The 57,671-nt window shown below is 38.9% G+C and carries 58 protein-coding genes and 1 riboswitch (1 of these 59 running past the window's edge); of the genes, 55 read left to right on the top strand and 3 right to left on the bottom strand.

Going from position 1 to position 57,671, the window contains the following annotated elements:
• The 7 genes in view from H0Z36_RS09920 to H0Z36_RS09890 are tightly spaced (at most 34 nt apart) and all read left to right on the top strand, a layout consistent with a single transcriptional unit that may run on beyond the window.
• A protein-coding gene (locus tag H0Z36_RS09920) for a 4Fe-4S dicluster domain-containing protein (RefSeq protein ID WP_296865953.1) crosses the window boundary here: on the top strand, window positions 1-511 show its 3' portion. 59 nt of this gene lie to the left of the window's left edge; the window shows 511 of its 570 coding nt (coding positions 60-570); its start codon lies beyond the left edge, outside the window; it ends in the stop codon at window positions 509-511.
• Between the two features lie 3 nt (window positions 512-514).
• Complete coding sequence (locus tag H0Z36_RS09915) at window positions 515-1,708, top strand: CoB--CoM heterodisulfide reductase iron-sulfur subunit B family protein (protein ID WP_296865952.1); 1,194 nt, start codon at window positions 515-517, stop codon at window positions 1,706-1,708.
• Window positions 1,709-1,742: 34 nt separating this feature from the next.
• The gene (locus H0Z36_RS09910; protein ID WP_296865950.1) at window positions 1,743-3,728 is read left to right on the top strand and encodes a CoB--CoM heterodisulfide reductase iron-sulfur subunit A family protein; all 1,986 of its coding nucleotides are present in this window, start codon (window positions 1,743-1,745) and stop codon (window positions 3,726-3,728) included.
• On the top strand, window positions 3,719-4,150 hold the full coding sequence (locus tag H0Z36_RS09905) for a hydrogenase iron-sulfur subunit (protein WP_296865948.1): 432 nt from the start codon (window positions 3,719-3,721) through the stop codon (window positions 4,148-4,150). The genes H0Z36_RS09910 and H0Z36_RS09905 overlap by 10 nt, the downstream gene beginning before the upstream one ends.
• Window positions 4,147-5,055 (top strand): 4Fe-4S dicluster domain-containing protein, encoded by a 909-nt coding sequence (locus H0Z36_RS09900; RefSeq protein WP_296865946.1) that lies wholly within the window; start codon window positions 4,147-4,149, stop codon window positions 5,053-5,055. Before H0Z36_RS09905 ends, H0Z36_RS09900 begins: the two co-directional genes overlap by 4 nt.
• 12 nt (window positions 5,056-5,067) lie before the next feature.
• On the top strand, window positions 5,068-6,075 hold the full coding sequence (locus tag H0Z36_RS09895) for a 4Fe-4S dicluster domain-containing protein (RefSeq protein ID WP_296865944.1): 1,008 nt from the start codon (window positions 5,068-5,070) through the stop codon (window positions 6,073-6,075).
• A 3-nt stretch (window positions 6,076-6,078) separates the two neighbouring features.
• Complete coding sequence (locus H0Z36_RS09890; RefSeq protein WP_296865942.1) at window positions 6,079-6,915, top strand: FAD/NAD(P)-binding protein; 837 nt, start codon at window positions 6,079-6,081, stop codon at window positions 6,913-6,915.
• A 58-nt stretch (window positions 6,916-6,973) separates the two neighbouring features.
• Here H0Z36_RS09890 and H0Z36_RS09885 read toward each other — a convergent pair whose 3' ends face one another.
• Window positions 6,974-7,138, bottom strand: a complete 165-nt coding sequence (locus H0Z36_RS09885; protein WP_296865941.1) for a hypothetical protein — start codon at window positions 7,136-7,138, stop codon at window positions 6,974-6,976.
• Between the two features lie 168 nt (window positions 7,139-7,306).
• On the opposite strand from H0Z36_RS09885, the gene H0Z36_RS09880 reads away from it, so the two are divergent.
• From H0Z36_RS09880 to H0Z36_RS09870, 3 genes are all read left to right on the top strand, one after another.
• Window positions 7,307-9,988 carry an aminotransferase class III-fold pyridoxal phosphate-dependent enzyme gene (locus tag H0Z36_RS09880; RefSeq protein ID WP_296865939.1) on the top strand — a complete coding sequence of 894 codons (2,682 nt, stop codon included), beginning with the start codon at window positions 7,307-7,309 and terminating at the stop codon, window positions 9,986-9,988.
• A gap of 107 nt (window positions 9,989-10,095) precedes the next feature.
• Window positions 10,096-10,524 carry a DUF1285 domain-containing protein gene (locus tag H0Z36_RS09875; protein WP_296865937.1) on the top strand — a complete coding sequence of 143 codons (429 nt, stop codon included), beginning with the start codon at window positions 10,096-10,098 and terminating at the stop codon, window positions 10,522-10,524.
• A 5-nt stretch (window positions 10,525-10,529) separates the two neighbouring features.
• Window positions 10,530-11,372, top strand: coding sequence for a DegV family protein (locus H0Z36_RS09870; RefSeq protein WP_296865935.1), 843 nt, complete (start codon window positions 10,530-10,532; stop codon window positions 11,370-11,372).
• Between the two features lie 5 nt (window positions 11,373-11,377).
• On the opposite strand, the gene H0Z36_RS09865 is transcribed toward H0Z36_RS09870, so the two are convergent.
• Window positions 11,378-12,253, bottom strand: coding sequence for a radical SAM protein (locus H0Z36_RS09865; RefSeq protein ID WP_296865933.1), 876 nt, complete (start codon window positions 12,251-12,253; stop codon window positions 11,378-11,380).
• Between the two features lie 198 nt (window positions 12,254-12,451).
• On the opposite strand from H0Z36_RS09865, the gene H0Z36_RS09860 reads away from it, so the two are divergent.
• From H0Z36_RS09860 to trxA, 29 genes are all read left to right on the top strand, one after another.
• Window positions 12,452-13,237, top strand: a complete 786-nt coding sequence (locus H0Z36_RS09860) for a LytTR family DNA-binding domain-containing protein (RefSeq protein ID WP_296865931.1) — start codon at window positions 12,452-12,454, stop codon at window positions 13,235-13,237.
• Window positions 13,238-13,667: 430 nt separating this feature from the next.
• Window positions 13,668-14,888: a magnesium chelatase gene (locus H0Z36_RS09855; protein WP_296865929.1), complete on the top strand. Its 1,221-nt coding sequence runs from the start codon at window positions 13,668-13,670 to the stop codon at window positions 14,886-14,888.
• Between the two features lie 13 nt (window positions 14,889-14,901).
• Window positions 14,902-16,671 carry a VWA domain-containing protein gene (locus tag H0Z36_RS09850; protein ID WP_296865927.1) on the top strand — a complete coding sequence of 590 codons (1,770 nt, stop codon included), beginning with the start codon at window positions 14,902-14,904 and terminating at the stop codon, window positions 16,669-16,671.
• A gap of 241 nt (window positions 16,672-16,912) precedes the next feature.
• Window positions 16,913-17,545 (top strand): GerMN domain-containing protein, encoded by a 633-nt coding sequence (locus H0Z36_RS09845; RefSeq protein WP_296865925.1) that lies wholly within the window; start codon window positions 16,913-16,915, stop codon window positions 17,543-17,545.
• Between the two features lie 184 nt (window positions 17,546-17,729).
• On the top strand, window positions 17,730-18,533 hold the full coding sequence (gene murI / locus H0Z36_RS09840; protein WP_296865923.1) for a glutamate racemase: 804 nt from the start codon (window positions 17,730-17,732) through the stop codon (window positions 18,531-18,533).
• A gap of 10 nt (window positions 18,534-18,543) precedes the next feature.
• Window positions 18,544-19,524: a 2-hydroxyacyl-CoA dehydratase gene (locus H0Z36_RS09835; protein WP_296865922.1), complete on the top strand. Its 981-nt coding sequence runs from the start codon at window positions 18,544-18,546 to the stop codon at window positions 19,522-19,524.
• Window positions 19,525-19,528: 4 nt separating this feature from the next.
• Window positions 19,529-20,290: an acyl-CoA dehydratase activase gene (locus H0Z36_RS09830; RefSeq protein ID WP_296865920.1), complete on the top strand. Its 762-nt coding sequence runs from the start codon at window positions 19,529-19,531 to the stop codon at window positions 20,288-20,290.
• The gene (locus H0Z36_RS09825; RefSeq protein ID WP_296865919.1) at window positions 20,281-21,021 is read left to right on the top strand and encodes an MBL fold metallo-hydrolase; all 741 of its coding nucleotides are present in this window, start codon (window positions 20,281-20,283) and stop codon (window positions 21,019-21,021) included. The genes H0Z36_RS09830 and H0Z36_RS09825 overlap by 10 nt, the downstream gene beginning before the upstream one ends.
• A gap of 15 nt (window positions 21,022-21,036) precedes the next feature.
• The gene (locus H0Z36_RS09820) at window positions 21,037-21,879 is read left to right on the top strand and encodes a fumarate hydratase (protein ID WP_296865917.1); all 843 of its coding nucleotides are present in this window, start codon (window positions 21,037-21,039) and stop codon (window positions 21,877-21,879) included.
• 12 nt (window positions 21,880-21,891) lie between these two features.
• Window positions 21,892-22,419: a Fe-S-containing hydro-lyase gene (locus H0Z36_RS09815; RefSeq protein WP_296865915.1), complete on the top strand. Its 528-nt coding sequence runs from the start codon at window positions 21,892-21,894 to the stop codon at window positions 22,417-22,419.
• A 39-nt stretch (window positions 22,420-22,458) separates the two neighbouring features.
• Complete coding sequence (rph, locus tag H0Z36_RS09810) at window positions 22,459-23,229, top strand: ribonuclease PH (protein WP_296865914.1); 771 nt, start codon at window positions 22,459-22,461, stop codon at window positions 23,227-23,229.
• Complete coding sequence (locus tag H0Z36_RS09805) at window positions 23,183-23,791, top strand: XTP/dITP diphosphatase (protein ID WP_296865912.1); 609 nt, start codon at window positions 23,183-23,185, stop codon at window positions 23,789-23,791. Before rph ends, H0Z36_RS09805 begins: the two co-directional genes overlap by 47 nt.
• Window positions 23,784-24,293 (top strand): metallophosphoesterase, encoded by a 510-nt coding sequence (locus H0Z36_RS09800; protein WP_296865910.1) that lies wholly within the window; start codon window positions 23,784-23,786, stop codon window positions 24,291-24,293. Before H0Z36_RS09805 ends, H0Z36_RS09800 begins: the two co-directional genes overlap by 8 nt.
• A gap of 153 nt (window positions 24,294-24,446) precedes the next feature.
• Window positions 24,447-24,555, top strand: a riboswitch (glycine riboswitch).
• A gap of 152 nt (window positions 24,556-24,707) precedes the next feature.
• Window positions 24,708-25,598 carry a bifunctional 5,10-methylenetetrahydrofolate dehydrogenase/5,10-methenyltetrahydrofolate cyclohydrolase gene (locus H0Z36_RS09795; protein WP_296865908.1) on the top strand — a complete coding sequence of 297 codons (891 nt, stop codon included), beginning with the start codon at window positions 24,708-24,710 and terminating at the stop codon, window positions 25,596-25,598.
• A gap of 28 nt (window positions 25,599-25,626) precedes the next feature.
• Entirely contained in the window at window positions 25,627-26,733 is a 1,107-nt protein-coding gene (gene gcvT / locus H0Z36_RS09790) for a glycine cleavage system aminomethyltransferase GcvT (RefSeq protein ID WP_296865907.1), read from the top strand.
• 15 nt (window positions 26,734-26,748) lie between these two features.
• A complete protein-coding gene (gene gcvH, locus H0Z36_RS09785; protein ID WP_296865906.1) occupies window positions 26,749-27,132 on the top strand; it encodes a glycine cleavage system protein GcvH in 384 nt (127 codons plus the stop codon).
• A gap of 27 nt (window positions 27,133-27,159) precedes the next feature.
• On the top strand, window positions 27,160-28,473 hold the full coding sequence (gcvPA, locus tag H0Z36_RS09780) for an aminomethyl-transferring glycine dehydrogenase subunit GcvPA (protein WP_296865904.1): 1,314 nt from the start codon (window positions 27,160-27,162) through the stop codon (window positions 28,471-28,473).
• Window positions 28,473-29,915, top strand: a complete 1,443-nt coding sequence (gene gcvPB, locus H0Z36_RS09775) for an aminomethyl-transferring glycine dehydrogenase subunit GcvPB (protein WP_296865902.1) — start codon at window positions 28,473-28,475, stop codon at window positions 29,913-29,915. The genes gcvPA and gcvPB overlap by 1 nt, the downstream gene beginning before the upstream one ends.
• Window positions 29,915-31,300: a dihydrolipoyl dehydrogenase gene (gene lpdA / locus H0Z36_RS09770; RefSeq protein WP_296865900.1), complete on the top strand. Its 1,386-nt coding sequence runs from the start codon at window positions 29,915-29,917 to the stop codon at window positions 31,298-31,300. The genes gcvPB and lpdA overlap by 1 nt, the downstream gene beginning before the upstream one ends.
• A gap of 31 nt (window positions 31,301-31,331) precedes the next feature.
• Window positions 31,332-32,546 (top strand): serine hydroxymethyltransferase, encoded by a 1,215-nt coding sequence (glyA, locus tag H0Z36_RS09765; protein ID WP_296865898.1) that lies wholly within the window; start codon window positions 31,332-31,334, stop codon window positions 32,544-32,546.
• 81 nt (window positions 32,547-32,627) lie between these two features.
• The gene (locus tag H0Z36_RS09760) at window positions 32,628-33,614 is read left to right on the top strand and encodes a lipoate--protein ligase (protein ID WP_296865896.1); all 987 of its coding nucleotides are present in this window, start codon (window positions 32,628-32,630) and stop codon (window positions 33,612-33,614) included.
• A gap of 21 nt (window positions 33,615-33,635) precedes the next feature.
• Complete coding sequence (locus tag H0Z36_RS09755) at window positions 33,636-34,529, top strand: MBL fold metallo-hydrolase (RefSeq protein WP_296865894.1); 894 nt, start codon at window positions 33,636-33,638, stop codon at window positions 34,527-34,529.
• A gap of 126 nt (window positions 34,530-34,655) precedes the next feature.
• Window positions 34,656-35,831 carry a coenzyme F420-0:L-glutamate ligase gene (locus H0Z36_RS09750; RefSeq protein WP_296865892.1) on the top strand — a complete coding sequence of 392 codons (1,176 nt, stop codon included), beginning with the start codon at window positions 34,656-34,658 and terminating at the stop codon, window positions 35,829-35,831.
• 191 nt (window positions 35,832-36,022) lie between these two features.
• Window positions 36,023-37,096: a hypothetical protein gene (locus tag H0Z36_RS09745; protein ID WP_296865890.1), complete on the top strand. Its 1,074-nt coding sequence runs from the start codon at window positions 36,023-36,025 to the stop codon at window positions 37,094-37,096.
• 21 nt (window positions 37,097-37,117) lie between these two features.
• On the top strand, window positions 37,118-37,840 hold the full coding sequence (locus H0Z36_RS09740) for a PRC-barrel domain-containing protein (protein WP_296865888.1): 723 nt from the start codon (window positions 37,118-37,120) through the stop codon (window positions 37,838-37,840).
• A gap of 30 nt (window positions 37,841-37,870) precedes the next feature.
• Window positions 37,871-39,100: a G5 domain-containing protein gene (locus tag H0Z36_RS09735; RefSeq protein ID WP_296865886.1), complete on the top strand. Its 1,230-nt coding sequence runs from the start codon at window positions 37,871-37,873 to the stop codon at window positions 39,098-39,100.
• A gap of 20 nt (window positions 39,101-39,120) precedes the next feature.
• Window positions 39,121-40,413 carry a Sir2 family NAD-dependent protein deacetylase gene (locus tag H0Z36_RS09730; protein WP_296865884.1) on the top strand — a complete coding sequence of 431 codons (1,293 nt, stop codon included), beginning with the start codon at window positions 39,121-39,123 and terminating at the stop codon, window positions 40,411-40,413.
• A 315-nt stretch (window positions 40,414-40,728) separates the two neighbouring features.
• Window positions 40,729-40,992: a metal-sensitive transcriptional regulator gene (locus H0Z36_RS09725; RefSeq protein WP_296865883.1), complete on the top strand. Its 264-nt coding sequence runs from the start codon at window positions 40,729-40,731 to the stop codon at window positions 40,990-40,992.
• A gap of 12 nt (window positions 40,993-41,004) precedes the next feature.
• Complete coding sequence (gene trxA / locus H0Z36_RS09720; RefSeq protein WP_296865881.1) at window positions 41,005-41,331, top strand: thioredoxin; 327 nt, start codon at window positions 41,005-41,007, stop codon at window positions 41,329-41,331.
• Window positions 41,332-41,372: 41 nt separating this feature from the next.
• Here trxA and H0Z36_RS09715 read toward each other — a convergent pair whose 3' ends face one another.
• Window positions 41,373-42,677, bottom strand: a complete 1,305-nt coding sequence (locus tag H0Z36_RS09715; protein WP_296865879.1) for a replication-associated recombination protein A — start codon at window positions 42,675-42,677, stop codon at window positions 41,373-41,375.
• Between the two features lie 96 nt (window positions 42,678-42,773).
• On the opposite strand from H0Z36_RS09715, the gene mnmA reads away from it, so the two are divergent.
• The 16 genes from mnmA (at window position 42,774) to uraA (ending at window position 57,613) form a co-directional block, all read left to right on the top strand.
• On the top strand, window positions 42,774-43,805 hold the full coding sequence (gene mnmA, locus H0Z36_RS09710) for a tRNA 2-thiouridine(34) synthase MnmA (RefSeq protein WP_366508883.1): 1,032 nt from the start codon (window positions 42,774-42,776) through the stop codon (window positions 43,803-43,805).
• 75 nt (window positions 43,806-43,880) lie between these two features.
• A complete protein-coding gene (locus H0Z36_RS09705) occupies window positions 43,881-44,342 on the top strand; it encodes a PRC-barrel domain-containing protein (RefSeq protein ID WP_296865875.1) in 462 nt (153 codons plus the stop codon).
• Window positions 44,342-44,515 carry a hypothetical protein gene (locus H0Z36_RS09700; RefSeq protein ID WP_296865873.1) on the top strand — a complete coding sequence of 58 codons (174 nt, stop codon included), beginning with the start codon at window positions 44,342-44,344 and terminating at the stop codon, window positions 44,513-44,515. The genes H0Z36_RS09705 and H0Z36_RS09700 overlap by 1 nt, the downstream gene beginning before the upstream one ends.
• A 16-nt stretch (window positions 44,516-44,531) precedes the next feature.
• On the top strand, window positions 44,532-44,678 hold the full coding sequence (locus H0Z36_RS09695) for a hypothetical protein (protein ID WP_296865872.1): 147 nt from the start codon (window positions 44,532-44,534) through the stop codon (window positions 44,676-44,678).
• Window positions 44,679-44,692: 14 nt separating this feature from the next.
• On the top strand, window positions 44,693-45,712 hold the full coding sequence (locus tag H0Z36_RS09690) for an AI-2E family transporter (RefSeq protein ID WP_296865870.1): 1,020 nt from the start codon (window positions 44,693-44,695) through the stop codon (window positions 45,710-45,712).
• A gap of 93 nt (window positions 45,713-45,805) precedes the next feature.
• Window positions 45,806-48,445 (top strand): alanine--tRNA ligase, encoded by a 2,640-nt coding sequence (alaS, locus tag H0Z36_RS09685; RefSeq protein WP_296865869.1) that lies wholly within the window; start codon window positions 45,806-45,808, stop codon window positions 48,443-48,445.
• Window positions 48,446-48,501: 56 nt separating this feature from the next.
• Window positions 48,502-48,756 carry an IreB family regulatory phosphoprotein gene (locus H0Z36_RS09680; protein ID WP_296865867.1) on the top strand — a complete coding sequence of 85 codons (255 nt, stop codon included), beginning with the start codon at window positions 48,502-48,504 and terminating at the stop codon, window positions 48,754-48,756.
• 64 nt (window positions 48,757-48,820) lie between these two features.
• Window positions 48,821-49,234 carry a Holliday junction resolvase RuvX gene (gene ruvX / locus H0Z36_RS09675; RefSeq protein ID WP_296865975.1) on the top strand — a complete coding sequence of 138 codons (414 nt, stop codon included), beginning with the start codon at window positions 48,821-48,823 and terminating at the stop codon, window positions 49,232-49,234.
• 82 nt (window positions 49,235-49,316) lie between these two features.
• Window positions 49,317-49,607: a DUF1292 domain-containing protein gene (locus H0Z36_RS09670; RefSeq protein ID WP_296865864.1), complete on the top strand. Its 291-nt coding sequence runs from the start codon at window positions 49,317-49,319 to the stop codon at window positions 49,605-49,607.
• A 118-nt stretch (window positions 49,608-49,725) separates the two neighbouring features.
• Window positions 49,726-51,264: a VanW family protein gene (locus H0Z36_RS09665; RefSeq protein ID WP_296865862.1), complete on the top strand. Its 1,539-nt coding sequence runs from the start codon at window positions 49,726-49,728 to the stop codon at window positions 51,262-51,264.
• A gap of 43 nt (window positions 51,265-51,307) precedes the next feature.
• Complete coding sequence (mltG, locus tag H0Z36_RS09660) at window positions 51,308-52,327, top strand: endolytic transglycosylase MltG (protein WP_296865860.1); 1,020 nt, start codon at window positions 51,308-51,310, stop codon at window positions 52,325-52,327.
• Window positions 52,328-52,358: 31 nt separating this feature from the next.
• Complete coding sequence (locus H0Z36_RS09655; RefSeq protein WP_296865859.1) at window positions 52,359-53,588, top strand: U32 family peptidase; 1,230 nt, start codon at window positions 52,359-52,361, stop codon at window positions 53,586-53,588.
• Window positions 53,581-53,793: a DUF4911 domain-containing protein gene (locus H0Z36_RS09650; RefSeq protein ID WP_296865857.1), complete on the top strand. Its 213-nt coding sequence runs from the start codon at window positions 53,581-53,583 to the stop codon at window positions 53,791-53,793. The genes H0Z36_RS09655 and H0Z36_RS09650 overlap by 8 nt, the downstream gene beginning before the upstream one ends.
• Before the next feature lie 58 nt (window positions 53,794-53,851).
• Window positions 53,852-55,555 (top strand): penicillin-binding protein 2, encoded by a 1,704-nt coding sequence (locus tag H0Z36_RS09645; protein WP_296865855.1) that lies wholly within the window; start codon window positions 53,852-53,854, stop codon window positions 55,553-55,555.
• A 110-nt stretch (window positions 55,556-55,665) separates the two neighbouring features.
• Window positions 55,666-56,304 carry a uracil phosphoribosyltransferase gene (gene upp, locus H0Z36_RS09640; RefSeq protein WP_296865854.1) on the top strand — a complete coding sequence of 213 codons (639 nt, stop codon included), beginning with the start codon at window positions 55,666-55,668 and terminating at the stop codon, window positions 56,302-56,304.
• 34 nt (window positions 56,305-56,338) lie between these two features.
• Window positions 56,339-57,613 (top strand): uracil permease, encoded by a 1,275-nt coding sequence (uraA, locus tag H0Z36_RS09635; protein ID WP_296865852.1) that lies wholly within the window; start codon window positions 56,339-56,341, stop codon window positions 57,611-57,613.
• Window positions 57,614-57,671 lie beyond the last annotated feature (58 nt).

Raw genomic sequence — 57,671 nt, 5'->3', positions numbered from 1 at the left:
GCTGGAAAAGGAAGCAGGCACTGATATTAATCTTTGTTATCAGTGCGGCAAGTGTTCTGCAGGTTGTCCGGTCAGCTTTGCAATGGACTACACTCCCCGGCAGGTAATAAGGCTTTTACAGCTAGGACTGATTGATGAGGCTTTAGGTGCAGAGAGCATATGGATATGTGCTACTTGCGAGACCTGTTCGGAGCGGTGCCCGCGAGGAGTAGATATAGCATCTTTAATGGATACACTGCGCAGGGAAGCTTTAAGACGTGGAAAAGTTGCAGATAAGAAGGTAGCTTTATTTAATAAAGCCTTTTTAAATACAGTGAAGAAATATGGACGGTCTTATGAGGCTGGAATTTTACTTTATCATAACCTTTCTACCCGGCAATTTTTTAAAGATGCTGAACTCGGTTTACCCATGATGAAGCGTGGTAAAGCAAGTCCTTTTCCAGAAAAGATTAAAGGAAGGGATGAAATGGCCAAAATTTTTGCCAGGGCTTTAGAGGCAGGGAGGGAATAAAAGATGAAGCTCGCATATTATCCGGGATGTTCATTGGATGGTAGTGCAGTTGAATATGGACTTTCTACCGAAAGGGTTGCCCGAATATTAGGGGTTGAACTGAAGGAGATAGATGACTGGAACTGCTGTGGAGCTACTGCCGGACATAATACGGACAAGCTTTTGTCCTTGGCTTTGCCGGCAAGGAACTTGGCTTTGGCTGAAAAAGAAGGACTCGATGTTTTAGCTCCATGTGCTGCCTGTTATAACCGGTTTAAAGCAACTGAACATGCGGTGAGGGAAGATGCAGGATTAAAAGCCAGGATAGAATATATTATCGATATGTCTTACAGTGCAAGCAACAATACGATTTCGGTTTTGGAATGGATTAAAAGGCTGGGAATAGATAACCTCAAAGCTAAAGTTACCAATTCTTTAAAAGGAATGAAGGCTGCCTGTTATTATGGATGTTTGCTGGTGCGTCCGTCAAGCCATACCGGGTTTGATGATCCGGAAAATCCACAGAGTATGGATGAAATAATAAAAGCATTAGGAGCTGAAACGGTCGATTGGGCTTATAAAACGGAATGTTGTGGGGCTGCTTTGGCTACTTCCCGTCCGGAGATAGGCGGGAAAATGATATATGAAATTTTGCAGAATGTTAAAGAGGCGGGAGCAGAATGTATAGTTACTGCCTGTCCTTTGTGCATGATGAATCTGGATATGAGGCAGGGGCAGGTGGAAAAAAGGTTTAGCCAAGGGTTTAATATACCGGTTTATTATGTGACTGAGCTTGTTGCGGTTGCCTGTGGAGATGACCCCAAAACGGTAGGCATCCATAAACATTTTGTAGAAGCTGTTTCCTATCTTAAAGGATTACCAGCTAAAGCAAAGGCTATGGAAGAAGAAGAGGCCAAAGCTAAACCTGCTGCTAAAACTAAAAGAGCTGAAGGGGAAAAACCATCTGATAATTCAGAAGACATACAGAAAAAAATCGATGCTATCCTGAAAGGATTGGAGAAAAATCCGGAAAAAGTAGTATCTAAACTGATAGAAGATGGAGAGAAAGTTAATATTCTGGCAGATGTAATAAAAAATGATGAAAAGAAACGGGTTAAGCTGGCTGAGGTAATGGCTCAGGATAAAGAAAAAGCCATCAAGGTAGCAGAAGCTTTAATAGTCGGAGAGATGAAAAAGCGGGAGAAATCATCGAATTAGAAGCGATAGCTTGTCTTAAGGAGGGAAAAGGAGAATGAAAAAAAGGGTTGGGGTTTTTGTTTGCGACTGTGGGACTAACATTGCCTCAGTAGTTGATACTGAAGAGGTTGCCAAATATGCGGCAGATTTGCCAGGGGTAGTCTTTTCAACTACTTATAAGTATATGTGTTCTGACCCCGGGCAGGAAATGGTCAAGAAGGCTATAAAGGAACATGGCCTGGAGCAGGTAGTGGTTGCATCCTGTTCCCCGCGTATGCATGAAAAGACCTTTCGCAAAGCGGTAGAACAGGGCGGAATAAATGGATACCTTTTTGAAATGGTTAATATTCGGGAACAGGATTCCTGGGTTCATCACGATCGCAAAGAAGCCACCAAAAAAGCTAAAGACTTGGTAAGAATGGCGGTAAGCAAGGTTTTGCGCAATAAACCTCTTAATATTTCCCATATACCCATAACTAAAAAAGCCTTGGTAATAGGTGGAGGAATTGCCGGAATGCAGGCTGCTTTAGACATAGCCGAGGCAGGTTATCCGGTTGTTTTGGTGGAAAAGGAAGCTACTATCGGCGGTAAAATGACTCAGCTTGACAAGACTTTCCCGACTATGGACTGTGCAGCCTGAATAGCTACTCCGAAGATGGTTGCTGTGGCACAGCACCCTAATATTGAAATTATTACTTATGCGGAAGTAACCGATGTTGCAGGGTATATCGGCAATTTTAAGGTAACGATTAAAAAGAAGCCTAAGTATGTAGATTGGGATTTATGCACCGGATGTGGCACCTGTATAGAAAAATGCCCGACTAAAAAAGTTCCTGATCCCTTTGAATTGGGTTTAGGTTTAACTACTGCCATTCGCAAGGTTTATCCTCAGGCAGTGCCGGGCAAGGTTTTTATTGATGCAGAGCACTGTCGGAAACTTAAGGAAGATAAATGCGGAGTATGTGAAAAGATTTGTCCTACTAAAGCTATCCGATTTGATGATAAAGAAGAATATATTACTGTTGATGTTGGAGCTATTGTAATGGCTACCGGATATGATCTTTTCAAATGGGAAGAAGTTTACGGAGAATATGGCTATGGCAAGTATCCAGATGTAATAACAAGCCTGCAGTTTGAACGTTTGTCCAGCGCAGGAGGACCGACCGGAGGTAAGATAAAACGTCCTTCGGATGGTAAGGAACCAAAGCGGGTAGCTTTCATCAAGTGTGTAGGCTCCAGGGATGATACAAAAGGTAAAGGATATTGTTCGCGTGCCTGCTGTATGTATACTGCTAAACATGCTTATCAGGTAAAGGACAAGATTCCGGACAGTGAAGCTTATGTTTTCTATATGGATGTGCGGACGGCTGGTAAAAATTATGAAGAATTTTATCAGCGTTCGCTAAATGCAGGAGCTAAATATATACGCGGAAGGGTAAGCAAGATTTATCAGCGTGGTGAAAGCTTGGTCTTAAAGGCAGAAGACTCGCTTTTAGGACGTCCTATTGAAGTTGAAGTTGATTTGGTAGTTTTGGCTACTGCTATGGTTCCTTCTGAAGGAGCTCAGGAATTGGCCAAGATAATAGGTTTTTCAGTAGATAAAGACGGTTTTTATCAGGAAGCTCATCCTAAATTGCAACCTGTAGAAACTTTTGCTGCCGGGGTATATTTGGCAGGTGCCTGTCAGGGTCCTAAAGATATACCGGATACAGTAGCCCAGGCCAGCGGTGCGGCAGCAAAGGTATGCGGACTCTTTGCCCATGATATGCTGGCTACTGAACCTATGGTTTCAGAAGTCGATATAAGCAAGTGTTCGGGCTGCGGATTCTGTGTTCCGATTTGTCCGTATAAGGCTATTTCTCTGGTAGAGATAACTGAAAGAGGACATCACGGACCAGTAAAAAGACAGGTAGCCCAGGTGAACGGAAGCCTGTGTCAGGGATGTGGAGCCTGTGTACCTGCATGTCGAACGGCTGCACTTAATTTGAAAGGGTTTACTGATGAGCAATTAGTAGCGGAGGTGGATGCGCTGTGTCTATAGATAATAATAGCTGGGAACCGAAAATAATAGTTTTTGCCTGCAACTGGTGCACCTATGCGGCGGCCGACCTGGCTGGGCTTAATCACCTGGAATATCCGGCGCAGATCCGGATTATAAGAACACCATGTTCAGGACGCATGGATCCTATGCTGGTTTTAAGAGCTTTTAACCGGGGAGCAGATGGAGTGCTTCTCTCCGGATGACACCCGGGCGAATGCCACTATGGTAGTGGCAATTATTATAATCGTCGCCGGCATACGGTGATGAAAAGCCTCATGGAGTATTTCGGGATAGAACCGGAAAGATATCAGACAGCGTGGATTTCGGGAGCAGAAGGGATTAAATTTAGGGATACCATGGAAAAGCTGGTTAATGATGTTTTAAAATTAGGACCTAACAGAAAGCTGAGGGATGTAAGATGAAGGAAATAACTGCCAAGATTCAAGAAACTGCAGCCCGGCTCCTTGAAAGCGGTCAGGTAGATATCTTTATTGGATGGCAGAAGGGTGAATTTGAATATAATACTAAACCGTTTTTTGCCCATAATGTTGAAGAGGCAAAAAATCTGGTTTTTGATGAGTATTCTATTCATAATTTAAGCAACTATCTCTTAAAATTTCGGGATGGTCATGAAAAAATAGGCATCGTAGTGAAGGGCTGTGATTCTAGAGGTATTGTTCGCCTTTTGCAGGATAACCAGTTTAAAAGGGATCGTTTGTATATAGTGGGTGTCCCCTGCCCTGGCATGAAGGATCCTCTTAAGCGGATGTATGAGGATTCTGGTTTTGCGGTAAAGAAGCCGGCTGATTCTGAAATGGCTGAAAAATGCCGCCACTGCATTCAGCCTAATCCGGTTATATATGATGAACTTATTGGCGAAGAAAAACCCCCTTTGCTTAAAGGGGAAAGATTTAAAGAAATAAAGGAATTAGAGGCTAAATCTTATGATGAAAGATATGCTTTTTTTGAAAAGGTTTTATCTACCTGTATTCGCTGTTATGCATGCAGACAGGTTTGTGTTGCCTGTAACTGCCGCACCTGTATCTTTGATGAAACCAAGCCGCAGTGGGTAGGCAGGGAAACTAACGTAAGTGATAATATGATGTATCACGTTGTGCGAGCTTCCCATATGGCGGGAAGGTGCATAGAATGCGGAGAATGTGAGAGGGTATGTCCGGTTGATATTCCGCTTATGCTTATTAACCGCAAGCTTATAAAAGATGTAGCTGAATTTTTCGGGCCTTATGAAGCAGGAATTGTATATGAAGAGGGTGCTAAACCGCCGCTCAGCATGTACAAAGAAGATGATCCGGATGATTTTATATAAGGAGTGATCGGGATGAAGGTTTTTAAAAAAGGCAGGTTGGAAAAAATTTTGGATAAGTTATCTGAGTCGGCTGAAGTTTATGTACCTATGATGCGCGGTGCCCAATCGGGATTTTTTGATTACAAAACTTATAACCCGGACTTTGATGAACTGGTTTTGGAGGCTTTAAATGTTCTTAGACCTCCTAAAGAAGTAGTTTTTCCGCAAACAGAAAAGATGTACAGCTTTAAGCAGGAGGGACAGGATGTAATAATTGATAAAGTCTATGAGGATGAAAATCCGCGTATTATTTTTGGTATAAGGGCGTGTGATTTAAAGGCTATTGAATATTTAGATGAGGTTTTCTTGACCTGTGGTTATGAAGATGCTTTTTACAAAAAAAGACGGGAAAATACGGTTTTTATCGCTAATGCCTGTTATACTCCGGGAAAAAACTGTTTTTGTGAATCGATGGGTGTAAATCCTGTTGAGCCAGAATTAGCTGATATAGTTTTACGCGAATATAGTGATGAAGGTTATGTATGGGAAGTAAAGACTGAAAAAGGCGAAAATATTACCAGGCTGATAAGTGATTTGCTGGAAGATAAAGAAGTTCAGCTTCCTGAATTGAAGAAGTTTGTGATTAAGGTAGACTATGATGGAGTAGCTGAGAAACTTAAAGGTTTATTTGAGCATCCCATGTGGGATAGACTTTCTGAGCCGTGTCAGACATGTGGTATATGCACTTATATTTGTCCGACCTGCCATTGCTTTGATATTCAAGTTAAGGCCTGGGGTGATGAAGGTTATCGTTTCCGCTGCTGGGATTCCTGCATGTATAGGGAATATACCCAGATGGCAGGAGGGCATAATCCGCGTGAAACAGCTAAAGAAAGGTTTAGAAACCGTTTTCTGCATAAACTTGAGTTTTTTTATGAGCGCTACGGTAAGCCGCTTTGCACCGGATGCGGCAGATGTGTCTTTGTTTGTCCATCGGGGGTAAGTATTGTAAAAATTATTGAGGAGATTAAGGGGGCATAGAATGTGCATAAGTGTAATTGTGAAAATCCTTTAGTTCCGGAAATTGTTGAAGTAATTGATATAATTGATGAAACTCCCGATGTGAAGACTTTCAAGGTAAGTAAAATAGGTGGCGGGGTGCCTTTTGATGTTATGCCGGGACAATTGGCGATGGTTTCGCTGGTGCCGGTAGGTGAAGGTATGTTTTCAGTTTCCTGGCAGGAAGACAATGATCATCTTCAGTTTGCCATAAAAAGAGTAGGTTTGATGACTGATGAGCTGCACCGTATTGAAGTAGGACAGAAGCTGGGAGTCAGAGGGCCTTATGGCAATGGTTTTCCGGTAGAAGCATGTAAAGGCAAAAACATGCTTTTTATAGGGGGAGGAATAGGGCTTGCACCTCTGCGCTCATTTATTAAGTATTGCTTTAAACATCGTGAGGACTATGGGAAAATAACTATAATCTACGGCAGCCGCAGTTATGCTGATTTATGTTTTAAGGATGAGCTTTTTGACAAATGGCCGAAAGAGAAAGAGACTGAAGTTTATGTAACCATTGATAAGCCTGAAGAAGGCTGGGATGGACATGTAGGTTTTGTTCCTTCGTATCTGGAAGAATTAAATATAAGTCCTGAGAATACTATTGCTGTAACCTGCGGTCCGCCAGTAATGATAAAATTTGTTTTGGAAGTTCTTGAAAAAATGGGCTATACCGATGACCAGGTTATAACTACCTTAGAGATGCGAATGAAATGCGGTATTGGTAAATGCGGACGGTGTAATATAGGAAGTGAATATATCTGTCTTGATGGGCCGGTATTTACTTTAGCCCAGCTAAAACAGCTTCCTCCCGAGTGGTAAAAAATAAAAAAAAAGGGGACATTTGTCCTCTTTTTTTATTTTAGAAATGCTTCTAATTTTAAAAAATGGAACCGCCAAAAACCCAACCCAAATAAAAAATTCCGATTATAGCTATGATATGCCATATCCACCAGCCGGCACGCAGGAAGTTGAAAGTTCCCAGATCATATCCGGTTTCAGTTTTGTCAAACTTTATGTTGTCATTATTGTTTTCACCGTTCACAGGAAACCCTCCTTTTTTTACATATCAGTATTTACTTACCTGTTATTACTATTTCCAGAAAGTCTGGTTTTATGTATAAATTAAAAAAGTTTGACAATTATATTTAAATCCTTACAATATAGGTAGTTGTTTAATATGCACAATAATGTGCACACACAAAGGAGGAGCATGATGACGGTTAAACATGATGAACTGCTTAATCCAACTTTAGCTAAAATACTTAAGGCTTTTAAGTTGGATAAAGATTATGTTCATGGAGAAGGCAATTATCTTGCTGATAGAGAAGGCAGAAAATATTTAGATTTTATTGCCCAGTATGGAGCTGTGCCTTTTGGATATAATCCTGATTTTGTATGGGAAGCGTTGGAAAGGGTGAGAAAAAATAAAATACCAAGCCTTACCCAGCCTTCTTTGCCTGGAGAAGCATTAATGCTGGCTAAAAAGCTTATGGAATTGTCCCCTGGAGATTTGACCTACTCGACCTTTTGCCAGAGTGGAGCAGAAGCGGTAGAAGCAGCTATAAAGCTGGCACGTTCGGCTACCGGCAAAAAGATAATAGTTTCTACTATAAAGAGCTTTCACGGTAAGACTTTAGGAGCCCTTTCAGCTACCGGACGGGAAGTTTATCAGACACCTTTCGGAGCGCCGATCCCAGGCTTTATGCATGTGCCATATAACGATATTGAAGCTTTAGAAGAGATGTTTATCAAGCATGAAGGTGATATAGCCGGTTTTATTGTAGAGCCTGTTCAGGGAGAAGGAGGAATGGTTCCTGCCCGGCCGGGGTATTTGAAAAAGGCACAGGAGCTTTGCCGCAAATATGGTATAGTTTTTATTGTAGATGAGATTCAAACCGGATTGGGACGCACCGGTAGCCTTTTTGCTTGTGAAGAGGAAGGTATTGAACCTGATGTTATGCTTTTGGCTAAAGCTTTGGGAGGAGGTTTAGTTCCTTTAGGAGTATGCTTGAGCTCGCCTAGGGTATATAATGACGATTTTGGCTCTCTGCACAGTTCTACTTTTGCCAATAACAACCTTACCTGTGCGGTGGGAAGTGCGGTATTAGATGAGCTTATAAAAGATGACCGAAAATTTATTCGCGAAGTAAAGGAAAAAGGCGATTATCTCCTGAAAAGAGCTCATGATTTGGGAAACCGCTATTCTGATATTATAAAAGAAGTGCGCGGAAAAGGGCTTATGGTAGGTATAGAGTTTTATGAGTTAAACGATTGCGGTTCTTTTGATATGGCATATCTTACTGATGTTAAGGGGTTTACCGCACTTTTGGCCGGTTTTCTTCTTAATGTATATAATATAAGATTGGCGCCGTTTTTGAATAATCCTATGACTTTGAGGCTAGAACCGCCTTTAACTATAACTTATGAGGAAATAGATTATGTTATGGAAGCTTTGGAGATTGTCTGCGAAATATTGAGCAAAAAAGATTATGCTAAGCTTTATCGTTACTTGTTGGGAGACTATTCAAAGCCTGGAGTAATAGATGATTATCGTTCGGTAAGCCGAAAGATAAGGGGTTCGGCACTTAAGGAAGGAGAAAAGCCGACAGAGAAATTTGCTTTTGTAATCCATTATCCCGGGCCGGAAGATGTGGTAATCAATAATCCTTCATTTAAGACATTCAGCCGGGATGAAATTATGAAGTTTATGGATTGGCAGACTTTTGATGATGAACCTGGGATAGTTTGTTATATGCCCGCTATAAGATCAAAAACCGGAAAAATTGCAGAAGGGTGGCTTATTGGAATACCTTATGGCGGAAGACAGATTATGAGCTTGCCGCGTGAGGTTACGGTTAAGGCGGTGCAAAAGGCGGTTGATTTAGGAAGGGATTTAGGTGCTAAAATTGTAGGATTAGGAGCTTTATCTTCGGTAGTAACCCGGGGAGGAAGGTCAGTTCAGGGCCGGGGAGTGGCAATTACCAGTGGGAATAGCTTTACTACCATAATGGCTTTAGAAGCGTTATTTTCAGGGGCTAAAAAGATGCATATTGATGTTTCTAGAGCACATGGAGCAGTGGTAGGAGCAACCGGTTCGATAGGCAGGGCTTGTGCCCTTATTATGTCAGAAGAAATGAGATATATAACTTTGCTGGGCAATCCACAGCATCCTACCAGCAGCAAAAACCGGCTTAACTCTCTTATAGAAGATATGTTCAGTTATGCCTGGGAAAGAAGAAACAGAGGAGAGATAAAAGGACTCAGCGCATGGCTTGATGAAATAATGGAGATTTTAGAAAGAAAAGGCGATGAAAGGGCAAAATGGTTAAAAACGAGAATAGAGAATGAAGAAGTAAATATAGAAGTGTTGAATGAATTGTGTGTTTATCTGGGAGTCAGTTTGCCTGTGACAACCAGTTTGGATGCAGAATCAACTTTGCCGAAATGCGATCTGATTGTAGCGGCCAGCAATTCTCCGGAATATCTTGTTTATTCACACCACTTAAAGCCGGGGGCGGTGGTATGTGATGTGGCAAGGCCGGCTGATGTTGCTCCCGAAGTTTTAGAAGAAAGAAATGATGTTTTGATTTTAGAGGGCGGACTTGTGGAATATCCTGAACCGGTAGTATTCGGTCCTAATTTTGGATACCGGGACGGAGTAAGTTTGGCTTGCCTCTCTGAAACGGTTTTACTTGCTTTAGAAGGTGACTATAATGATTACAGCATCGGAACTAAACTTTCTTTGGATACTGTAGCTTATCTACGCCATTTAGGCGAAAAGCACGGTTTTAAACTGGCCGGGCTGGTTATGGGGGGAAAAGAAATAACAGATGAAGATATAGAAGAAATTTATCGAAATTCGCTGCGCATGAAAAAGGCCTATAGTATTTAACCGTGAAAACTGAGAAAAAGGTAAAGTCTTAAACAGGCTTTACCTTTTTTTGATGGTGATGTAAGCTATAAAAAAAATGGGAAAAGATTATAACAGGGGGTAGAAGGATGGAATTACAGACTATAACTATTCGTAAGGATGGCAAGTGGTATTTTGGGCAAGCAGAGATGTTCAGACGCAATATATTAAATATTTTAGCCAGCCATATAAAGAGAGATGAAGAGGGAAATTACTATATAGAAATGGGACAGGAAAGAAATCCGCTAATAGTGGAAGATGTTCCTTTTTATGCGGTAGGAATAACCGAAGATGAGAATGGTAGGTTTAAACTGATTTTTCATGATCTGCAGGAGATGATTTTGGATAAAGAAATGAAAATCAGCTTTAAAGGAGATGTCCCTTATATAAGTTTCAAGTGGGAAGGGGATACCCGCTTGAGCCGAGGTGTATACTGGAAATTAAGCGACTATTTTGATTTCAGGGGAGATGAAGTTTATATAGTTCCCCCAGGGATAAAAAAACAGAAAGAGGGGTAAAAAAAGTGGCTTTGAGGATAATTACAGATACTTCATGCGATTTGCCTGATGAGGAATTGAAGAAATACGGCATAAAAATGGTTCCTTTAAAAGTAACTTTTGCCAATGGGGAAAACTATCTCGACCGTTTTGAACTTTCTCCTGATGTTTTTGTAGAAAAAATGCGAAAATTTAAAACCCTTCCTAAAACATCTGCACCTGACCCTAAGACTTTGATGGAATATTTTGAAAAAGGACTTAAGGAGGCAGGAGAAGTAATTTTTGTAAGTATATCTTCAGGCCTTAGCAGCACTTATCATACTGCTTGTCTTGCTAAAAAAATGATTGACAGCAATAAAATAAAAATTTTTGACAGTTTAACTGCTTCTTTAGGGACTGGAATAATGGCAGTTAAGGCAGCTCAGATGGCGGCTAAAGGCATAGGCTTGGAAGGGATAATAAAAAGGTTAAATGAAATAAGGAAGGAAAGAGAAGTAATTTTTACGCTTGATACCCTGGAAAATGTGGTGAAAGGCGGCAGGCTTAGCAAACTAGAAGGATTAGCGGCTGATTTTTTGCATATAAAGCCTATTTTAAGGGGAAATGAGAAAGGAGTTCCCGAGATAGTGGAAAAGGTAAGGGGAAGAAAAAGGGCTATCAAGAGAATAGTTGATATGACTGAAGAAATAGCAGGAAATAAAATGAGTGAAAAAATAGTGGGGATAAGCCATGTCAATTGTTTAGAAGAGGCTAAACTGCTGGCTTCAGAAATAAAAAACCGCTTTAATCCCGCACAGATTATAATATCAGATATGAGCGCTACAGTGGGAACTTATGCGGGAGAAGGCGGTTTGATGATAAATTTTTAACTCTTCTACAACCTACCTATATGAGGTGGACGAAATTTACTTTCATCGATAGTCAGAGCATATTCGATTTCTTTTAACATTTTATCTTTTTTATCGGGAATTTTGCCGTGAACATTCCAGTAATTGGAGACATGGTCGCTTAAAACCATGCTTCCCTTACATTCTAAGTTTTCAATGAATTGATAGACCTCCCTCAAAGCTTCATGAGGGCTTAAGAGTTTAAATTTGCCTTTTGTGTAATCATCATAAAGAGGGGTAAAAGGCACCGGAATATAGGTGCGGAGCCTTATAAATTCGGGACTGAAAGCATTTAAGGTTTTAGCACTGTTTACTGCATGTTCATGGCTTAAATCTTTTCCCCCTATGCCGACTAAATAATATTCGCTTACTTCTATACCGGCTGATTTAAGTTTTAATCCTGCCCTTATAATCTGCTCGGATGTAGTTCCTTTGCGTATTTTTTCTAAAACAGTATTGTCTCCGCTTTCCATACCGGTGTGAACTCGGGTTAAACCGGCCTGGTGTAAAGCCTTAAGCTCCTGTTCGCTTTTTTTATCTACAAAACGGGCAGAACCATAGACGGTTATGCGTTTGAGACGGGAAAATAATTCATGGGCATAGCTGAATATTTCAATTAATTGTTCGGTTTTCATTACTATTGTATTGCCGTCAGGAAAAAAGATGGATTCTACAATATCACCATAATATTGACGGGCGGAGAGCAGATCTTCTTTAATTTCTTCTACCGGTCGAACCCGAAATTTAGTGTTTTTATACATTGCACAGAAAGTACATTTGTTGTGAGGACAGCCTATGGTAGCCTGAATTAGAAGGCTGCCCGCTTCGCTGGGAGGTCTATAAACAGTGCCTTCATAACGCATTTTAAATTCCTCCTTTTTAAGTTAGGATAGCAGATGAGCTTTTAGGTTTAAAGGGATTTTACGGTGAAATAATCAGAAAAATAGTTGTAAAAAAGTTGTTTTGCTTGGAAATAAATTATATCATATTAAAAAATAAAAAAAGAACAATATGACGAAATATAATAAAAATTGCGAATTTTATGCAGGGGTTATTTTTTTATGATAAAAGTCTTGATTGTAGATGATGACCAGCGTGAACGCATAGTTCTAAGGTATGTTTTGGAACAGCTTAATGATGTGGAAATAGTTGGAGAAGCTGTACATGGCCTGGAGGCTTTGCTTCTTTGTCAAGAAAAAAAAGTAGATTTGGTTTTTTTGGATATAACTATGCCTGAAATGGGAGGTATGGAAACGGCCGTTAAGCTTAAATCTTTAAAAGATCCGCCTTTGTTTGCTTTTGTTACGGCAAAGAGGGAAATGGCAGTAGAGGCTTATGAGCTTGGAGCCCTGGATTATATAGTAAAGCCTATTGAACAAAACCGAATTCGCAAGACTATTGATCGCGCAAAATACCAGATAGCCCATAAGGATGTTATCAACGAGCTGGTTAGAAATAGATTGAAAGAACGAATAGATTTTATGCTGGAGAGGTATAAAGATCATGAGGTTTATGCCAACAAGCTCCCTATAAGGGAAAAGGGTAAAATAACCCTTATACCGCAAGGAGATATAATTTACTGTGAGAGCCAGGGTAGAAAGGCGTATATATTTACAAAAAAACAAGCTTATTTGAGTAATTATACTTTAGGAGAACTCGAGGAGAAACTCGACGGTGCCTATTTTTTTAGGGCTCATCAGGCTTTTATTGTTAATCTGAATTATGTTAAGGAAATTGTTAGTTTTGGCGAGGGATCTTATGTATTAAAGCTGGAGGACAGTGATAAAAATATTATACTGAGTCGGGCCAGGGCCAAAATTTTAAGGCAGAGGATGGGAATACAATGATTTGTATACATGGTCATAAATATACTGCTAAACCTGCAAATTATACTGTATTTTCTGCTAAACAGGCAGAAAATATAAAAAAAGTAAAAGATGCTCTTTTGTTATTGTTTTTGTTATGAATAGAAGGGAGCAGCGGTTTTTATGCCCCCTTTTTTGTTTTACAGCAGCTTATGGCATAATTTTGTTACTAAAATAACAAGGTAGGGCAAAATATCCTTTATTGCCGACCGATTATTACCAAAATAGAGAAAAAAATCACAAAATGCTATATAGTAAAAAAAGAAAAATAGGGGCGGAAGATGTTGGTTAAAGGAGGATAGGGAAAATATAATATTGACTTGGATTAGTTTTAAATTATAGGGTTTTGCTAAAATAGAACAAAACTTACAACCCTATAAGAACTGGAAGCTCTTCGAGGGGGGAATGCCTGATGATACCATTTTACCGGTTGGAAAGATATGAAGGGAATGAAGCTTTGTTCGACATGGTTTTAATGTCGATAGTTTCAACTTATGCCGGGGTGCCCTTGCATATTCATGCTGAGGGACTCAGGGGAACGGGGAAAACCACTATAATGCGTGCAGCCAGGGATATACTGCCCAACATCACTCGTATTAAAGGATGTATTTATAATTGTGATCCCCAAGATCCACATTGTCCCCAGCATAAAAATATGTCAGAAGAAGAAATCGCTGCGATCGGGACGGAAGAAATACCTATGCCTTTTCTGGAAATTTCTCATTCCGCCAAGGTTGGTACGGTTGCCGGAAGCATTGATTTAAGCCAGCTTACTGATCCTGCTCATCCAGAAGCCCGGCTTTTACCGGGACTTATTCCCCAGGCTCATCGCGGGATAATTTTTGTTGATGAGATAAACCGCCTTGCCGATACTTCGCCGGAGATAACGGATATACTTCTGGATGTTATGGGAAATAAGCCGGGCCATATTCAGATAGAAGAAGCCGGGCTTCCGATTGTGGAGATTCCGGTAAGCGTTTCCGTATGGGCAGCTTCTAATCCTGATGAAGAACCGGGACCGTTGGAAGAGATAAGAAGGCAGCTTTCTGACCGCTTTGATATGGTTTGCTATATGGGGCGTCCGAATTCGGCTGATATACTGGCTAATATTTTAAGGGAAAATTCACATTGCGGAAGATTTAAAAAGAATAATAAAGAACAAAAAGTTGCTGACTCTGATGCGGTGCAGAATGACAAATATAGGCAAAATATAATAAAGTGGGCGGAAATATACATGAAAACCGACTTACCGGATTTTTTGCGCAATTTTATTGCCCGGCTTTACATTAAACATAATCTGGAAAGCATACGCGCAATTGAAGCTATGCAGCAGGGGGCTGTTCTGCACAGTATTATAAAAGGCCGCAATAATCCGGTTATAAATGATGTTACTTATATGATACCTTTGGTTCTCAAGCATCGGATTGATGGAGATGCCCTGGTAAGGCTTATGAATGAGGTTGATGCCCGGGGGGTCCGAGATGGGATTCTGAATTTTAAAGGGCGTAAAAACCGGAAAAAGGCGGAAGAAATTGATAATGATTACTTTCAGCATACAGCCAGGCCTTTGAAGGATATGGAGCGAAGTGAGCTTATAAATACGGAAAAGACCTTAACCCCGAGCGATTTTTAAAGGGGGGCTTTGAATGCCGGAGAATGTCCATATAGATAATGCTACTTCTGTCGGCAATTATTTAAGCCTTTATCTGGGACAAAATCAGGGAGTAAGGCTGGGAGAAAGCGTAGTTGTAAGCCGCAAGGCTCATGCCCGTATGCCGGAAAAAAAGATTAAAGGACAGATAAAAATTTTGACTAACCGGGATGCTGGAAAAACTTATTTGGATTTTGTAGATGAAGACCAGGTAGTTCATATTGATGTATACCATAAGCCGGGGGAAATTTATCCTGATGATGTTGCACGGGCAATTTACCACGGCATATGTAATTACTTTTTGACCCGGGATCCCCAGCTTAAATATGCGGAAGATGAGCTTTACAGGATGGTATCGGCTTATAACCATAAGATATATATCGTAACTAATCAGGGAAAAGGGCTTTTGTATGATCTCCTGCAGGAAAATATAAGTCCTTTTATGGTCGGAGAGGAAGGTTATGACCATGTCCATATTCTGGCTAGATTTAACCGGGATGAGTATTATTTGGTATATGTCATAGCCGAAGCAGTAGAAGAGGTAATAATTGCCTCTGAGGTTAAGCTGGCCAAGGTAAGAAACATAGTTCATGGAACCCAAAAGCAGAAAGAAGACAGTTTTTCCGGATATATAAAACTGCCCTGGAAAAAATTGAAGGGGCAGAATGCTTCTGCTTTACCGGAAAAAGAAAATGTGAATCAGCTTATAGTAAAGCTGGCGGAGAAGTTTGGCGGAGTAGAGGAAATTGAAGAATTTATGGAATCATATTCTACTAATATTTTTAAACGCAAAGGAATGGACCAGCAAAAGAAAAAATGGGGCGATGTAGAGCATTATGTGGAACAGCTGGAGGAGTTGGGGATTTTAAAAGATACTCCGGCGGGGAAGATTTTAACCCGTAAAGGGAAGGAGCTTAAAGAATATGTTATTAACCACAAATGTGAACTGGAAACGGAAATTAGGAGGAGCATCCGCAAAATGCCTTCTGGAGGCAGCGGAAGATTTATCAGGCTGGGCAGTGCTGACTTTAAAAGTCATCGTATTGAATATATTAACCGAAACAAAACGATAAATAATATCAGAAACTGGTCAGGGGATTTGGCAGTACCGGAAAGTATCGTGCAGGCTAAAAAGAACGGGTTTTTAAGGGGCGACGAACATTTTACCATAAAAAAAGAGGATTTGCATTATTATCAGAAAAGAAATTATATTCCCGTAAATGTCTGTTTGCTTTTAGACAGTTCAGGGAGTATGGCGGGAGAAAAAAGGCAGGCTGCCTGTTATTTGGCTCAGCATTTGCTTTTGACCGGAAAAGATAAGGTTGCGGTGGTTGCTTTCCAGGAAAAAAGCAGTCGGGTAGTGGTGCCGTTTACCCGCAAGGAAAGTGAACTTAAGAAAGGATTATTTACGATTAATCCGGCTGGTTTAACCCCTATGGCGCATGGGATAATAAAGGCTTTGAAACTTATAGAAGAAAGCCGGATTAAAAACCCGCTTTTAGTATTAATCACTGATGGTTTGCCTAATGTGCCTTTGTGGACTATGGATGCCAAGGCAGATACTTTAAGGGCTGCTGCTATGATAGCAGATAAGAATATAAGATTTGTATGCATAGGGGTAGAGTCTAACCGGTATTTTTTAGAGAAAGTGGCTGAAAAAGCAGAAGGGATATTGTATTTTGTAAATGATCTCAACCGGGATAATTTGATAAATATAGTCAGACATGAAAAAAAGGCTATTTTAGCAGGAAAAAATATGGCCTGATAAATTAAATGTGTATCATAAATGTCTGTTGTAAGTTTTTTCTATTGACATAGTTCAATAAAAGGGTATACAATATACGATAATAAAATAACGTTGTGTGTTTAGACAACCTGTAGTTTGCTTTAATAACTCCTCCTTCATGAAGGGCACCGTACGGTGCCTCTTTTTTATTTTGGCAGGAATATTTTGAGAATCCTTTTAGTATTTTTATATAAGGAATATAAAAGGAGGATTTTAGTATATGAGGAAATTTATATTTATAATAGGATTGGCTGTTTTAGCTATATGTCTTATAAGCGGGGGATGTTCATATAAAGGAGAAGAAAGTGTAAAAACTTTGCAGGAGCTTATAAAAACCTCATCAAAAGATTATAAAGGTGATATTTTAGAAAAGCTTAAACAGAAAACAGAAGATAATGAACTTAAGTATGAGGGTGAAAAAAAGAGTCAGGAGGTTGAAGATAAAGATAAAGAATACATACAGGTTGAGCTTTATTTTGGCAAAGAAGATGGCAGCGGTTTGGTAGCAGAGATGCGTGATATAGAAAGAAGAGAAGGCATTGCACGTTTAACCGTAGGGGAGCTTATAAAAGGACCGGATAATCCGAAGTACGTCAAAGTTTTTCCGGAAGGAAGCCAGCTTTTAGATATAAATGTAAAGCCAAACGGTATTTGTATAGTAGATTTAAACTCAGAAGTTGCCAGAGTTAAAAGTGCTAAAGAAGAAAAACTTATGGTGTATGCATTGGTTAATACCTTAGCTCAATTTCCCACTATTGACAAAGTTAAAATAAGGATAGAAGGAAAGGAAACTGATACTATTGCCGGCTATGTTAAATGGCCGGAGTTTATAAAACCGGATTATGATTTTTAAGGATGCTCCCTTTATGGGAGTATTTTTGTATATAAAAGAATAAGTTTATATAGAATATATTTAGCAAAAATGATAAATTATTTATTGAATTGCTTATTTTTTGGTTTATTTTTACTTTTCTGCAGATAATTTTGCCGTAGTTTTTTATTTTTTGTGTTATAAAAATAAAAGAGGTGTTTTTTGGGTGGATAAATTAAAGCCCATAGGGATTTTTGATTCAGGAATTGGAGGACTTACCGTAGTAAAAACCCTCATAGAGAAATTGCCGCAAGAGAGTTTTATTTATTTTGGGGACACAGCTCACTTGCCTTATGGGGATAAAACTAGAGATCAGCTGTTCGGTTATGCTTACAGTATCATAGATTTTATGAGAAAAAAACATGTTAAAGCTATAATAGTAGCCTGTGGCACTCATTCGGCAGTAACATTACCAAGCATAACAGAGGAATATGATTTTCCTATTTTAGGAGTGGTTAAAGCGGGGGCAAAGTCGGCTGCCAGATTAACCCGCAATGGGAAAATAGGGGTTATTGCTACGCAGGCGACGGTTAACAGCTTAGCTTATACTAAGAATATAAAAGAAATTAACTGTCATCTGGATATATATGAAGTTGCTTGTCCCCGTTTTGTGCCTTTAATCGAAGCAGGTAGATTGGAAGGAGAGGAGACAAGAAAAGCAGTAGAAGAATATATAAGCCCTCTTCTTCGAAGAAATATTGATACTTTAGTTTTGGGCTGTACCCATTACCCGTTTTTGACTCCTGTTATACGGGAGTTTATAGGTGATAAAATAATCTTAGTTGATCCCGCCTGGGAAACAGTTGAAGAGATGAAAGATATTTTAAAAGGCCAGGATCTTTTGAGTGATTCTGGGATTTTACCTGAACATAAGTTTTATGTGAGCGGTGATGACAGTTCTTTTTATGAGGTGGGGAAAAGGCTTATCGGAGATGTAATTGACAGAGTAGAGAGAATAAATTTAGATTGAGGTAGATATTATGGGGAAAATAGGTTTTACTACAACTATACCGGTGGAAGTTATTATAGCTGCCGGCAAACAGCCGGTAGATTTGAATAATATATTTATCACTTCGAAAGAAGCTGGAAAAATGGTAGAATTGGCTGAAGAAGCCGGATACCCGCGTAATACTTGCGGTTGGATAAAAGGGCTTTATGCCGTATCTCAAGAAAATGATCTGGAAGCAGTTGTAGCTGTGATGCAGGGCGACTGCAGCAATACGCAGGCACTTATGGAGACTTTGCAGCTTAAAGGGATTAAGATAATCCCTTTTGCCTTTCCTTTTGAAAGGGATAAGGAAATGCTCAAATTTAATATAGAAAGATTGATGGATTATTTTGAGGTAAACTATTCCGAGGTTATGCGGGTAAAAAAAGAATTAGATGAGATACGGAAATTATGCCATAAGATTGATGAAATGACCTGGAAGGATAATTTGGTAAGCAGTTTTGAAAACCACTATTATCTGGTCTCTTCCAGCGATTTTAACGGAAGTCCGGCCAACTACCAGGAAGATTTGGAGAGGTTTATTAAAGAGGCAAAAAAAAGAAAACCTTACGATGATAAAATGCTTCGTTTGGCTTATATTGGAGTTCCTCCCATATTTACTGATTTTTATCAGGCATTAGAGGAGATGGGGGCCAGGGTAGTATACAATGAAGTCCAACGTCAGTTTTCTATGCCTTTTTCTTCAGAAGATATATTTGAACAGTATCTTAAATACACTTATCCTTATGGGGCTTTTGCCAGGCTTGATGATATATTGGAACAAATATCCTTAAGGAGGGTAGACGGGGTTATTCATTACACTCAGACTTTTTGTTTCAGGCAGATTGAAGATTTGATTTACCGCGAAAAGATTAAGATCCCATTTCTGACTTTGGAAGGGGACAAGCCTGGAAAACTTGATGCCCGCAGCCGTATGCGTTTAGAGGCTTTTATAAATATGCTTAAAAGGTGAGGTTATGATTGGTATAGATTTAGGGTCGAGAACGGTAAAAATTGTGCAGATGAAGGATAATGAAATAATTAAAAGTGAAGTTTATGATACTATTCAGTTTTATCGGCGTTATGCCGGTAAAGGTGAAAGAAACCTTAAGGTTGATGTTCAGGAATTGGGATTTGTTGAAGATAAGATTATAGCAACCGGCTATGGCAAAGTGACGATTCAGATTGATGGTGCAGAACATATTCCTGAAATTCAGGCTCATGTCAAAGGAGCTATATGGCAAACAGGATTTTCTGATTTTACCCTTATTGACATAGGAGGGCAGGATACCAAGGTTATAAAAATACGGGATAAAAAGGCGGTAGATTTTATGACTAATGACCGCTGTGCCGCCAGTTCGGGCAGATATATGGAAAACATGGCATGGGTTTTAGATATAAGCCTTGAGGAATTATCATCTTACAGTGAAAATCCAGTTGAGTTGAGCTCAACCTGTGCTATTTTTGGAGAAACGGAGATTATAGGCAAAATTGTAGAAGGTTATTCTACCGCTCAATTGGCCGCAGGGGTTAACTATGCACTTTATCGGCGATTTGCTTCTTATTTGAAAAAGTTAGGCAGCGATATCCTGGTCTTTTCAGGAGGAGGGGCTTACAATTCCGCTTTGCTTGACATAGTGAGACGGGAAACTAAGGTTCATGTGGAAAGGCTTTTTTATCCTCAAATTAATGGAGCTATCGGCTGCTGTGTATATGGAGATGAAAAATCATGTGGTTAACAGTTATAGGACACTGGGCACCTTATCCTAAAACAGGTGAGGCCACCTCGGGCTATTTGTTGGAAACTGAAGAAACCCGCATTTTACTGGATTGTGGACATGGGGTTTTTTCATGTCTGGGAAATTATGTAGATTATAATATCTTAGATGCAGTTTTTATAAGCCATTTTCATCCTGACCATTATGTTGATCTGTATGCTTTAAGACATGCTTTAAGAGGGGCTTTTATGCTGAAAAAGCGGGAAGAAAAGCTTAAACTTTTTATTCCAGAAAAACCGGAGAGAGAATATGAATACTTTAAAGGAGCTCCTGAGTTTGAAGTTATAGAAATAAAAAACAGAATGAAAGTAGAAGTAAAAGATATAAATCTTGAGTTTGTTGAAATGAAACATGCTTTGCCATCTTATGGCTTAAAGGTTTCATTTAAGGAAAAAGCACTTTTTTATACGGGAGATACTGCGTTTTTTACGGATTTTTATAGAGAAGGTGAAAAGGTTCAGCTTTTATTGGCGGAGTGTTGCCTTTATAAGAATGAAGGTATGTATGCCAAACGGGCAGGACATATGACAACTCATGATGCAGGACGGATGGCTGAGGTTTTAAGAGCAGATAAACTGGTAGCTACTCATTTCTGGCCGGGATATGATATAGATAGGCTCAGAGCTGAGATACTGGAGGTCCATAAGGGAGAACTGATTATGGCAAAGGCCGGATTAAAAATAAAGGTTTAATGTTAAGGAGGGGCTATGCGGGAGATTAAGGCGGAAGAAATCAGGGATATTATAGCTGAAGCGGTTATTAATGCAAATATAAGGCTGCCTGAAGATATAAAAGAGGCTTTAAAGAAGGCTAGAATGAATGAAACTGAAAAGAGGGCACAGAAGATTTTAGATATAATACTTAAAAATGCTGATATGGCTTTAAGTGAAAGGATGCCTTTGTGCCAAGATACCGGTATGGTAGTAGTTGAGTTGAAAATTGGCCAAAATGTGCATATAACAGGCAAAAGCCTGGAAGAGGCCGTAAACGAAGGAATAAGGGAAGGATACCGGAAAGGATACTTCCGCAATTCGGTAGTATATGATCCCCTGATCAGAAGAAATACAGGGGATAATACTCCGGGAATAGTTCATATTGAAGTGGTTCCGGGGGAAAATGTTGAAATAAATGTATTTCCCAAAGGTGCCGGAAGTGAAAATATGGGAAGACTTGCTATGCTTAAGCCGTCTGATGGGATAGAAGGAGTAAAAAAATTCGTATTAAATACGGTCAAAGAGGCTGGGGCTAATCCCTGCCCTCCGGTTATAGTAGGAGTGGGAATAGGCGGAAATATGGAAAAGGCAGCATATCTTGCCAAAAAAGCCTTGATGCGTCCATTAGATGAAAGAAATCGCCGGGAAGATATTGCAAAATTAGAAGAAGAACTCCTGGAAATGATTAACGCCTTGGGGATTGGTCCTCAGGGGCTGGGTGGGAAAACTACTGCATTGGCTGTGAACATAGAGGTTTATCCTACCCATATTGCTAGCCTGCCGGTAGCAGTTAATTTAGGCTGTCATGCTACCAGAAGGGTGAAAATTATACTTTAGGAGTGAAAAAAGTTGAAAGTATTGAGAGCACCGGTGACAGATGAGGATATAAAAAATCTTAAGGCAGGAGAAGAGGTACTGGTGGAAGGGACTGTTTATGCAGCCCGGGATGCTGCCCATAAGAGAATGAAAGAAACGCTGGAAAAAGGAGAGAAATTGCCATTTGATCCTGAAGGGCAGATTATTTATTATGTAGGGCCGTGTCCAGCTCCGCCCGGCAAAATAATAGGTTCTGCCGGGCCTACTACCAGCGGCAGGATGGATTCTTATACTCCTCTTCTCTTAAGCAAAGGCCTGAAGGTAATGATAGGCAAGGGAAAACGCTCTTTAGAAGTAGTAGAAGCTATGAAAAAATACGGGGCAGTTTATCTGGCGGCAGTTGGAGGAGCCGGAGTTTATCTGGCTCATAAGATAAAGGGGGTAGAAACTGTTGCCTATGATGATTTAGGGCCGGAGGCTTTGCGCAAGTTTGAAGTAGAACATTTTCCCTGTATTGTAGCTATAGATGCTGAAGGTAATAATATTTATGAAAGGAAATAGCAAATATTAATTTGCTAAATAAAAGGTGGAGGTTTTTTTATGCAGAGGCCTAGCAATCGTGCAGCAGATAAAATGCGTCCAGTAAAAATTATTCCGGGTTATGTGAAGCATCCTGACGGGTCGGTTTTGATTGAAGTAGGGGATACCCGGGTTTTGTGTTCAGCTTTTCATGAAGAAAAGGTTCCGCCTTTTTTAAAAGGTACCGGCACCGGATGGGTTACCGCCGAATATTCTCTTTTGCCTGCTTCAACCATTACCAGAACTCCGCGTGAGGTAAGCAAAGGCAAAATAAGCGGAAGAACTTCGGAGATTCAAAGGCTCATTGGCCGGGCTTTAAGGGGGATTGTTGATCTTAATCTTTTGGGAGAAAGGACTATATGGATTGACTGTGATGTTATTCAGGCTGATGGAGGGACCCGGACTGCTTCAATAACCGGGGGGTTTGTAGCTTTATTTTTAGCCTTGCAGAAGCTTAAGGAAAATGGAGTTATTGAAAAAATGCCTTTAAAGGATTATGTTGCTGCTGTAAGCGTAGGGCTCTATGAAGGTGTGCCGATTTTAGATTTAGAATATGTAGAAGACTCTAATGCAGAAGTGGACATGAATGTGGTAATGACTGGATCAGGCCAATTCGTAGAAGTTCAGGGAACCGGCGAAGGACGTCCGTTTAGCCGGAATGAGCTTGATTCTCTTTTAGATTTGGCGGCTAAAGGCATTTATCAGCTTATAGATTTACAAAAAGAAATCGTAGGAGAGATTAAATATGAAAACCCTGTTGATAGCGACGAGAAATCAGAAGAAGAAGCGTGAGCTTCAAAATATATTAACTGATTTAGATATTAAGGTTATTACTTTAGAAGAAATAGATATTGACGTGCCGGAAATTGAAGAAGACGGGGAGACTTTTGAGGAAAATGCGATAAAAAAAGCTAGAGTAACCGCAGATTTTACCGGATATGTGTGTTTGGCTGATGACTCAGGGCTGATGGTAGATGCCTTGGAAGGAAAGCCGGGGGTTTATTCAGCGCGTTTTGCTGGGGAGAAGGCGACTGATGAGGAAAACAATCAAAAGCTGTTAACTTTTATGCAGGGGATTGAAGAAGAAAAAAGAACTGCCAAGTTTGTATGTGTTATAGCAATCTGCACTCCGAGAGGAGAAGTGCGGACGGTTAAGGGTGAGTGTAAAGGGAAAATAGCCTTGGAACCTAGGGGCGATAAGGGTTTTGGTTACGATCCATTGTTTATACCAGATGGATTTGATTTAACTTTTGCTGAGCTTCCCGAAGAAGTGAAAAACAAAATAAGCCATCGCGGGCGAGCACTGCGCGAAATAGTTCCGGTTATAAGAGGATTGATGAGTAGGTATGAGTAGGTTTAAGAAGATTGATTTTACTAAAATTGCTGTTTTAGGTGATACACATAGTGATATAGAAAAAGCAGAAAAGGTTTTCATTGAAGAAGGGGTAGAATATTTTCTGTTTACTGGCGATTATTACAGTGATGCAGTGAAGCTGTCAAAAAAGCTTAATATAGGATTTACTGGGGTTATAGGGAACTGCGACCTGGCTTTTCAAAGTGCTATAGGGTTTCCTGAAGAGGAGTTTTTGCTTATAGGAGATAAAAAGGTTTATATGGTTCACGGTCATCAATACCGGGTTAAAGAAAACCTTAATGTCCTGTATTACCGCGCATTAGAAGTAGAGGCAGATGTGGTAATTTTTGGACATACCCATATACCGGTCTGTGAAGAGATAAACCAAATCTGGTTTCTGAATCCCGGCAGTCCGACTAAACCTAGAAATAAAAATTGTGGCACATGGGGGTTAATTTATAAAGAGAGTGATAATTTAAAAATAAAATTATTATATTTATAATATAAAAAATAGAAATAATGTTGTGAAAATTTTAACTTATCAAAGGCTTGTCAAGTATTATAATAATTTTGTATAATCTCTCCAAAAGATGTAAAGGGAAAGTCAAGCTTAATGTTTATTATTTATATTTTCCCTGAAAAGAAAATATTTCGGATGAAGGATATGAGAGAGGATTTTGCGCAAGCAAAATCGCCGAAGAGGCAAGCCTTTGATAGGCATAATCGAAGGTGTAACTTTCAGGCAAAAGGATCATATCCTGACGAAACCCTGAAGAAGTGTTTCGACAGGGAAGAAAATGCCTCATTTTCTTCCCTGTTTTTATTTTAGGTATATTTCAGACGGAAGGCTATGCTGTATATCAGTTTTTTAAAGGGGAAAGCTAAAATAAAGTGTTTAAGGGGGCAGGCAGTAAAAATGAATGCATTATATAATGTTCAAAAGGCTAACATCCTTTATGGAAAGGCTATAAGGGATCAGATTTTAAAGGAAGTCTCTGAAGAAATAAGTGAGCTTAAAGAGCAGAATGTTTCCCCTTTCCTTATGACTGTTGAAGTAGGAAATGATCCGGCAACTGCAGTTTACAAGGAATCACAGCGAAAGCTGGCCTCTCAAATAGGTATTAATTACGAAACAATCGAACTTTCAAAAAATACTTCCCAGGAAAGACTTTTGAAAACTATAGACAGGATAAACCGCGATCCGGTAATAAATGGTCTTATGGTTCATATGCCTCTGCCTGAACATATTGATGCCCGCAAGGTGCAGTGGAGTATAAACAGCATGAAAGATGTAGAGGGAGTTACCCCTTATAACATGGGCAAGCTTTTTTTAGGTGCAGAAGCACTTTACCCATGTACAGCTGAAGCTATAATGGCCCTCATAAGATCAACAGGGGTTGAGATTAAAGGAAAGGAAGTAACTGTAGTAGGCAGCAGTTCGATTGTAGGGAAGCCGGTAGCGACCATGCTTTTGAAGGAAGAAGCTACTGTTTCTATATGCCACTATGCGACTTCCCAGCGGGGAATGCTGGAACATCATGTGCGTAATGCGGAGATTCTGGTAGTAGCAGCTGGAGTTCCCAACCTTATTCCGGGAGATTGGATAAGAGAAGGTGCAGTAGTAATTGATGCTGGTATAAACCGGGTAGGGAAAGATATAGTAGGTGATGTTGATTTTGAAGGAGCAGTAAAGAAAGCCAGCTATATTACTCCTGTTCCGGGAGGGGTAGGAGCTGTTACCGTAGCTTATCTTATGAAAAACACGGTTACTGCACTTAAAAGGCAGCTAGAGGCTAGGCATGGTTAAAATAAAATGATTAAGGAGGTATACATTTATGGCACTTAAACGAACTCCGCTTTTTCCCATGCACGAAAAGTATGGGGGAAAATTGGTTGATTTTGGCGGGTGGGAGCTTTCTGTTCAGTTTAGCGGAATTATAAAAGAACATCACATGGTAAGACAAAAAGCAGGGCTTTTTGATGTTTCCCACATGGGTGAGATTGAAGTAAAAGGGGAAAAAGCTGAAGATTTTGTGCAGTATCTGGTAACAAATGATGCTAAAAAGCTTAATAACGGACAGGTTATGTATTCCCTTATGTGTTACGAGGATGGGGGAATAGTTGATGATCTCCTGGTTTATAAGTATAATCCTCAGCACTTTTTCCTGGTAGTTAATGCTGCCAATACGGAGAAAGATTTTACCTGGATTAAGGAACATGCTTTCCCAGGAGTAGAAGTAAAAAATGTTTCAGATGATTATGCTCAATTGGCTCTACAGGGACCTAAAGCACAGGAGATTTTGCAGAAGCTTACTGATACTGACCTTGACACCATCGAGTTTTTCTGGTTTAAACCTGATGTAAAAGTTGCAGGAGTAAGTTGTTTAGTTTCCCGTACTGGTTATACCGGAGAAGATGGTTTTGAAATTTATATATCACCAAATGGGGCAGTGCATGTGTGGGAAGAAATAATTAAGGCAGGAGGTGAGGATGTAGTACCGGTTGGTTTAGGGGCAAGGGATACTTTAAGATTTGAAGCTAAGCTACCGCTTTATGGACAGGAAATAGACAAAGATATTACTCCTTTAGAAGCAGGTTTAGGTTATTTTGTGAAGCTTAAATCAGAGGATGATTTTATTGGTAAAAAGGCTTTATTAAAGCAGAAAGAAGAGGGATTAAAACGCATTTTGGTAGAGTTTAAAATGGTAGACAAAGGCATACCGCGCCACGGCTATGAGGTTTATAAAAATGGTGAGAAGATAGGTCATGTTACTACCGGAGCCCATTCGCCTACTTTAGATAAGGCGATTGGTTTAGCTTTGATTAAAAAAGAGTACAGTGAAGAAGGAACGGAAATCGAAGTAATGATTCGCAATAAGCCTGTTACAGCTAGAGTAATGAAAAATTCTTTTTATAAAAAACAGACTAAAAATAAAAAATAAATGGAGGGATAAATAATGCGGGTAGAAAGCGGATTGCTCTATACTCAAAATCATGAATGGTTAAAGGTAGAAGGAGATAAGGCTTATATTGGAATAACCGATTATGCTCAAGAACATTTAGGAGATATTGTTTTTGTTGAGCTTCCAGAAGTAGATGCTGAATTTGATGCAGAAGATTCTATTGCTGTAGTTGAATCTGTAAAAGCAGTTTCTTCAGTATATACACCGGTAGGCTGCACTATCGTGGAAGTAAATGAAGAACTAGAAAGTTCTCCGGAACTTTTAAACGAAGATTGCTATACCAACTGGATTGCTGTTGTTGAGATAACCGATAAAAGCGGCCTTGACGAACTTATGAATGCAGAAGAATATGAAGCATTTTGCGCTGAACAGGAATAAACAGTATTGAGTAAAGGAGGAGAGATAATGCGGTATACTCCTAATCCTCCTGCTGTAGCAGAGGAGATGCTTAAGAGCATCGGATTAAACAGCTTTGAAGATTTATTTGCGGATATTCCCCAAGAAGTAAGATTAAATCGTGAACTTGATCTGCCTGAAGGTTTAAGCGAAATAGAAGTAAAACGACATCTTTTAGAAAAAGCACGCCGCAATATAACGGTAGATGAATATCCCTGCTTTTTGGGAGCAGGTGCTTATGACCATTTTGTTCCGGCTGCAGTTGATCAAATTCTTTTGAGATCTGAGTTTTATACGGCTTATACCCCTTACCAGCCGGAAATCAGCCAGGGAATATTACAGTCTATCTTTGAATACCAGACGATGATATGTAAACTTACCGGGCTCGACGTTTCAAATGCTTCTATGTATGATGGGGGGACAGCTTTAGCAGAAGCATGTCAGGTAGCAGTTTCCAGCAAAGCCAAAAAGATTATTGTTCCTGATAATATTCATCCCGAAAATTTAAGGATATTAAAAACATATGCTTTGTCAGGGCGTTTTGCAATAGAAGTAATACCGGGCAAAGATGGCATTATAGATATTGAAGCTATGAAAAAAGCTATCGGAAAGGGGACAGCTGCAGTTGTTATCCAACAGCCGAATTTCTATGGGATAATAGAACAGGGGATTGAAGAATTGGCTGAGGCTGTCCACCAAAATAAAGGCCTTCTCATAATGAGTGTTGATCCTATTTCCCTTGCCATTCTTAAATCTCCAGCCGAATATGGAGCTGATATTGCAGTTGGGGACGGGCAGGTATTAGGAAATAATCTCAGCTTTGGTGGTCCTTACTTAGGATTTTTTGCAGCCAGTGAAAAGCTTTTGCGCAAGATTCCCGGACGCATTGTAGGGCAATCGGTAGATAGTGAAGGGAAAAAGGCATTTGTCCTTACCCTGCAGGCCAGAGAACAGCATATCAGAAGAGAAAAGGCAAGTTCTAATATATGTTCCAACCAGGCTTTATGTGCCTTAGCGGCAGCTATTTACTTGAGTCTTATTGGACCAGAAGGATTAAGACAGATTGCCCTTCGGTCACATCAGATGGCAGTCTATGCCAAAAATGAGCTCGAGAAAAAGGGGCTTACTCTTAAATATAAACAGCCATTTTTCCGGGAATTTGCAGTAAAAATGGATAATCCCTCCACAATGAATAAAAAACTTCTAGAAAATGGGATTATAGGCGGTTTTGAACTCGATGATGCCATGATGTTAGCCTTTACTGAGAAGCGAACCAGAGCAGAAATTGATAAGCTGGTAAATGTGTTAGGAGGGGAAAAATAATGAGTAAACTTATATTCGAAAAACATGTTCCTTTTAGCAACTCTTTCAGCCTTCCCCCCTGTGAAGTACCTGAAGTAGTGGAAATACCTGAAGCGCTGCAGCGTAAGGAAAAATTAAGTTTGCCAGAAGTAAGCGAAGTAGAAACAATCCGCCATTTCACGGAATTATCCCGCAAGGCATATGGGGTTGACAGCGGTTTTTATCCTTTAGGTTCATGTACTATGAAATATAATCCTAAAATAGACGAGTGGGCTGCCCGTCTCCCCGGCTTTGCCAATATTCATCCTTATCAGCCGGAGGAGACGGTTCAGGGTGCGTTGGAGCTCATGTATGAAATGGAAAAAATGTGCTGTGAGATTGCCGGAATGGACAGATTTACCCTGCAGCCGGCTGCCGGTGCTCATGGTGAAATGACCGGTGTGATGATAATTAAGGCTTACCACAAAAAACGCGGTGATGAAAAACGCACTAAAATTTTAGTGCCCGACTCTGCTCACGGAACTAACCCGGCGACCGCCAATGTGGTTGGATATGATGTAGTAGAAGTAAAATCAAATGACCGCGGTTTGGTTGATATTGAGGATTTAAAGGCTAAAATGAGCGATGAAGTAGCTGGGTTGATGCTTACTAATCCTAATACTTTGGGCTTATTTGAAGAAGAGATTGTTAAAATAGCTTCTATTGTTCATGAAGGCGGAGGATTGCTTTACTATGACGGAGCTAACCTCAATGCGATAATGGGAGTATGTCGTCCGGGAGATATGGGATTTGATATTGTTCACTTAAATTTGCATAAGACTTTTGGAACTCCTCACGGAGGAGGAGGGCCGGGTTCCGGTCCGGTAGGGGTAAAGGCTTTCTTAGCTGAATTTTTACCGGTACCTGTTGTAGAGAAAAAAGGGGATAAATATGTATTAGATTATGACCGCCCGGAATCAATTGGAAAAGTAAAAAATTTCTATGGTAATTTTGGAGTGGTGGTCAAGGCTTATACCTATATTAAATCGCTGGGCAGAGATGGTTTGAAAGATGTAGCTTATAATGCGGTACTTAACGCCAACTATTTGCGCCACCATTTGAGCCAGTATTATAATGTCCCCTATAATCGCCTATGTAAGCATGAGTTTATAGCTAATTCTAAGTTCCAGCATGATAAAAACGGCATAACTACTATGGATATAGCAAAGCGGCTTTTAGATTATGGTTATCATCCTCCTACAGTTTATTTCCCGCTCATAGTGCATGAGGCTATAATGATTGAACCTACAGAAACTGAAACTAAAGAAAGGCTTGATGATTTTATTAAAGCTATGGCTGATATTGCCCGGGAAGCAGAAGAAGAACCGGAAAAAGTTAAAAATGCTCCTCACACTACAGTAGTAAAAAGAATTGATGAAGTAGGGGCTGCGCGTAACCCGATAGTTAAATGGGAGGAAGAGTGATGAGAGACTTGGTAGTTATAGGTGGGGGTCCGGGTGGCTATGTAGCTGCCATCCGGGCTGCCCAGCTAGGCATGAATGTAGCTTTAGTGGAAAAAGATGAAGTAGGTGGCACCTGTTTAAATCGAGGCTGTATACCTACCAAGGCATATTTTCAGAATGCCAAGGCAGTTTGGACAATAAAAAAGGCAGAAGATTTTAATATTGAAGTCGGCAGTTTTTCTTTTAATATGCAAAAGGCTAAAGAGAGAAAAGATAGTATAGTAAGGAATTTGGTGTCAGGGGTTAAACAGCTTTTAGAGGCTAATAAGGTTGAACTTATAAAAGGAGAAGCAAGCCTTTCTTCATCTGATACGGTTATAGTAAATGATGAAGAAATTAAGGCTAAAAATATACTAATAGCAACTGGTTCTGTTCCTGCCCGGCTTAATATTGAAGGGGCTGACCTTGAGGGGGTTATCACCAGTGATGAAGCGTTAGAACTTACTGAAATTCCCTCAAGGTTTACCATTATTGGCGGGGGAGTTATAGGGCTTGAGTTTGCCTGCATATTCAGTGCTTTTGGGAGCAAAGTTACAGTAATTGAATATATGCCGAATATTTTACCCACATTAGATAAGGAAATCAGCAAACGGACAGGGGTATTTCTTAAAAAGCAAAATATCGACGTTTATACAAATGCAGCAGTAACTAAAATAGAAAAAGAAGATAAAAACCTTTTAGTTTATGTACAGGGTAAAAAAGGTGATATAATAATAGAGTCAGATATGGTTTTAATGTCTACGGGAAGAAAACCTTGCACAGAAGGGCTTAATCTTGATAAAGTAGGAATAGAGACTGAACGCGATTTTATAAAAGTTGATGAGAATTATCAAACCAGCGTTAAGGGCATATATGCCATAGGAGATGTAATTGGCGGTCAGATGCTAGCTCATAAGGCATCTGAAGAAGGAATTGTTGCCGTAGAGAAAATGGTAGGAATAAACGCTTCAGTTCATTATCATGCTGTGCCTGGCTGCATATTTACTTTCCCTGAAATTGCTACTGTTGGTATTAGTGAAGAGGAAGCAGCTGCTCAGGGTATATCATATAAAGTAGGAAAATTCCAATTTGCCGCCAATGGCAAGGCTATGACTATGGGCGAAGCAGAAGGGTTAGTAAAGGTTATTGCTGATGAAAATGATGTTATTATTGGTCTGCATATCATAGGGCCTCATGCCAGTGATTTGATTTTAGAAGGGACTATGATGGTCAAGAACAGAATGAAGGTAAAAGAGGTTATAGGAACTATTCATCCTCATCCTACTTTAGGCGAAGCCATAATGGAAGCAGTTCTGGATATTAACGGCGAAGCTATACATTTAGCTCCGCGTAAAAGTAAAAAATAATCAATAAAATATTAAGGGAGGAGTTATCCATATGATGGACAAGGTTATTGCTGCGTATATCGAAGAAGAACTAGAAAGACAGAGAAATGGTCTGGAAATGATTGCTTCTGAGAATTTTGCCAGCATGGAAGTAATCAAGACTATGGGTTCTATTCTTACCAACAAATATGCAGAAGGATATCCAGGAAAGAGGTATTATGGAGGCTGTTTTGTCGTTGATAAAATAGAGCAGCTGGCAATTGACCGTGCCAAAGAGCTTTTTAAGGCAGAACATGCCAACGTTCAGCCTCATAGCGGAGCTAATGCCAACCTGGCTGTATTTTTAGCTATTATGAATCCTGGAGATACTTTTTTAGGTATGGATTTGACCAATGGTGGACATTTAACCCATGGTTCTCCGGTTAATATTTCTGGTAAGTATTTCAATGTTGTATCATATGGAGTAAATGAAGAAGGCTTTATTGATTATGATGATGTAGAAGAAAAGGCCTTAAAATATAAACCTAAGATGATTCTGGCAGGTTCTTCTGCTTATCCCAGAACTATAGATTTCAAAAGATTTAGAGAGATTGCAGATAAAGTAGGAGCTTATCTCATGGTAGATATGGCTCATATTGCTGGACTTGTTGCAGCAGGAGTGCATCCTTCTCCAGTTGAATATGCCGACTTTGTAACTTCAACTACCCACAAGACTTTAAGAGGACCTAGAGGCGGACTTATTCTCTGTAAAGAAAAATATGCCAAAGATATAAACAAGGCTGTTTTTCCGGGAACCCAGGGCGGTCCGTTGGAACATATTATTGCAGCTAAAGCAGTATGTTTCTATGAAGCAATGCAGCCTTCATTCGTAGAATATCAAAAACAGGTGGTTAAAAATGCTTCTGTTTTAGCTAATGCCCTGATGGAAAAGGGATTTAAGATTGTTTCCGGAGGAACAGATAATCACTTATTCCTTATTGACCTGACCAATATCGAAGATATGACTGGTAAGAAAGCTGAAAAGCTGTTAGAAGAAGTAGGCATAACTGTAAACAAGAATACTATACCTGGAGAAACCCGCAGTCCTTTTGTTACCAGCGGTATAAGGGTAGGTACTCCGGCTCTTACTACAAGGGGTATGAAAGAAGAAGAAATGCTTATTATTGCTGACCTCTTCTATAAAACACTGTTTGAAGAAGGAAAACATGTAGATTATATCAAAGAACAGGTAAACGTTTTGTGCAAGAAGTTCCCCTTATATGCTTAGTTTAATTTTATTATAAGGTTTATAACCAAAAGACCGGTATTTATATACTGGTCTTTTTTACTAAATTTAAGGAGGAGTAAGATGATAAAAATAAATAACACTTCAACTGATCCTTACTTCAATATGGCTTTAGATGAGTATGTAACTAAGAACATTACTTCGGAGACCATTTTTTATTTTTATCAAAACCGTCCTACCGTTGTAGTGGGAAGAAATCAAAACACCTTTGAAGAAGTCAATCTTGACTTTGTTAAAGAAAGAGGAATTGAAGTGGTGAGACGTATATCAGGGGGAGGGGCAGTCTATCATGATTTTGGCAATTTAAATTTTACCTTTGTGGCTGATGCTGCTGATGACGTAGGTTTTGATTTTACAAGGTTTACCCGTCCTGTGATAAAGGCTCTGGATAAAATAGGTATAAAGGCTGAGCATACCGGTCGAAATGATATAACTATCGAAGGTAAAAAGTTTTCCGGCAATGCCCAGTTCCGCTACAAAAACCGGGTTATGCATCATGGAACGATTTTATTTGATGTAAATATTGAAGATATGGTAGCGGCGCTTAATGTAAGCCCTGACAAGATTATTTCTAAAGGAGTCCAATCGGTGAGAAGCCGGGTAACGAATATCAGTGAACATTTAAAATCACCTATTTCTTTAGAAGAATTTAAAGAGATTTTAACTCAGACTATCTTGGAAGAAGAGGATTTTAACCAGGAATATAATTTGACGGAAAAGGATTTAAAGGCTATAAATGAGCTTAGAGATAATAAGTTTAAAACCTGGGAATGGGTTTATGGCTTTTCACCTGCCTTTAATGTTCAGAAAAAAATGCGTTTCGACTGGGGCAGCATAGACATAAGGCTTAATGTAGATAAAGGGACTATTAAGAGCTGCAAAATATTTGGCGATTTTTTTGCCAGCCGGGATATTGAAGATTTAGAGAAAAGCCTTACCGGAATTTTGTATCGGGAGGAAGATATTAAGGAGTATCTTGATAGGATTAATATTACCGACTATATACCGAGATGTTCTGAAGAAGATTTTATGAAGCTGCTTTTTAAATAACATTAAAGGGAGATGACCACATTGCAGCTTGAACATGTAAAGGGCAACACTTATTATATAAATTTTCCCAGCATAATTGGGGTATATATTTTCCCGGATGAAACTTGCCTTTTGATTGACAGCGGGGCAAGCTCTGCCTTTGCCAGTAAGGCTCACAAACTTTTAAGAAGCAAAAATCTGAAAGTAGTAGCTATATTTAATACCCATGCCCATGCTGACCACAGCGGGGGAAACAGTTATTTCCAAAAGGAGTCCAATTGTGATATTTATGCTACCTCTTTTGAAGCTGCTTTTATGGAAAATTCGCTTTTAGGACCGTATTGTTTATGGACGGCAAGCCCGGTAAATATGTTGCGCAATAAATTTCTTATGCCTGAAGCGAGCGTTATTAATCATAAAATTAAGCCGGGGAGAATCTTTATAAATGATGAGATTTTTGAAGTAGTAGATTTGCCAGGTCATTCTATGGAACATGTGGGTATAGTAACCCCTGATGAAGTTTTTTTCAGCGGTGATAGTTTAATATCTTTACACAACCTAGAAAAATTTCCGTTTTTATATATGGCAGATGTTGAGAAACATATAAGGACTTTAGAAAAATTAAAGGATTTTGATTATCCTTATACCGTTTTTTCCCACGGTGGGCTTATGTCTGATGTAAAGAATGTAGTAGTTGAAAACAGAAAGGTGTTAAAGCATATTTTGACTTTAATAGAAGATTACATAAAGACAGAAAAAAGCCGGGAAGAGATAGTAAGCCATGTTATAAAGGAGATGAATCTGCCTGATAACCGCAACCAGTACATACTTATCGCCGGGACGATATCTGCTTATCTTTCTTATCTTTGCAATACTAAAAAAGCCCGAATATTTACAGATGATAATAATTTAAAGGTGATTTTGTCAGATAAGTAGTTTTATAGTTTTGTATACTTTTTGTATAAATTAACAGATATATTGCGAAAAAGATTTTTTTAAAGTATATTTTAGCAGGGAGCCTGTTAATCCCCAATAAATATTAAGGAAAAAGAGGGATGATAAGTGGGAAGAATACCGGATTATGTAGGAGTTTCAGCTTTTGGTATTAAAATGGGGGTTGTTGTACCGGGAAGTGATATTGCAGGCATGGTTTGTGAAGCATTAGCTAAATGTGATGCTGATGGCTTATTGGACGATGGAGATACTGCCTGCATAACTGAATCCGTTGTGGCTAGAGCACAGAATAATTATGTAACAGTTGAAGATATTGCCATTCAGGTGAGAGAAAAACTTAATATTACCCCGGAAAGCAAGGTGGGAGTAATATTTCCAATATTAAGCCGTAATCGTTTTTCTCTTATTTTAAAGGGTATTGCAGCAGCAGTTCCTAAGGGAGAGGTAATTGTTCAGCTTTCTTATCCGGCTGATGAGGTGGGAAATCAGATATTACCTTATGATTTTGCTGAGAAGTTGGGAAAGCATGAAGGAGATATTATAACTTTAGAGGAAATAGGAAATGATAGATTTTTACATCCTATTACCCAGGTGGATTACATCGAACTTTATGAAAAGGTTATAACAGGAGAAGGGGCTAAAGCTACTATATTTTTATGCAATGATCCATTGGCGGTTATGAAGTATAATCCAGATGGTGTTGTAGTGGCTAATATTCATGTTCGCCACCGCACAGCGCAAAAATTTAAAGATAAGGGATATAATTGCATAACTTTACAGAATATATGCAATGAGGGTGAAGCTTGGTCAGAATGGGGCCTTTTGGGCAGCAACCTTTCTTCCGGAGATAAATTGAAACTTGCTCCCAGGGAAGCAGATAAAGTCGCAGATGAGGTTAAGGCATGGGTAAGGCAGAACCTGGGGAAAGATATAGAAGTGATAATTTATGGTGATGGGGCTTATCGTGATCCATCTACGGGAATCTATGAACTTGCTGATCCTCAGCCTGCTTTTGGTATGACCAAAGGGTTGCGCGGTAAGTATCGCGAGGGACTCAAGTATAAGTATCTGGTAGATAAAATGATCGAAGAAGGAGTAGATAGAGAAAAGATAGAGGAAGAACTTAATGCTATGAAAAAAGATACTTATGAAAGGAACTCTTTTGAGACTGAAGGAACTACACCTAGAAAAGTAGAGGATTTGATGGCAAGTTTGGCTGATTTGGTAAGCGGTTCAGCAGATGCCGGGACTCCTTTGATATTAATTAAAGGATTTTTAGGATAAACTAATGTAAAAACCAGGGATAAAAAAGATTTCCCTGGTTTTTTTATATTTGTTGTTGATGTAATATTTTCTCGAATTAAAATAAAATAAGAAATATACGCATTTATTTTTCTTTTAAATCCCTTGTTTATGCAGGAAATAGCAAATAACTGTCGAAAGTTATTATGGTAATTTAAAGAAAGGGATTGGCTATGCTGGAATATTTTTTGGGAGTATTTTTAGTCTTTATACCTATTTCGACAGTTATGTTTTATATTTTGAAAAAAAATGGTTTACCACTGAAAGCCAGTATCGGGGTTATAACAATAGCATTTCTGGTTATAGTGACTTTTCCTATAAGTGCTGTGCGAATTGGGACAATTGCGGCAGCGATAATTTATTGCTTGATTTTGATGGGATTAAGTTTTTATATCTTGCACTCACAATTAGATTATTCTCTGAATGCAGACAAATTTAGCTCTAATTCGACTGGTTTAGAAACAGTGTGGAATGAAAAGTTGAAACAGGAAACAGAGGCGGCTGTTGTTTCGGAAGAATCCTGGTTACAGAATTTCAGGTTGGAGAAAGATGAACTTGATGAAATAATTTTAGAAAGTAATCCAGATATTAATGATAACATAGCTATTGATGATTCAGATGACATAAAGGCTGATTTCATGGAAGAGAATAGAAATGAAAAAAAAATTGTTTTCTTTGATGAAGATGAGGCCTTGATTGATAAATTTGAAGAAGAAATCATAAGCGGTGAATCGATTTTTTCAGGTGAAGAGAAGGTTGAAACAATTGAAGAATCCAACCTGGAGGAAAAGGATGTTTTATCTGCATCAGAAATGGACATTGAAAGTGAAAAAGATGCAGATTCGGAGCTGCCTTCAGATGATGAAAAAATTAAGGTTTTAGAAATGATTGACAGAGGGTTTGTTGCTAAGTCGAGCTATGAGCTTAACCAGGCTTTTGAATATTTTTATACCGCCTGGCTTTTAACGGGAGATTTGGAATTAAAATACATGCTTACCCTGGAGCTGGCAGAAACTGCAAAGATTTTAGGTTTATATAGCCGGGCTGAGGAAATCCTTGTAGAATTTATTAATGAAGTTTCAGATATTAATAAGTTAATGAAACAAGAAGCAGAGCGCAAGCTTGTGCTTATACGATTTATAAGGTCGGAAATTCAAAGGCTGAAGTTGGAAGAGATGCCTTTCTCTAAACTGCCCAGATGGCTTAAGATAAAGGTAGAAGAAAAAAAAGAAAGGCTTTATATATAAGAGAGGAAGGGAGCAAGTGAAATGAAAAAGAGCCAGGAAATTATTGGACTGCCTGTTTTTTCAATTATTGATGGCGCTAAGATCGGACAGGTAAAAGATCTGGTAATTAATCCTGAAGAAGGTAAGGTTGATTTTATTCTGGTAGGCAACAGCAGCTGGTATGAAGGGGCAAAGGTTTTACCTTTTAAAGATGTAGTTGGAATAGGTGAACATGCAGTTACTACTGAGAGTCAATCTATGCTTTTATCAGTAGATGAATCAGAGGATGCCAAAAATCTTTTAAGCAGAAATATTCAAATCAAAGGCACCCGGGTTTTAACTAATAAGGGTAATCTTATTGGAGTTATAAGTGAGTTTGAGGTAGATGGCGATACCGGTAAACTTGCCAGGCTGGAGTATAAGACAGCTCAGGATGAGATGAAGTTAGAAGTAATTGAGGCCGAGGATGTTTTAACTTACGGCAGCGAAGTAGTGGTTGTAAGGGAAAAAGGCTTTGAGTATGCAAAGAAGGTTGTTCAGCCTGAAGATATATCCCGTGATGAAGATCAGGAAACTGTCAGTGAGGGGGCAGCATTTTTTAAAGAAAGGCAAAAGGTTTTCCTTTTAGGGAAAAAGGTAATTCAGGATATTAAAGACGGCAAAGGAGAAGTATTGATTCCTGAAGGAACAGTAGTTACTGAAGAAGTTATAGCTTTAGCTGAAGCTAACGACAGATTTGTAGAATTATCACAATGCGTAAAATAGTTCTATTTTGATTTGGGGAGAATAAAAGAAATGAAACCGCATACCAGAAAAGCAGCCATTTTAACTTTTATAGTTTTGTTAATGGTTTCAATAAATTTGTATTTGACTGAAGTGTTTTTATCATGCCGGGATAAAAAGGTATATCCATCTAGTTTAGTTTTAGCTGGAGTTCCTTTATCCGGGCTTAGCCGTGAGGAAGCCGAAAAGGTTTGGGCTAATAGAGCAGAAAAAGTATGGGGAAACAGCATAATTTTGAAGTTTCCCGAAGGGGTTTATAAAATTCCTTTGGAGGATTGGGGAATTGAATATAATGTTCCTTTGAGCCTTAACAAAGCAGATAGGTTGGTGCAAAATGAAGATGAGGATTTTTTACACCACATAAAAATAAGAGGAAGCAAACAGGAGGTTACTCCTGTTTTTAAATGGGATAAAAAAAAATTACAGCTACAGGTGATAAGGCTTGTTTTAAAAGAATGCAGGCAGAAAAGTCCGGCAGATGCAAGATTGGATTATGATAAAAACGGAGAATTGAGACTGAAAGCTGAAGAATGCGGTTGTAAAGTGGATGCTTTAGCAACCTGCCGAAAAATTACAGAAAACCTGGAAAAAGGAAGCCTTGAAGAAATTGAAGCAGAAGTTCTGAAAATCCCGCCTGGTGTAAAGGTGAAGGATATAAATAAAATCAGTGACCTGCTTAATATTGAAATTGCAAGAGGAGAAGGAACATATTCTTCTTTTTGTGAGCTTGTGGAACTGTTGGATGGGAAGGTTGTTATGCCCGGAGATGTCTGGGATGTGGAAAAAGCAATATCTTCTGTCAAGGTTTCAAGGTATGTTTTGCCTGGTGATAAAGATGAACTGAAAAAGGTTATAGTAAACTCTTGGCAGGGAGCAGGTATGGAGGCTAAAGGGAGCAAACTGGTAAATAACGGAAAATATCCAGCTGGGATAACGATAGACATAGAAGGAGATAATATATTAGCGGCCAGAGTATGGGGAATAAATGCTGAAAGTAAAAAAAAAGTGGCGGTAGTGATGGAAAAAAAAATTGTTAATCCAGAGGTTAAGTTGAAGGTAGATTCAAAGCTTGCTCCCGGAGAACGCAGGGTAAAATCAGGGAAAGAAGGAGAAGTTATATCCTATTATAAAGAGGTTGTGGTGGATGATAAGGTTGTTTCAAGAGAGTTTTTGTGGCAGGTAGTAAAGGAGGCTAAACCTACCACGGTCTACTATGGTTCAGGGACTGATTTTGTTAAATAGTTAACTCTGGGGGGATAAAGGTGAATATTGATTATTTAATTGAGCAGATTTTTTTATATCCCCGTCCTTTTGTTCTTACTGGGGCAGGGATATCTACGGAAAGCGGAATACCCGATTTCAGAGGAAGCGGTGGTTTGTGGGAAAAAGTTGATCCTATGGAAACCTTTTCTGCCTGGGCTTTTAAAGATCATCCGGAAAGGTTGTATCAGCATGCCCGGGAGGTTTTTGGCTTTATACTTAAGGCTCAGCCTAATGCAGGACACAAAGTTCTGGGAGAATGGCAAAGAAAGCGGATTATAGGACCGATAGTTACCCAGAATATAGATAACCTGCATCAAAAGGGCGGGGCTTTTTTTGTATATGAAGTACATGGGCATGTAAGGACTGCTACCTGCAGCCGCTGTCATAAAACAACGAAAAATATGGAGAGTATTATAAGGGATTTAGAAAAGGGGATAAAGGTTCCTCTCTGTTCCTGCGGAGGGGTGTTAAAGCCTGATGTAATACTTTTCGGAGATGCCATGCCTTATGATTATATGTATTCGGTTAAGATGGCTGACATTTATAGTGCTTTGCCGCAAATGATTATTGTAGTAGGTTCCAGCCTTGCGGTATCGCCTATTAATAGTTTGCCTTTATCTTTTGATAAGTTTAGTATTATAAATAATTCTCCTACTATGCTCGACAGACAGGCGGATATTATAATTAATGGTTTGACCGGTGAGGTTTTGTCTGAGATGCATAGAAAAATTTTAAGTTTAAATGGGGGGCAGGAGCTGAAACCATTGCCTGCTGGATTTATTCCGGGAAGACTTTTTAATATTGTAGCTGAATTTTACCGCAACAGCCTTAAGACAGCTAAAACAGGAGAATATCAAAAAATAGTAAAATTTGATATATCTCTTCTGGAAAATTTATTTTCCTTCTATATAAAAGAAGGAAGACAGCAGGAATTAGAGTATTATTTGGTAGAAACTTATTTGAGTGAAATAGAAAAAATTAAGCAAGAATTAGGCAAGAATTTTAGGTTTCTAAAACCTGACAACAGCTATCTTTTAAAATATTTATACAAACTGTTAGAGAGCTTGAATAAAGCAGTTTTTGCCTATGCTAGACAGCATAATGCCAGTGAGAAAGTTTTAGAAGAACTGGTTATGCAGTTTTTGGGAACGGCTGGATTATACGAATATTTAAAGAATTTAGCTAAAGATAAAAGGAAAGATGGTGTATCTTCTATGGTAGATGCTGTGGAAAAATTTGCTTATGCTAGAGGGTTAGCTATTAATAGAGAGTTGGCCTTAAAAGATTTTTAATTATGATGTCTTCTGGTTTATGTTATAATAAACTGTAGTTTGACTTGAGGAGGAGAACTATGGAAGAACTTTTCAGACAGGTTAAAGATGAAATAATGCGCACTTTATTATGGCTTTTGATTGCTTGCGGTGCGGGAATTTTGGTGTATTATATGTTTTTGGCTTAGAAGATTGACAAAGGGGATAAGTTGCAACTTATCCCCTTTTGTTTTATGAGATTGCCTGTTTATATGAACAAAAATATTTGACAAATGGATTATTATGGGTATATACTACAAATGAGATACGGTATAGGGGTATAGGGGTGAGCTGATTATGGATGAAATGCGGCAGAATTTAATTACACGTCTTAAAAAGATTGAAGGTCAGGTAAGGGGGGTTCAACGTATGATCGAAGAGGAAGCTGACTGTGGAGAGATATTGAACCAGATAGCTGCTATAAAGTCGGCCGTAAGCAGTGTAGGTATATTGATTTTTGAAAATCATGCCCATGAGTGTATTTATCAGGCAGTTCAGGAAGAAAATAAGGAAGATAGTTTCAAAGAAGTTATAAAGCTTTTAAGCAAATTAATAAAATAAGGAGGAGATAGTATGTCGGCTGTATTAAATCTGGATAAGGCAAGCTTTGAAAAGGAAGTTTTAAATGCTAAAGTGCCTGTTTTAGTGGACTTCTGGGCTGCATGGTGCGGACCTTGCAAGATGCTTGGACCTATTGTAGATGCGGTGGCTGAAGAAAATCAGGGAAGGATTGTAGTGGGAAAGGTAAATGTTGATGAAAACCGGGATTTAGCTGTTCAGTTTGGTATAAGAGGTGTTCCCACGCTGATATTTTTTAAAGATGGGAAGGAGATAAAAAGGGTAGTAGGGGTTCAAAGCAAAGCGCAGCTACAGAAGTTAATTGATGAAGTAGTGGGTTAAATAAAAAAGGGCATTTTCTCAAAAGAGAGAAGATGCCCTTTTTAGCTTTTTATTTTGGATAGGAAAGAAAAAATTTTTGCTTCATAGCCTTTTTCAGAAGGGATGTAAAATTGATGATCTTTTATCTCATCAGGCAGATACTGCTGCTCAACATATCCGCCGTAGTCATGTGGATACTTATAACCTGTCCCTTTTCCTAAAAGTTCGCGTGCTCTGCTGTGATCAGCAGAAGCTAGATGGGAAGGCACTTTTATTTTTTTCATTTTCTTTACTGTATTTATTGCTTCGTTTATAGCGAGATAGCTGCGGTTGCTTTTAGGGGCGGTTGCCAGATAAATAGCAGCTTCGGCCAGGGGAATTCTGGCTTCTGGCATACCAACGAATTCTACGGCTTTGGCAGCTGCTGCAGCTATGACAAGTGCTTGTGGATCGGCAAGGCCGATATCTTCAGCTGCATGAATAATAAGGCGGCGCGCAATGAATTTAGGGTCTTCTCCTCCTTCTAGCATAACCGCCAGCCAGAAAACAGCTGCATCCGGATCTGAACCGCGTATGCTTTTAATAAATGCTGAGATGGTATCATAATGGTAATCTCCTGTTTTATCGTATTTTATAAAGGGAGCAGGTGTAACTTTATTTATTATTTTTTCGGTTAAAGTTTCTCCGGGCTTTAAATAGGAATTTACTGCGGCTTCCAGGATGTTAAGCGCCATGCGTCCGTCTCCTTTTGCTATTTGGACTATCCGGGCTAAAGCTTCTTTTTCGATGGTGATGTTAAGATGGCCCAAACCCTTTTTTTTATCGGTAAGAGCTTTTATAATGATAGCGTGTATTTCTTCTTCGTTTAAAGGTTCAAGGATATAAAGTTTGAGCCGCGATAAAAGCGCGTTGTTCAGTTCATAAAGCGGGTTTTCTGTAGTAGCACCTATTAATATGAGGGTGCCATCTTCTATAAAGGGCAGGAGCACATCCTGCTGACTTTTGTTAAAACGATGGATTTCATCTAAAAAAAGAATAGTTTTTTGGTTATAGTATTTAAGCCGATCTTTGGCATCAAAGGCAATTTTTTTTATATCACTTACCCCGGCAGTTACTGCCTGCACCTTTTCAAAATGGCTCTTGGTTATTTTTGCGATTATGCTGGCAATTGAAGTTTTTCCGGTGCCGGGCGGTCCGTAAAGGACAAAAGAGTGAAGGTTATCTTTTTCTATGGCCTGCCTGAGTACCGAATTTTTTCCCAATATATGCTTCTGGCCTATTATTTCGTCCAAGGTTTTCGGACGCATGCGGTAGGCCAGAGGAACATTTTTAAGGTTATTTTGCTGATTGAAAGAAAAGAGATCCATGTTTTTCCTCCCTTAAAGGGTGTATTAAACTGGAGTAATTATAAAATAATTTTGAATAAATAGCTAGTTTTATTGATAAGTGAGGGAGATATGATTATGAAGGTTGCAATTTTGATGAGCGGCGGGGTTGACAGTACGGTTGCAGCCTGCCTGCTGAAAGATGAAGGCTTTGAAGTTATGGGACTTACAATGGTCAACTGGGATATTTCGGTGGGGGAAAAAGCCAAAAAAGCTGCTGAATATATTGGCATTGAACATAAAATAGTAGATATGAAAAAAATCTTTGCGGAAAAAGTTGTTGATTATTTTTGTCGCTCTTATGAAATGGGCGAAACTCCTAATCCCTGTGTTGAATGCAACAAATATATAAAGTTTGGAACTCTCCTTGATATTGCACTTGAATCAGGTTGTGACAAGGTAGCAACTGGACATTATGCCCGGATAGAATATAATCCTGAGAGGCAGAGGTATCTTTTGCGCAAAGGAGAAGATAAATCTAAAGATCAGAGTTATTTTTTATACGGACTAAAACAAAAGCAGCTTGAACGTATTTTATTTCCTTTAGGAAATTTAACCAAAAGCAAGGTAAGGGAGATTGCCAGGGAATATAATTTACCGGTAGCAGAAAGTAAAGAGAGCCAGGAAATTTGTTTTATTGAGGGTGATTACCGGGAGTTTTTAACGGACAGAGTAGACTTGAAGCCGGGGGATTTTGTAGATTTGGAAGGCAGGGTTATCGGAAAGCATAAAGGAATTCCTTTTTATACGGTAGGACAAAGAAAAGGTCTGGGTTTAAGCATGGGGAAACCGGTTTATGTGGTGAAGATAGATTCTGAAGATAACAGAATTGTTGTAGATGAGGAAAGGCATCTTTTCAAGAAAGGTTTATATGCTAAAGAACCTAATTTTATAATGTTTGACAAACTTGAAGGAAATATGGAGGTTGAGGCTAAAGTTCGTTACCGGGCAGCTTTGGCACCTGCAGTAGTATCCATGGAGGGTGAGAGGTTGAAGGTAGAGTTTAAAGAGACGCAGCGGGCGATTACCAGAGGACAATCGGTAGTTTTATACCGGGGAGAATATGTGGTTGGTGGAGGGATAATTGACGAAGTCATGCAGCTTGCGTAAAAGCAGGCTGTTTTTTGTTTTGAATACATTTTTTCTTAAAAAATGCGAAATATAAACAAAAAAGGAGAAGGTAAGGTGAAAATTAAAGAAATCTGCGGATTGCCGGTTTTTTACAAAAAAGGAATTAAAATTTTAGGCACTGTAGAGAAGGTAGTTATTGGAGATAATTATGAGGTTTCTTATATAGTAATACAAACTGATAAAAAAAACCGCTATATGATAGAAAAAGGGGATTTTATATTAACTTCAGAGGCAGTGGTGATTGATAACTTAAAAAGTATTAAATCTTATATTTGTGGGGAAGAATTATCTATATATGACAAGAAAATAGGAGATGCAGTTTTTGACGAGGAAGGCAAGGAGCTAGGAGTAGTAAGTGATTTTATAATTTCTCCCGAAAATGGCAAGGTTCAGGAAGTAGAGATTTCTGCCGGGATTTTGTCTGATTTTTTGCAGGGGCGTTTTAAACTGCCTATTAGTAAAGTAGTTTTTAAGAACAAAAAGAGCATGATGGTGAAGGAAGGGGGCAAAGATTAGTGGTTGTTAAGTGTCCGGTGTGTAAAGGGACACAGGTAGGCAAGGTGGGGAGTGACCAGTATTATTGCTGGAATTGTTTTTTGGAGTTTAATTATAACAGGGGAAGGGTTAATCTTTATCAGGTGGAAGAGGATGGAAGCCTTTTGGAGATAGAAAAAACTGAGCTTTTATAAGGGAGGCATTTTATATATGAGAAGTTATTTTAACGGCGTGCTTTTAGGGGCTATCTTGGGTGCAGCTGCAGCTGTATATTTACAGGAACGTAAAACCGGGGATATGTTGAATGAATATAAAGGCAAAGCCAGAAGGACAAGAAGGGTTTTAAACCTGATATAAAGGCAGGGAAAAGAGTGAGAATCAATATTAAAATATGGCAAAGATATATAATTTTTATCATGGTGGCTTTGGCCACTATTTATTTTTTATATCTGGTAAGAGATGTATTGATAAGTTTCGCCCTGGGAGCTTTACTGGCTTACCTTCTTTTTCGTCCGGTTCAGTTTATTGAAAACCGGGGAATAAAGAGGGTATGGGCAATTTTAATTATATATATCGTATTTATCTTTATAATTTCCTTATTCCTTTATTTTGCTGTTCCCGGCATAGTTAAAGAATTGACTTATCTTACAAAGATTTTGCCTAAATATGCAGAGGAAACCCATGAGCTGGTGCAAAAAATCGATAGTATAGATATGCCTTATAAACTAAAACGGGTCTTCTGGGAAAATGTAAAACAGTTAGAAGATTTTATATACAGAGGAATAAACGGTTTAATACATGGTGTTTACAGTTTGCTCGGCAGTATACTTGCTTTGGTGTTTTCTCCTATTTTAGCATTTTACCTTATGATGGATTGGGAAAAAATAAGGGATAATTTTTTAAGTCTCTTTTCCCCTCCTGTTCGGTTAGAGATCAGCCGCCTTTTTCAGGAAATAGACGAGGTCTTAATAAAGTTTATTAAAGGATATCTTATTGTGGCCTTTATTGTAGGATTATTAACCGGAACAGCTGCTTATTTTATGGGAGTGAAATTTCCTCTTTTACTGGGAATCTTGGCAGGAATCACCAACCTTATTCCTTTTTTTGGAGCTTTTTTAGGAGGAATACCAGCTGTTTTGGTAGCTTTGTCTGATTCTTTTCGTCTGGGTGTATATATGGCCTTAAGCATAATTGTTATTCAGCAGTTGGAAAGCAATTTTATAACTCCCAACATTGTAGGGAACAGACTAGGTTTACATCCTCTGGTGGTAGTATTTGCACTTTTAGCTGGTGGAAGTTTATGGGGGATATGGGGTATGCTTGTAGCAGTTCCTTTTACGGCAGTTTTGCGTGTAATTTCAGGCTGGTTTTATGGTAAAATCATAAAATAGGTTTATAGTTTACGGGTGTTTTGTTGACACAATTCTTTATATAAAAGAAAATAAAGAAGTAAAGTTTTCAGGCTGAAGAGGGAGGCTTAAAACGTGTTAACCAGTAATGATATAAGAAAGATGTTTTTAGATTATTTTAAGGAAAAAGGACATACAGTAGTTGCCAGTTCATCACTGGTGCCAGCAGATGACCCGACACTGCTTTTTTCCAATGCAGGTATGAATCAGTTTAAGGATGTTTTTTTAGGTTTGGATAAGCGCCCTTATACCAAGGCGACTACTGCTCAGAAATGTGTACGGGCTGGGGGAAAACACAATGATTTAGATACAGTAGGAAGAACTCCGAGGCATCACACTTTTTTTGAGATGCTTGGTAATTTTTCTTTTGGAGATTATTTTAAGAGAGAAGCTATAAGTTATGCATGGGAATTTTTAACTTCCAGGCTTGGTTTACATAAAGAAAAATTGTGGATTACCATTTATGAAAATGATGATGAGTCTTTCAGGTTGTGGCAGGAAATAGCAGGAATAGATCCTGACCGTATTGTTCGTATGGGAGAAAAGGATAATTTCTGGAGCATGGGAGAAACCGGACCATGTGGTCCTTGCAGTGAAATTATGTATGACCGGGGAAAAGAATACGCATGTTCGGAAAACTGCGGAGTAGGAATTTGTGACTGTGATCGTTGGCTTGAAATATGGAACCTGGTATTTATGCAGTATAACCGGGATGAAGAAGGTAATTTAACCCCTCTGCCAAGACCAAGTATTGATACAGGTATGGGGCTTGAGAGAATAACTGCAGTTATGCAGGGGGTAGAAAGCAACTATGATACAGATCTTTTTATTCCTTTAATAAAACAGGTAGAGGAAATGACTGGTCGTCCATATGACCGGGGGGAAGCCGGATTTCCGTTTAGGGTTATTGCCGATCACAGCCGTGCCTGCACTTTTTTGATTGCTGATGGAGTTTTGCCTAGTAATGATGGACGCGGCTATGTCCTGCGCCGCATACTGCGCCGTGCAGTTAGATTTGGCAGATTTTTGGGAATAGAAGAGCCGTTCCTTTATAAAATGGTGGCAACCGTAGCTGATATTATGAAAGATGCTTATCCAGAGCTTTTAGAGAAAAAAGATTTTATTGAACAGGTTATCAAGATGGAAGAAGAGAGATTTTTTGTCACCTTGAATGAAGGAATTAAAAAAGTAGAAGAAATTATTGACAAGGCTCGCGGTGAGGGAAGAAGAATAATTACTGGTGAAGAGGCTTTTATGCTTTACGATACTTATGGTTTTCCTATGGATCTTACGGAAGACATGGCTGAAGAAAATGGTTTTACGGTAGATCGGGAAGGGTTTACCCGTATGATGGAAGAACAAAAAGAGAGGGCACGCAGAGCTAATAAAGTAGAAGGTGCTTTTGCACAGGAAGTTTTAATAACAGAGCTTTTATCAGGCTTTGAGAAAACTATTTTTACTGGATACGAGAAGTTAGAGGATGAATCAGAATTAATTGCTTTGATAAAAGATGGAAGCCTGAGAGAACGGGTAGAAGATGACGAAGTTCTTGTAGTTGTCCGAAATACTCCGTTTTATGCAGAAAGCGGAGGACAGGTGGCTGACAAAGGAATTATTGAAGGAGATAAAGGCTATCTGATAGTCCATGATGTCCGTAAAATGGGAGGTTTTATTGTTCATTTTGGACAGGTAAAAGGTCTTTTATGCCGTTCAGAAAAGGTAGCATTAAAGGTAGACAAGGATAAAAGAATTGATACTGCCCGCAATCATACAGCTACTCATCTTTTGCATAAAGCTTTGCGTATGGTCTTAGGAGAACATGCCCAACAGAAAGGTTCGCTGGTAGAACCGGAGAGACTGCGTTTTGATTTTTCTCATTTGTCATCTTTAACTGAAGAAGAGCTTCGGGATATTGAATATATTGTAAATGAGGCAATATGGCAGATGTTCCCCGTTGTTGTTGAAGAAACCAGTCTGGAAGAAGCTAAAAAGATGGGGGCAATTGCTTTATTCGGTGAGAAATATGGCGAAGAAGTCCGAGTAGTCAAAGCTGGAGATTTTAGTATGGAGCTTTGCGGGGGAACCCATGTTGATAATACTGGCAGAATTGGGATGTTTAAGATTTTAAGTGAGGGCAGTATAGGATCTGGACTACGCAGAATTGAGGCGGTTACAGGAAGATATGTTTTAAATCATCTGAACCAACTGGAAAAAGAAATGAGTTATGCTGCGACTTTATTGAGGACGACCCCACATAATATTACGGAAAAGATAGAATCCTTGAGCCGTTCATTAAAGGAAAAGGAAAAAGAGTTAGAACAGCTTAAGGTCAAGTTGTCCAAGGCTTCTAGTGAAGATTTATTGAGCCAGGCATATGAATTTAATGGAGTTAATGTTTTAGTAGCCCGCACTGAAAGCGAAGATGTAAATCTTTTACGGCAAAATGCGGAAATGTTGAGGGATAAACTTAAAAGTGGCATAGTTCTTTTAGGTTCAGTTATAGGAGATAAGGTTTCTCTGGTCTGTTTTGTAAGTAAAGACTTGGTTGATAAAGGAGTTCATGCCGGGAAGATAGTAGGAGCAGCAGCTAAAGTAGCAGGAGGCGGCGGTGGTGGCCGTCCGGATATGGCACAGGCTGGAGGAAAAGAACCTGCTAAATTAGATGAGGCACTTAAAACAGCTAGGGATTTAATAGAAAATACTTTAGCATCATAAAATAAAGTTTTTAGTTATTGGTGACGAATGTGTCAGGGGAAGGGGAGGTGTAGTCTATGGGACGCTTTGATGAAACGGTGAGCTTTAAGCTGCATAAAGATGGAGAAGATAAGGTAAGGACCGTGTTAAAAGCAGTTTATGAAGCCTTGGAGGAAAAGGGCTACAATCCTATAAATCAGCTTATTGGCTATATGATATCAGGTGATCCTGCATATATAACCAGTCATAATAATGCCCGTAGCCTTATATGCAAAATTGAGCGGGATGAAATATTGGAGGTGCTTCTGCGAAATTATTTGCAGGAAAAATAAAACCTCATGCTATAAGCATGAGGTTTTTATATCCCCAAAGAGATAAAAAGGAGTGCTTAAAATAATGCGTATTATGGGACTTGATGTGGGAGAAAAGAGAATTGGGGTTGCCTTGAGTGACTTGATGAAGTGGACGGCACAGGGACATTCAGTAATTGAAAGAAAAAGTTTATCTGAAGATTTGCAAAAAATAAAAGAGATATGTGATGAAAATGAAGTGGAAGAGATAGTTGTGGGTTTACCGAGGAATATGAATGGAACCTTTGGTTTTAAGGCTGAAGAAATTAGAGAGTTTAGCGAAAAACTGGAAGCACATACCAAGATTAAAGTAAAACATTGGGATGAGCGGCTTTCTACGGTAAGTGCCCAGCGGGTTTTACTAGAAGCAGATGTTTCACGCCGAAAAAGAAGAGAAGTGATAGATAAACTGGCTGCAGTAAATATTTTACAGAATTATCTCGACAGGCTTAACAGGTAGAGACGGATATTTAAATGCTTAAGTTTGACAAATTAGATGTAAAATAATACAATGACTTTAGTTTTTGAAAAGAGGTGACTTCATGAGTAACGAAGAATTTTTTGAAGAAGAATTTCCTGTGCTGGTATTAGTCGATGAAGAAGGAGTAGAACATGAATTTGAACTTTTAGCTGAGCTTGAAATCGATGATGAAACTTACCGCGTATTAATACCTTTATTTGGGGAAGAAGATTCAGAGGAAGTAGAGGTAGTAATACTTAAGGTGGTTTATGATGAAGAAGGCAATGAATTCCTCAGTGATATAGAAGATGATGAGGAATGGGAAAAAGTTGCCGATGCCTGGCAGGAGTTGGTAGAAAGCGAAGAACTGTAACATGAAGCCCGGGGTTTTCCCGGGTTTTTGCTTCATTTTTTGGAATAATTTTTTTATAACTTGCACCAAGTATATTATATAATGAAACTGTTACCAAATTTTCTTGGGGGACTGTAAGTTGACGGGGAAAGTAAAAAGGGTAGCATTATTTGTTCTGGTAACTATTTCGGGAATAATAGCAGCGGCAGTTTTATATTTTTATAATGTTTTCTATCACAGTGATGTATTTTTGCCAGGAGTACATATCGCAAATCTTTCTGTGACGGGACTTACTCCAGAGGAAGCGGAAGAGAAGCTGAATGATTATTTGAAAAATGTTTTTAATACGAATGTGGTCTTTACTTATGATAATTATACATATGTTTGTAAATTGTCAGATCTTACAAATTTGATTAACATACATGAAGTTGTAGAAAATGCTTTTGAGAAGGAAAAAAATCGCAGTATTCAATCTAAAATACTCAATATGGATGGGTCTAAAAAAATAAATTATCCGATACCTATACCTTACAATACCTTAATTTTACAAGAGCTTGAGAAAGAATGGGAAAAAAATATAGGTATTCCATATCAGGATGCCAGGTTAGAATTTAATGCGGGAAAAGGTTTGATAATAATTCCTGAAAAAGAAGGCTTGAAAGTTGATGCTGAAGCTACCCTGGCAGAGCTTCCTAAAACATTGGAGGGAGTAAGAGATAATATAAGTATTCCGCTGATAGTTAAGAAGGTGATACCTGAAGTAAAGGCAGAAGACCTTAGAAATATAGGAAAGTTAGCCTCTTATACGACCTGGTATGATTCATCTCTGATTGATAGAAGTCATAATCTTTCTATGGCAGCTAAAGCGATAAACGGCAGTGTAGTAAGACCGGGAGAGGTATTTTCATTTAATAGTGTAGTGGGAGAAAGAACTTTTGCTGCTGGTTACCGGGATGCATTAGTAATTATAGGAGGAAAATTTACTCCCGGGGTAGGCGGAGGAATTTGTCAGGTTTCTTCAACTCTTTATAATGCAGTTTTGCTGGCAGGACTTCCTGTGGTAGAGCGCCATAACCACACTTTGGCGGTAGCCTATGTTCCTTTAGGTTTTGATGCTACAGTAGCTTATGGATTGCAGGATTTTAAGTTTAAAAATAATACTGACAGTCCTCTCTATATCATAACTGAAGTAGGGGCGGGAAAACTTACTGTTAGTATATACGGCAATTTAAACTACCGTCAGCATGTAAAAACAAGTCATGTTATAGATAAAGTTATGGATTTTTCAGAAATAAGAGAGTTTAAACCTGAATTAAGGCCGGGAGAAGAAAAAATTGAAACCAAAGGTAATCCCGGATATATTGTAAGAAGTTTTCGTTCTTTTTATGATGACAAAGGCACCCTTATTAAGACAGAAATGCTGGCTAGAGATGTATATGCGCCTCTTAATCGTCTGATTTATGTAGGACCTGAATTGGAAATAAATGCGCCTGGAGAAAAAGATAAAGAAACTATAACTGATATGGATTCTTCTGTCTTATCACAAGATATCCCTGGGCAAGAAGATGACGCCCCTGGGAATAACCTACCTGATCAGAGTGAAAATAACAATGGTTCTTCAAACAGAGGGGAAGAACAGGAAGTTGATGCCCCTTCATTGGATAATTCTCAAATATAAAAAGTTGGACTAGGTGAGAGAAATGAGTGAAATTTCAAAAGTGATGAAACAAGTAAGTCCTAAAAAGGGAACTTTGATTTTAATTTTAGCTGTTTTGTTGACAGGGTGTATTTCAGGCTACTTTTATTGGCTTAAACTTCAGTATATGCCTGTTGATCTGAATGACAAGAGATATATAGATATTTATATACCTGAAAACAGTACAGCGCGTGATATAGCAAAGATTTTATCTGATAATAATCTTATACGCAGTGAAAAAGCTTTTCTTTATTACTGCAAAAAGACAGGATATGATGCAAAGCTTCAGGCAGGTCATTTTAGGTTTAGCCGCAGTCAATCCTTGAAGGAAATTGTTCAGGATATTGCAGAAGGTAAGACAGTATTTATTTCCTTTACCGTTCCGGAAGGTTATACGGTGGAACAGATTGGTCAGCTTTTGGCTGAAAAGGGAATATGCAGAAAAGAAGACTGGGATGAAGCAGTAAGAAAAGAGTATAATTATGAATTCTTAAAAGATGTTCCGCAGGGAGTGAAGAATCCTTTGGAAGGGTTTCTTTTTCCTGATACATATCAGGTAGATGAAAATGTAACTGCGGAAAAAATTGTTGATTTGATGCTTGCAAATTTTGATAAGGTTTTCAGGGAGAATTTTGCTTCCGAGCTGGAAAACCACAGTATATATGAAATAATTACCATAGCTTCTATGATTGAAAGGGAAGCAGCTATTCCGGAAGAAAGGAAAAGAATTTCTGGAGTTATAGCCAATAGACTGAAAAAAGGTATGCCTTTGCAGGTAGATGCTACTGTTTTGTATGCCTTAGGAAAGCATAAAGAAGTGGTGACTCGCAAAGATTTAAAAATCGACTCTCCATACAATACCTATAAAATAAGCGGGCTACCGATCGGGCCTATTGCCTGTCCCGGGAAAGAGGCTATAAGAGCGGCTTTGAATCCGGAAAAGCATGATTATCTTTATTATGTAGCGCGTGGTGATGGCAGCCACTATTTTTCAAAAACCCATGAGGAGCATTTGCAGGCGATTAAGCGGTATCAGAAACCATGAAAGCATTATAGTTAAGAGGTTGGTGTTAAAAGTGAAAAAACCGGAACTGGTTCTTCCGGCTGGAGATCTGGAAAAATTAAAGACTGCCGTAATTTTTGGAGCAGATGCGATATATATAGGCGGCAAAAATTTCAGCTTAAGGGCTTATGCCGGGAATTTTGCCATGCCGGAAATTAAAGAAGGTTTGGATTTTGCCCATTTTCACAATAAAAAAGTTTATGTTACGGTAAATATCTTAGCTCACAATGATGATCTCAAAGAGTTGCCTGCTTATCTTGAAAAATTGGCTGAACTTAAAGTAGATGGTATGATAATTTCTGATCTCGGGGTATTGAGAATAGCCAACAAGTATGCGCCTTCTGTTCCTAAAACTATAAGTACTCAGGCTAATGTTACCAATTATGAGTCTGCACTTTTATATAAAGAATTAGGAGCGAAGCGGATCGTTTTGGCAAGAGAGCTTAATTTAAGAGAAATAGAGGAGATAAAAAATAAAGCAGAAGTGGAAGTCGAGATTTTTGTCCATGGAGCCATGTGTGTTTCATATTCGGGCAGATGCCTTTTGTCTTATTATATGACAGGAAGAAGTGCTAACAGGGGTGAGTGTGCCCATCCCTGCCGTTATAAATATGTTTTAGAGGAAGAAAAGAGGCCTGGACAGTATTTTCCCATTGAAGAAGATGAGAGAGGGACATATATATTAAATTCACGTGATTTGTGTCTCTTGGAATATATTCCCAGGCTTATTGATATTGGGATAGATGCGTTTAAGGTAGAAGGCAGGATGAAGAGTCCGCTTTATATAGCAAGTGTCGCCTCAGTTTATAAGAAGGCTATCGAAAGGTATCTTGAAACGGGAACCGCATATGACCAGGCAGAACTTGAAGAGTGGATGAAAGAGCTATGTAAAACAGCGACCCGCCCGTTTACTAACGGTTTTATAGAAGGAGAATCTCCTTTGCTTCAGGATATTAATAAAACGGTGGTAGAAAATCGGGCATCATTTTGTGGTATAGTTGTAGGCTATGATAAGGAAAATAATCTGGTGAAAGTTGAGCAAAGGGGAAATTTTGGATGTGGGGATAATTTAGAGTTATTGCTTCCGGATGGGAAAGTATATTCTATAAAGCTGAATGCGCTTTATGATGAAAATATGGAAAATATTGAAAGAGCCAGACATGCTAAACAAATAGTCTTTTTTGAAACTGATTTTGTCGTGCCGGTTAATTCTATTTTGAGAAAGGTTGAGGAAGATGATTAAGGGAGATATTTATGCCCGTATAGCCCCTGAAAATATTGATAAGATTACGAGGCTTATTGAAGCTTATGAAAATTTAGGTATTGTTTCTACTGCTGACAGAAAAAACGGTTTGATAGTTATAAGAGGAACTCCGGATACCTGTGAAGATTTAAAAGAAATACTCTTAAACCTGCCTTTTACATTAGAAATTGTGGATGAAAAATAGAATAAAAACCCCCTTTTAAAGCTAACTATAACCCTAGGAGCTTTAAAGGGGGGTTTTTGTGCGCAAAACACGGATTTATCGTATTTTTATTTTGATGTGTATTTTTTTGTTTGTTTTCATGGGGTTGCTTTTTAGGATTGCTTATTGTCAGTTGTTTAAAGGATATCAGCTTGCAGCAGAGGCTAATGCAATGCGCAGCAGGCAGATAGAGCTTAAGGAATATAAAAGAGGGGAGATATTTGACCGTAATTTTTTGCCTCTTACCAGTATTCAATCTGTTAAAGCATTATACTGTTTGCCTGCTGAGATAATAAAAAATTATCCTTCAGAAAATAAATCTGAAGCTATTTCGGAGATTGCTGCTTTTTTGGCCAGTAATATAAGGGATAAAGACTATGAAGAAATATATGGAAAGTTGTATAGAGGACTTAAAGAAAAAGTTCCTTTTGTATGTATAGCTGCTGATTTATCGGAAGAAGAAATGAGGAGAATTAATTCGTATGCACCTTCAGGCATAGTGGTGGCTCCTTTAATAAAAAGGTACAGGGATGACGGATTTTGCTGTCATGTGCTGGGGTTTGCCAGTATGTCTGAAAATAAAGGATTAAGCGGGATTGAGTACGTTTATAATGATGTTTTGACCTCTTACCCTTTTTCAGAAGAATTGGTATCAGTATTAGATGCCAGGGGACAGGCTATACAGGGGCTTATGTTCAAGGTTAAAAGAGAAGAAAATAAAAATAAAGCGGGGGTTGTTCTTACAATCGATAAAAGGGTTCAACAGATAGCCGAAGAAATCGCAGATAAAAAGGTAAAAAAAGGTGCAGTAGTAGTTATGGATGTTAATAGCAAAGAGATATTAGCTCTGGTAAGCCGCCCCAAGTACAATTCATATGAGATAGGAAAAATAAAAAATGACAATGAAAACAGTCCTCTTATTAACAGAGCTCTAGCTCCTTATCATCCCGGGTCAATGTTCAAGATATTGATTGCAGCGGCAGCATTAGAGTATAAGACGGTTTCTGCCAAAGATAAATTTTACTGCAGTGGAGAATACAGATTTAGTGGGGGTAAGAGTATATCCTGCTGGAAAAAGGAAGGACATAAATTAATATCATTCGCAGATGCTTTTGCAAACTCGTGTAATTCTGCATTTATTGAAGTTGCTCTGCAGTTAGGACGGGATAAAATTATAAATTTTGCCCAGCAGGTACATCTGCCGGAAGAAAGGATAATCGGTTATAAAACTGAAGATAATTCTTATATAAAAATAGATTGGGCAGATATGGCAGTTGCCAATGCTGCTTTAGGACAGCAGGGGGTAATGCTTTCACCTGTCCAGATAGCTTCTCTTATTTCTACAATAGCTGATGATGGCTATTTTGCACCTCCAGTTTTAGTCAAGTATTGGATAGATAAAAAGGGGATAAAACATTTAGTTTATTCTGAAGGAAAAAAGAGGGTGATGAAGGAGGAAACTGCGAAAGAGATCAGACATATGATGAGGTTGGTAGTAACTAAAGGAACTGGTAAAAACGCAGAGCCTATAACTATAAAAGCGGCCGGAAAAACAGCTACCAGCCAAACAGGAAGATACAAAAATTATGGGGAAGAAATTGTCAACACATGGTTTGGGGGTTTTTTTCCGCTTCATAATCCACGCTTTGCGATTGTAGTTTTGGTAGAGGAAGGAGAATCAGGGGCTGTATCTGCTGCACCGGTATTTAAGGAGATAGCAGAAGCAATGCTTAAATTTTTTTGAATTTTTTAAGGTATTTATTTAAGAAAAAAGTAAAAATATAGAGGGAATTTGAACTTACTGTCGAATTATACCAAGGTTTGTGGGTATGAAATAGGAAGGAGGATTTTAACATGAACAATGTAACAGTTTTAGATAACCCGATAGGCGGTAATTGCATTAGAGCTTTGCGTGATAAAAATACTGAAACTTCTGATTTTCGCAGGGCTTTGCGAACATTGGGCTATCTTTTAGCAGTAGAAACCTGCAAAAAACTTGAGACTAAAGAAGATAAGGTATTAACTCCCCTGGAAGTAGAAGCAGTTTGCACCTATGTAGACGACAGCCGGATTCTTTTAGTGCCTGTTCTTAGAGCAGGTTTAGGTCTGGTGGATAGCTTTTTGACTTTTTTGCCTTCAGCGCGTGTTGCCCATGTAGGAATGTACCGCGACCATGAAACTTTAGAAGCCAAACCTTATCTTAATAATGTCCCGGCCAACAATGGAGGGATTGATCGGGTTATAGTCCTCGATCCTATGCTGGCAACAGGCAACAGCGGGGTTAAGGCCCTGGAGTTTATTGTAGAAAAAGGGTATATGCCGGAACAAATAATATATGTATGTGCTTTTTCAGCCAGACCGGGGCTCGAACAGATTCAAAATAAGTTTCCGGGAGTTGAGATTGTAACAGCGGTGATTGATCCAATTTTAAATGAAAAAGGTTATATCGTTCCGGGTCTAGGTGATGCGGGAGATCGTTTGTATTTAGATTAGATAGGCATGTATCTATAATTTGGAGGGATTTGTAGTGGCGAAAAGAGGAATAGGAGTAAAGGAGAAGCTGCCTTTATTGCATACTTTGCCTTTAAGCTTACAACATCTGTTTGCGATGTTTGGAGCTACGGTTTTAGTTCCTATAATATTTGAAGTAGATCCAGCTACTATACTTTTGTTTAATGGGATAGGGACTTTAATTTATATATTTATATGTCAGGGTAAGATTCCGGCTTACCTTGGTTCCAGTTTTGCTTTTATCTCTCCAGTTTTAATGGTTTTACCTCAATATGGATATGGCGCTGCATTAAGCGGTTTTATTGTTGTAGGACTAGTTTTTGTTTTGGTAGGGCTTATAATAAAAGCAGTTGGAACTAAATGGATTGATATAGTTTTCCCTCCTGCCGCGATGGGTGCTATTGTAGCTGTTATAGGACTTGAATTGGCTCCCGTAGCTGCACAGATGGCAGGCTTTATTCCTCCGGGCGGAGTAGATCCTGCCAATTGGAGCCCTGATTCTAATATGATTATAGTCTCTGTTTTTACTTTGGCAGTTACTGTATTTGGGACAGTCTTGTTTCGGGGATTTTTGGCTATAATTCCTATTTTAGTTGGTATACTGGCTGGTTATGCCCTTTCATTTTTTATGGGAATGGTAGATGTAACTCCTATTTTAGAAGCCCCGTGGTTTAGTTTGCCTACTTTGTACAAGCCTGAATTTAATCCGGCTGCCATAGCAATAATTTTACCTGCGTCTCTTGTTGTAATAGCTGAACATATCGGCCATCTTTTTGTTACTCAGAATATTGTAGGCACTGATATGATAGAAGATCCGGGTTTGCATCGTTCAATTATAGGCAATGGGTTATCTACCATGCTTTCCGGTTTCTTTGGTTCTACTCCTAATACCACCTATGGCGAAAATATAGGCGTTTTAGCTATAAGCAAGGTTTACAGCACCTGGGTGATCGGAGGGGCAGCTGTTATTGCCATTTTACTTTCTTTTGTTGGAAAGCTGGCTATGGCTATTCGCGTAATACCAAGTCCGGTTATGGGAGGAGTATCTCTTTTACTTTTTGGTATTATTGCTGCTTCAGGAATAAGAATGCTGGTTGAGGCTGATGTTGATTACAATAAACCGCGCAACCTAATATTAACTTCTGTTGTGTTGATTATTGGTATAAGCGGGATAAGTGTGAAGTTGGGAGCGATTGCTTTGAAAGGCATGGGGCTTGCGACAGTTATAGCTATAATTTTAAGCTTATGTTTTGCTTTGCTGGATGCAGCGGGTTTAACTTCTGAGGACTAATTTATAAAGGTTCTACAATAAATGTTGGGGTAGGAGGAAAATAAAAAGCATTGGGTCG

This window comes from Thermosyntropha sp., from assembly GCF_017656155.1.
Taxonomy (GTDB): Bacteria; Bacillota; Syntrophomonadia; order Syntrophomonadales; family Syntrophomonadaceae; genus Thermosyntropha.
The sequence above is the reverse complement of the archived record's forward strand: the minus strand, read 5'-3'. Positions and strand labels throughout refer to the sequence as shown.

Bases quoted from the DNA above. Each gene is read 5' to 3' on its own strand.
- rph (WP_296865914.1), top strand. From the start codon at position 22,459: ATGCAGAGGCCTAGCAATCGTGCAGCAGATAAAATGCGTCCAGTAAAA.
- H0Z36_RS09715 (WP_296865879.1), bottom strand. From the start codon at position 42,677: ATGGATCTCTTTTCTTTCAATCAGCAAAATAACCTTAAAAATGTTCCT.
- mltG (WP_296865860.1), top strand. From the start codon at position 51,308: ATGAAACAAGTAAGTCCTAAAAAGGGAACTTTGATTTTAATTTTAGCT.
- H0Z36_RS09845 (WP_296865925.1), top strand. From the start codon at position 16,913: ATGAGGAAATTTATATTTATAATAGGATTGGCTGTTTTAGCTATATGT.
- gcvT (WP_296865907.1), top strand. From the start codon at position 25,627: ATGGCACTTAAACGAACTCCGCTTTTTCCCATGCACGAAAAGTATGGG.
- glyA (WP_296865898.1), top strand. From the start codon at position 31,332: ATGATGGACAAGGTTATTGCTGCGTATATCGAAGAAGAACTAGAAAGA.
- gcvH (WP_296865906.1), top strand. From the start codon at position 26,749: ATGCGGGTAGAAAGCGGATTGCTCTATACTCAAAATCATGAATGGTTA.
- H0Z36_RS09865 (WP_296865933.1), bottom strand. From the start codon at position 12,253: ATGCGTTATGAAGGCACTGTTTATAGACCTCCCAGCGAAGCGGGCAGC.
- lpdA (WP_296865900.1), top strand. From the start codon at position 29,915: ATGAGAGACTTGGTAGTTATAGGTGGGGGTCCGGGTGGCTATGTAGCT.
- H0Z36_RS09880 (WP_296865939.1), top strand. From the start codon at position 7,307: ATGATGACGGTTAAACATGATGAACTGCTTAATCCAACTTTAGCTAAA.
- gcvPB (WP_296865902.1), top strand. From the start codon at position 28,473: ATGAGTAAACTTATATTCGAAAAACATGTTCCTTTTAGCAACTCTTTC.
- H0Z36_RS09915 (WP_296865952.1), top strand. From the start codon at position 515: ATGAAGCTCGCATATTATCCGGGATGTTCATTGGATGGTAGTGCAGTT.
- H0Z36_RS09760 (WP_296865896.1), top strand. From the start codon at position 32,628: ATGATAAAAATAAATAACACTTCAACTGATCCTTACTTCAATATGGCT.
- H0Z36_RS09725 (WP_296865883.1), top strand. From the start codon at position 40,729: ATGGATGAAATGCGGCAGAATTTAATTACACGTCTTAAAAAGATTGAA.
- H0Z36_RS09825 (WP_296865919.1), top strand. From the start codon at position 20,281: ATGTGGTTAACAGTTATAGGACACTGGGCACCTTATCCTAAAACAGGT.
- mnmA (WP_366508883.1), top strand. From the start codon at position 42,774: ATGAAGGTTGCAATTTTGATGAGCGGCGGGGTTGACAGTACGGTTGCA.
- H0Z36_RS09805 (WP_296865912.1), top strand. From the start codon at position 23,183: ATGAAAACCCTGTTGATAGCGACGAGAAATCAGAAGAAGAAGCGTGAG.
- H0Z36_RS09860 (WP_296865931.1), top strand. From the start codon at position 12,452: ATGATAAAAGTCTTGATTGTAGATGATGACCAGCGTGAACGCATAGTT.
- H0Z36_RS09670 (WP_296865864.1), top strand. From the start codon at position 49,317: ATGAGTAACGAAGAATTTTTTGAAGAAGAATTTCCTGTGCTGGTATTA.
- H0Z36_RS09695 (WP_296865872.1), top strand. From the start codon at position 44,532: ATGAGAAGTTATTTTAACGGCGTGCTTTTAGGGGCTATCTTGGGTGCA.
- H0Z36_RS09795 (WP_296865908.1), top strand. From the start codon at position 24,708: ATGAATGCATTATATAATGTTCAAAAGGCTAACATCCTTTATGGAAAG.
- gcvPA (WP_296865904.1), top strand. From the start codon at position 27,160: ATGCGGTATACTCCTAATCCTCCTGCTGTAGCAGAGGAGATGCTTAAG.
- ruvX (WP_296865975.1), top strand. From the start codon at position 48,821: ATGCGTATTATGGGACTTGATGTGGGAGAAAAGAGAATTGGGGTTGCC.
- H0Z36_RS09735 (WP_296865886.1), top strand. From the start codon at position 37,871: ATGAAACCGCATACCAGAAAAGCAGCCATTTTAACTTTTATAGTTTTG.
- H0Z36_RS09680 (WP_296865867.1), top strand. From the start codon at position 48,502: ATGGGACGCTTTGATGAAACGGTGAGCTTTAAGCTGCATAAAGATGGA.
- H0Z36_RS09800 (WP_296865910.1), top strand. From the start codon at position 23,784: ATGAGTAGGTTTAAGAAGATTGATTTTACTAAAATTGCTGTTTTAGGT.
- H0Z36_RS09650 (WP_296865857.1), top strand. From the start codon at position 53,581: ATGATTAAGGGAGATATTTATGCCCGTATAGCCCCTGAAAATATTGAT.
- H0Z36_RS09855 (WP_296865929.1), top strand. From the start codon at position 13,668: ATGATACCATTTTACCGGTTGGAAAGATATGAAGGGAATGAAGCTTTG.
- H0Z36_RS09745 (WP_296865890.1), top strand. From the start codon at position 36,023: ATGCTGGAATATTTTTTGGGAGTATTTTTAGTCTTTATACCTATTTCG.
- H0Z36_RS09875 (WP_296865937.1), top strand. From the start codon at position 10,096: ATGGAATTACAGACTATAACTATTCGTAAGGATGGCAAGTGGTATTTT.
- trxA (WP_296865881.1), top strand. From the start codon at position 41,005: ATGTCGGCTGTATTAAATCTGGATAAGGCAAGCTTTGAAAAGGAAGTT.
- upp (WP_296865854.1), top strand. From the start codon at position 55,666: ATGAACAATGTAACAGTTTTAGATAACCCGATAGGCGGTAATTGCATT.
- H0Z36_RS09850 (WP_296865927.1), top strand. From the start codon at position 14,902: ATGCCGGAGAATGTCCATATAGATAATGCTACTTCTGTCGGCAATTAT.
- H0Z36_RS09835 (WP_296865922.1), top strand. From the start codon at position 18,544: ATGGGGAAAATAGGTTTTACTACAACTATACCGGTGGAAGTTATTATA.
- H0Z36_RS09895 (WP_296865944.1), top strand. From the start codon at position 5,068: ATGAAGGTTTTTAAAAAAGGCAGGTTGGAAAAAATTTTGGATAAGTTA.
- H0Z36_RS09820 (WP_296865917.1), top strand. From the start codon at position 21,037: ATGCGGGAGATTAAGGCGGAAGAAATCAGGGATATTATAGCTGAAGCG.
- H0Z36_RS09740 (WP_296865888.1), top strand. From the start codon at position 37,118: ATGAAAAAGAGCCAGGAAATTATTGGACTGCCTGTTTTTTCAATTATT.
- H0Z36_RS09830 (WP_296865920.1), top strand. From the start codon at position 19,529: ATGATTGGTATAGATTTAGGGTCGAGAACGGTAAAAATTGTGCAGATG.
- H0Z36_RS09900 (WP_296865946.1), top strand. From the start codon at position 4,147: ATGAAGGAAATAACTGCCAAGATTCAAGAAACTGCAGCCCGGCTCCTT.